At 33.6% G+C, this 57,671-nt stretch carries 48 protein-coding genes and 4 tRNA genes (2 of these 52 cut by a window edge); 19 read left to right on the plus strand and 33 right to left on the minus strand.

What is annotated here, in order from left to right; translation table 11 throughout:
- The 6 genes in view from carB to pyrR are tightly spaced (at most 11 nt apart) and all read right to left on the minus strand, a layout consistent with a single transcriptional unit that may run on beyond the window.
- Nucleotides 1-2,916, minus strand: partial view of a carbamoyl-phosphate synthase large subunit gene (gene carB, locus G581_RS0103455; protein WP_028844623.1) — the 5' portion only. 375 nt of this gene lie to the left of the window's left edge; the window shows 2,916 of its 3,291 coding nt (coding positions 1-2,916); its start codon is at nucleotides 2,914-2,916; its stop codon lies off the left edge, out of view.
- A 1-nt stretch (nucleotide 2,917) separates the two neighbouring features.
- Nucleotides 2,918-3,157, minus strand: coding sequence for a hypothetical protein (locus G581_RS0103460; protein WP_028844624.1), 240 nt, complete (start codon nucleotides 3,155-3,157; stop codon nucleotides 2,918-2,920).
- Nucleotides 3,158-3,168: 11 nt separating this feature from the next.
- Nucleotides 3,169-4,245 (minus strand): glutamine-hydrolyzing carbamoyl-phosphate synthase small subunit, encoded by a 1,077-nt coding sequence (gene carA, locus G581_RS0103465; RefSeq protein WP_028844625.1) that lies wholly within the window; start codon nucleotides 4,243-4,245, stop codon nucleotides 3,169-3,171.
- On the minus strand, nucleotides 4,245-5,570 hold the full coding sequence (locus G581_RS0103470; RefSeq protein ID WP_028844626.1) for a dihydroorotase: 1,326 nt from the start codon (nucleotides 5,568-5,570) through the stop codon (nucleotides 4,245-4,247). Before G581_RS0103470 ends, carA begins: the two co-directional genes overlap by 1 nt.
- A gap of 2 nt (nucleotides 5,571-5,572) precedes the next feature.
- The gene (locus tag G581_RS0103475; protein WP_028844627.1) at nucleotides 5,573-6,478 is read right to left on the minus strand and encodes an aspartate carbamoyltransferase catalytic subunit; all 906 of its coding nucleotides are present in this window, start codon (nucleotides 6,476-6,478) and stop codon (nucleotides 5,573-5,575) included.
- Nucleotides 6,475-7,005, minus strand: a complete 531-nt coding sequence (pyrR, locus tag G581_RS0103480) for a bifunctional pyr operon transcriptional regulator/uracil phosphoribosyltransferase PyrR (RefSeq protein WP_038064921.1) — start codon at nucleotides 7,003-7,005, stop codon at nucleotides 6,475-6,477. The genes G581_RS0103475 and pyrR overlap by 4 nt, the downstream gene beginning before the upstream one ends.
- Before the next feature lie 289 nt (nucleotides 7,006-7,294).
- Between pyrR and G581_RS10455 the strand changes: the two genes are divergently transcribed.
- Nucleotides 7,295-8,491, plus strand: a complete 1,197-nt coding sequence (locus G581_RS10455; RefSeq protein WP_156875187.1) for a lytic transglycosylase domain-containing protein — start codon at nucleotides 7,295-7,297, stop codon at nucleotides 8,489-8,491.
- 72 nt (nucleotides 8,492-8,563) lie between these two features.
- Here the strand turns inward: G581_RS10455 and G581_RS0103490 are convergent, their stop codons facing one another.
- Genes G581_RS0103490 through G581_RS0103510 form a run of 5 tightly spaced genes read right to left on the minus strand, consistent with a single transcriptional unit; the run spans nucleotide 8,564 to nucleotide 14,140 of the window.
- The gene (locus G581_RS0103490) at nucleotides 8,564-9,784 is read right to left on the minus strand and encodes an aminotransferase class I/II-fold pyridoxal phosphate-dependent enzyme (protein ID WP_083962589.1); all 1,221 of its coding nucleotides are present in this window, start codon (nucleotides 9,782-9,784) and stop codon (nucleotides 8,564-8,566) included.
- Nucleotides 9,745-10,707: an NAD-dependent epimerase/dehydratase family protein gene (locus G581_RS0103495; RefSeq protein ID WP_028844630.1), complete on the minus strand. Its 963-nt coding sequence runs from the start codon at nucleotides 10,705-10,707 to the stop codon at nucleotides 9,745-9,747. The genes G581_RS0103490 and G581_RS0103495 overlap by 40 nt, the downstream gene beginning before the upstream one ends.
- Nucleotides 10,704-11,981, minus strand: a complete 1,278-nt coding sequence (locus G581_RS0103500; RefSeq protein ID WP_028844631.1) for an NfeD family protein — start codon at nucleotides 11,979-11,981, stop codon at nucleotides 10,704-10,706. The genes G581_RS0103495 and G581_RS0103500 overlap by 4 nt, the downstream gene beginning before the upstream one ends.
- A 6-nt stretch (nucleotides 11,982-11,987) precedes the next feature.
- Nucleotides 11,988-13,748 (minus strand): aldehyde ferredoxin oxidoreductase N-terminal domain-containing protein, encoded by a 1,761-nt coding sequence (locus tag G581_RS0103505; RefSeq protein WP_028844632.1) that lies wholly within the window; start codon nucleotides 13,746-13,748, stop codon nucleotides 11,988-11,990.
- Nucleotides 13,745-14,140 (minus strand): 4Fe-4S dicluster domain-containing protein, encoded by a 396-nt coding sequence (locus G581_RS0103510; protein WP_028844633.1) that lies wholly within the window; start codon nucleotides 14,138-14,140, stop codon nucleotides 13,745-13,747. The genes G581_RS0103505 and G581_RS0103510 overlap by 4 nt, the downstream gene beginning before the upstream one ends.
- A 73-nt stretch (nucleotides 14,141-14,213) precedes the next feature.
- Between G581_RS0103510 and G581_RS0103515 the strand changes: the two genes are divergently transcribed.
- The 3 genes from G581_RS0103515 to G581_RS0103525 are packed head-to-tail and all read left to right on the plus strand — an operon-like array spanning nucleotide 14,214 to nucleotide 18,144.
- Nucleotides 14,214-16,292, plus strand: a complete 2,079-nt coding sequence (locus G581_RS0103515; protein WP_028844634.1) for a glycosyltransferase family 39 protein — start codon at nucleotides 14,214-14,216, stop codon at nucleotides 16,290-16,292.
- 20 nt (nucleotides 16,293-16,312) lie between these two features.
- Nucleotides 16,313-17,257, plus strand: coding sequence for a glycosyltransferase family 2 protein (locus G581_RS0103520; RefSeq protein ID WP_028844635.1), 945 nt, complete (start codon nucleotides 16,313-16,315; stop codon nucleotides 17,255-17,257).
- The gene (locus tag G581_RS0103525) at nucleotides 17,254-18,144 is read left to right on the plus strand and encodes a lysylphosphatidylglycerol synthase transmembrane domain-containing protein (RefSeq protein ID WP_028844636.1); all 891 of its coding nucleotides are present in this window, start codon (nucleotides 17,254-17,256) and stop codon (nucleotides 18,142-18,144) included. The genes G581_RS0103520 and G581_RS0103525 overlap by 4 nt, the downstream gene beginning before the upstream one ends.
- Here G581_RS0103525 and G581_RS0103530 read toward each other — a convergent pair.
- Complete coding sequence (locus G581_RS0103530) at nucleotides 18,106-19,668, minus strand: sigma 54-interacting transcriptional regulator (RefSeq protein ID WP_083962591.1); 1,563 nt, start codon at nucleotides 19,666-19,668, stop codon at nucleotides 18,106-18,108. The two genes, G581_RS0103525 and G581_RS0103530, sit on opposite strands and share 39 nt — an antisense overlap.
- A 48-nt stretch (nucleotides 19,669-19,716) precedes the next feature.
- Between G581_RS0103530 and mnmG the strand changes: the two genes are divergently transcribed.
- From mnmG to G581_RS0103565, 6 genes are all read left to right on the plus strand, one after another.
- Nucleotides 19,717-21,591, plus strand: coding sequence for a tRNA uridine-5-carboxymethylaminomethyl(34) synthesis enzyme MnmG (gene mnmG, locus G581_RS0103540; RefSeq protein WP_028844638.1), 1,875 nt, complete (start codon nucleotides 19,717-19,719; stop codon nucleotides 21,589-21,591).
- A gap of 4 nt (nucleotides 21,592-21,595) precedes the next feature.
- Complete coding sequence (gene rsmG / locus G581_RS10460) at nucleotides 21,596-22,249, plus strand: 16S rRNA (guanine(527)-N(7))-methyltransferase RsmG (protein WP_051178782.1); 654 nt, start codon at nucleotides 21,596-21,598, stop codon at nucleotides 22,247-22,249.
- Nucleotides 22,246-22,923: a tRNA (adenosine(37)-N6)-threonylcarbamoyltransferase complex dimerization subunit type 1 TsaB gene (tsaB, locus tag G581_RS0103550; protein WP_028844639.1), complete on the plus strand. Its 678-nt coding sequence runs from the start codon at nucleotides 22,246-22,248 to the stop codon at nucleotides 22,921-22,923. The genes rsmG and tsaB overlap by 4 nt, the downstream gene beginning before the upstream one ends.
- Entirely contained in the window at nucleotides 22,920-23,357 is a 438-nt protein-coding gene (gene rimI, locus G581_RS0103555; RefSeq protein WP_028844640.1) for a ribosomal protein S18-alanine N-acetyltransferase, read from the plus strand. Before tsaB ends, rimI begins: the two co-directional genes overlap by 4 nt.
- Before the next feature lie 145 nt (nucleotides 23,358-23,502).
- Nucleotides 23,503-24,612, plus strand: a complete 1,110-nt coding sequence (locus tag G581_RS0103560) for a hypothetical protein (protein ID WP_028844641.1) — start codon at nucleotides 23,503-23,505, stop codon at nucleotides 24,610-24,612.
- Between the two features lie 113 nt (nucleotides 24,613-24,725).
- Nucleotides 24,726-26,012 carry a solute carrier family 23 protein gene (locus G581_RS0103565; protein ID WP_028844642.1) on the plus strand — a complete coding sequence of 429 codons (1,287 nt, stop codon included), beginning with the start codon at nucleotides 24,726-24,728 and terminating at the stop codon, nucleotides 26,010-26,012.
- Between the two features lie 170 nt (nucleotides 26,013-26,182).
- Here G581_RS0103565 and G581_RS0103570 read toward each other — a convergent pair whose 3' ends face one another.
- The 3 genes from G581_RS0103570 to G581_RS0103580 all read right to left on the minus strand — a co-directional run bounded on the left by G581_RS0103570 (nucleotide 26,183) and on the right by G581_RS0103580 (nucleotide 28,204).
- A complete protein-coding gene (locus G581_RS0103570; protein WP_028844643.1) occupies nucleotides 26,183-27,193 on the minus strand; it encodes an amidohydrolase family protein in 1,011 nt (336 codons plus the stop codon).
- A 125-nt stretch (nucleotides 27,194-27,318) separates the two neighbouring features.
- The gene (locus G581_RS10465) at nucleotides 27,319-27,948 is read right to left on the minus strand and encodes an acyl-CoA dehydratase activase (protein ID WP_051178783.1); all 630 of its coding nucleotides are present in this window, start codon (nucleotides 27,946-27,948) and stop codon (nucleotides 27,319-27,321) included.
- Nucleotides 27,949-28,131: 183 nt separating this feature from the next.
- A tRNA-Lys gene (locus G581_RS0103580) sits at nucleotides 28,132-28,204 on the minus strand.
- A gap of 126 nt (nucleotides 28,205-28,330) precedes the next feature.
- Here G581_RS0103580 and ilvC point away from each other — a divergent pair.
- Genes ilvC through G581_RS0103600 form a run of 4 tightly spaced genes read left to right on the plus strand, consistent with a single transcriptional unit; the run spans nucleotide 28,331 to nucleotide 32,280 of the window.
- Nucleotides 28,331-29,344 carry a ketol-acid reductoisomerase gene (gene ilvC / locus G581_RS0103585; protein ID WP_028844644.1) on the plus strand — a complete coding sequence of 338 codons (1,014 nt, stop codon included), beginning with the start codon at nucleotides 28,331-28,333 and terminating at the stop codon, nucleotides 29,342-29,344.
- Entirely contained in the window at nucleotides 29,341-29,964 is a 624-nt protein-coding gene (locus tag G581_RS0103590; RefSeq protein WP_028844645.1) for a phosphatidylserine decarboxylase family protein, read from the plus strand. Before ilvC ends, G581_RS0103590 begins: the two co-directional genes overlap by 4 nt.
- Nucleotides 29,961-30,788: a CDP-diacylglycerol--serine O-phosphatidyltransferase gene (pssA, locus tag G581_RS0103595; RefSeq protein WP_028844646.1), complete on the plus strand. Its 828-nt coding sequence runs from the start codon at nucleotides 29,961-29,963 to the stop codon at nucleotides 30,786-30,788. Before G581_RS0103590 ends, pssA begins: the two co-directional genes overlap by 4 nt.
- The gene (locus G581_RS0103600) at nucleotides 30,766-32,280 is read left to right on the plus strand and encodes a 2-isopropylmalate synthase (RefSeq protein ID WP_028844647.1); all 1,515 of its coding nucleotides are present in this window, start codon (nucleotides 30,766-30,768) and stop codon (nucleotides 32,278-32,280) included. The genes pssA and G581_RS0103600 overlap by 23 nt, the downstream gene beginning before the upstream one ends.
- Here the strand turns inward: G581_RS0103600 and G581_RS0103605 are convergent.
- The 8 genes from G581_RS0103605 to nrfD form a co-directional block, all read right to left on the minus strand.
- A complete protein-coding gene (locus tag G581_RS0103605; RefSeq protein ID WP_028844648.1) occupies nucleotides 32,260-32,997 on the minus strand; it encodes an ATP-binding protein in 738 nt (245 codons plus the stop codon). The two genes, G581_RS0103600 and G581_RS0103605, sit on opposite strands and share 21 nt — an antisense overlap.
- A gap of 93 nt (nucleotides 32,998-33,090) precedes the next feature.
- A complete protein-coding gene (locus tag G581_RS0103610) occupies nucleotides 33,091-35,544 on the minus strand; it encodes a methyl-accepting chemotaxis protein (RefSeq protein WP_028844649.1) in 2,454 nt (817 codons plus the stop codon).
- A 57-nt stretch (nucleotides 35,545-35,601) separates the two neighbouring features.
- Nucleotides 35,602-36,081, minus strand: coding sequence for a rhodanese-like domain-containing protein (locus tag G581_RS11540; RefSeq protein WP_051178785.1), 480 nt, complete (start codon nucleotides 36,079-36,081; stop codon nucleotides 35,602-35,604).
- Between the two features lie 52 nt (nucleotides 36,082-36,133).
- A complete protein-coding gene (locus G581_RS0103620) occupies nucleotides 36,134-36,970 on the minus strand; it encodes a substrate-binding domain-containing protein (protein WP_028844650.1) in 837 nt (278 codons plus the stop codon).
- 272 nt (nucleotides 36,971-37,242) lie between these two features.
- Nucleotides 37,243-37,794 carry a TorD/DmsD family molecular chaperone gene (locus G581_RS11545; protein ID WP_169368367.1) on the minus strand — a complete coding sequence of 184 codons (552 nt, stop codon included), beginning with the start codon at nucleotides 37,792-37,794 and terminating at the stop codon, nucleotides 37,243-37,245.
- Nucleotides 37,795-37,958: 164 nt separating this feature from the next.
- Nucleotides 37,959-38,651: a 4Fe-4S dicluster domain-containing protein gene (locus G581_RS11550; RefSeq protein WP_051178786.1), complete on the minus strand. Its 693-nt coding sequence runs from the start codon at nucleotides 38,649-38,651 to the stop codon at nucleotides 37,959-37,961.
- The gene (locus G581_RS0103635; RefSeq protein ID WP_028844652.1) at nucleotides 38,652-41,240 is read right to left on the minus strand and encodes a molybdopterin-containing oxidoreductase family protein; all 2,589 of its coding nucleotides are present in this window, start codon (nucleotides 41,238-41,240) and stop codon (nucleotides 38,652-38,654) included. It lies immediately after the preceding gene.
- A gap of 38 nt (nucleotides 41,241-41,278) precedes the next feature.
- The gene (gene nrfD, locus G581_RS0103640) at nucleotides 41,279-42,178 is read right to left on the minus strand and encodes an NrfD/PsrC family molybdoenzyme membrane anchor subunit (RefSeq protein ID WP_028844653.1); all 900 of its coding nucleotides are present in this window, start codon (nucleotides 42,176-42,178) and stop codon (nucleotides 41,279-41,281) included.
- Between the two features lie 784 nt (nucleotides 42,179-42,962).
- Between nrfD and G581_RS0103645 the strand changes: the two genes are divergently transcribed.
- Entirely contained in the window at nucleotides 42,963-43,763 is an 801-nt protein-coding gene (locus G581_RS0103645; RefSeq protein WP_028844654.1) for a tetratricopeptide repeat protein, read from the plus strand.
- Nucleotides 43,764-43,889: 126 nt separating this feature from the next.
- Here G581_RS0103645 and G581_RS0103650 read toward each other — a convergent pair whose 3' ends face one another.
- The 4 genes from G581_RS0103650 to namA all read right to left on the minus strand — a co-directional run bounded on the left by G581_RS0103650 (nucleotide 43,890) and on the right by namA (nucleotide 48,636).
- Nucleotides 43,890-44,399 (minus strand): rubrerythrin family protein, encoded by a 510-nt coding sequence (locus G581_RS0103650; protein ID WP_028844655.1) that lies wholly within the window; start codon nucleotides 44,397-44,399, stop codon nucleotides 43,890-43,892.
- A 329-nt stretch (nucleotides 44,400-44,728) separates the two neighbouring features.
- Nucleotides 44,729-46,183 carry a catalase gene (locus G581_RS0103655; RefSeq protein ID WP_028844656.1) on the minus strand — a complete coding sequence of 485 codons (1,455 nt, stop codon included), beginning with the start codon at nucleotides 46,181-46,183 and terminating at the stop codon, nucleotides 44,729-44,731.
- Between the two features lie 450 nt (nucleotides 46,184-46,633).
- Nucleotides 46,634-47,611, minus strand: a complete 978-nt coding sequence (locus G581_RS0103660; RefSeq protein WP_028844657.1) for a 2-hydroxyacid dehydrogenase — start codon at nucleotides 47,609-47,611, stop codon at nucleotides 46,634-46,636.
- Between the two features lie 2 nt (nucleotides 47,612-47,613).
- Nucleotides 47,614-48,636: an NADPH dehydrogenase NamA gene (gene namA / locus G581_RS0103665; RefSeq protein ID WP_028844658.1), complete on the minus strand. Its 1,023-nt coding sequence runs from the start codon at nucleotides 48,634-48,636 to the stop codon at nucleotides 47,614-47,616.
- Nucleotides 48,637-48,785: 149 nt separating this feature from the next.
- Between namA and G581_RS0103670 the strand changes: the two genes are divergently transcribed.
- Nucleotides 48,786-48,861 (plus strand) — tRNA-His (locus G581_RS0103670).
- Between the two features lie 2 nt (nucleotides 48,862-48,863).
- Here G581_RS0103670 and G581_RS0103675 read toward each other — a convergent pair.
- The 4 genes from G581_RS0103675 to G581_RS12145 all read right to left on the minus strand — a co-directional run bounded on the left by G581_RS0103675 (nucleotide 48,864) and on the right by G581_RS12145 (nucleotide 51,624).
- A complete protein-coding gene (locus tag G581_RS0103675) occupies nucleotides 48,864-50,423 on the minus strand; it encodes an MBL fold metallo-hydrolase (RefSeq protein ID WP_028844659.1) in 1,560 nt (519 codons plus the stop codon).
- 147 nt (nucleotides 50,424-50,570) lie between these two features.
- Nucleotides 50,571-50,645: transfer RNA gene (locus G581_RS0103680), tRNA-Glu, on the minus strand.
- A gap of 9 nt (nucleotides 50,646-50,654) precedes the next feature.
- Nucleotides 50,655-50,725: transfer RNA gene (locus tag G581_RS0103685), tRNA-Gln, on the minus strand.
- Between the two features lie 680 nt (nucleotides 50,726-51,405).
- Nucleotides 51,406-51,624 (minus strand): hypothetical protein, encoded by a 219-nt coding sequence (locus G581_RS12145; RefSeq protein ID WP_169368369.1) that lies wholly within the window; start codon nucleotides 51,622-51,624, stop codon nucleotides 51,406-51,408.
- Between the two features lie 13 nt (nucleotides 51,625-51,637).
- On the opposite strand from G581_RS12145, the gene G581_RS12150 reads away from it, so the two are divergent.
- Both G581_RS12150 and G581_RS0103695 read left to right on the plus strand, forming a co-directional pair.
- Nucleotides 51,638-52,369 (plus strand): O-antigen ligase family protein, encoded by a 732-nt coding sequence (locus tag G581_RS12150; protein WP_169368371.1) that lies wholly within the window; start codon nucleotides 51,638-51,640, stop codon nucleotides 52,367-52,369.
- Nucleotides 52,350-53,486, plus strand: a complete 1,137-nt coding sequence (locus tag G581_RS0103695; protein ID WP_028844661.1) for a glycosyltransferase family 4 protein — start codon at nucleotides 52,350-52,352, stop codon at nucleotides 53,484-53,486. Before G581_RS12150 ends, G581_RS0103695 begins: the two co-directional genes overlap by 20 nt.
- Nucleotides 53,487-53,491: 5 nt before the next feature.
- Here G581_RS0103695 and G581_RS11555 read toward each other — a convergent pair whose 3' ends face one another.
- A complete protein-coding gene (locus G581_RS11555; RefSeq protein WP_028844662.1) occupies nucleotides 53,492-54,979 on the minus strand; it encodes an asparagine synthase-related protein in 1,488 nt (495 codons plus the stop codon).
- Nucleotides 54,980-55,283: 304 nt separating this feature from the next.
- On the opposite strand from G581_RS11555, the gene G581_RS10490 reads away from it, so the two are divergent.
- Nucleotides 55,284-56,042, plus strand: coding sequence for a GGDEF domain-containing protein (locus G581_RS10490; RefSeq protein ID WP_051178788.1), 759 nt, complete (start codon nucleotides 55,284-55,286; stop codon nucleotides 56,040-56,042).
- On the opposite strand, the gene recG is transcribed toward G581_RS10490, so the two are convergent.
- Nucleotides 56,039-57,671, minus strand: partial view of an ATP-dependent DNA helicase RecG gene (gene recG, locus G581_RS0103710; protein WP_028844663.1) — the 3' portion only. Its footprint extends 440 nt past the window's final position; 1,633 of the gene's 2,073 nt are visible here — the last part of the coding sequence; its start codon lies beyond the right edge, outside the window; its stop codon occupies nucleotides 56,039-56,041. The two genes, G581_RS10490 and recG, sit on opposite strands and share 4 nt — an antisense overlap.

Raw genomic sequence — 57,671 nt, forward strand, 5'->3', positions numbered from 1 at the left:
TTTATCCTTGACACTGATAAAAACACTGCCACTTAATGGAATCTTACCCATTGCACTCATCTGTGCTTTAGCATATGCAAGTCCAAAGTCTTCATCTATCCCCATTACTTCTCCTGTAGATTTCATCTCAGGACCTAAAATCACATCTACCTCAGGAAATTTATCAAAAGGAAAAATAGCTTCCTTAACTGTAACATATGGAATCTTTATTTGATCTCTTAATCCGAGTTCTTTAAGAGTTTTGCCTATCATAATCTTTGACGCCATTGCTGCAAGTGGCACTCCTATACTTTTACTTACATACGGGATTGTTCTGGATGCTCTTGGATTAACTTCAAGAACATAAATTTCAGAATCTTTCACAGCATATTGAACATTCATTAAACCTTTGACATTAAGCTTTTTAGCTATGGCAATCGTCTCTTCTTTAATTTGTTCAATTATTTCATATGGGAGTGAATATGGAGGAAGTGAGCAGGCTGAATCACCTGAATGAATTCCTGCTTCCTCAATATGCTGCATAATTCCACCAATCACAACATCCACTCCATCAGAGATTGCGTCAACATCAACTTCTATTGCATCCTCAAGATATCTATCAATAAGTACAGGATGGTCTTCAGATGCCTTAACAGCTTCTTGCATATATCTTTTTAAAGAATCCTCATCATAAACAATTTCCATAGCTCTTCCACCAAGAACATATGAAGGCCTTACAAGAATGGGATAATCAAGCTGTTTTGCAATCTTCAAAGCTTCGCCGGTTGAGGTTGCAATACCACTTGGAGGCTGTTTCAGATTAAGTCTGTCAATAAGCTCCTTGAAACGCTTTCTATCTTCTGCTCTATCAATTGCATCAGCATCTGTTCCGAGTATCTTAACTCCATAGGACTCAAGAGCTTTAGCAAGCTTTAAAGGAGTTTGCCCACCAAATTGAAGAATAACGCCAATAGGTTTTTCTCTCTCAATTATATGTAAAACATCTTCAAGTGTAAGAGGTTCAAAATATAACCTATCTGATGTATCATAATCTGTGCTTACTGTCTCCGGGTTACAGTTAATCATTATGGTTTCATATCCTGATTCCCTTAAGCCAATCACCGAGTGAACACAACAGTAATCAAACTCTATCCCCTGCCCGATTCTGTTTGGACCTGAACCAAGAATAATAACTTTATCTATATTCGATGTTGGTGGCGCATCTGAGTCATTGAGATACAATATTTTTTCCGTACTGTCTCTGTTATCAGAATTAGAATTACATAAATAATACTCTCTTTCATAACAAGAATACATGTAAGGAGTATAAGCCTCAAATTCTGCTGCACATGTATCAACAAGCTTGTAGACGGGCTTGATACCTGTTTGCTTTCTTATTAATCGTATTTCTTCTTCTTTATTCCCTGTTAAAGATGCTATTCTTTTGTCTGAAAGTCCATTTTGTTTTGCAATAAACAGTATTTCTTTTAATTCATCCTGATGCATACTAAAAATATCTATCTGTTTAAGTTTATTTTCTATTTCAACAACTTCTTTAATATTATTCAAAAACCATGGATCAATTCTGCTAAATTCATAAATCTCTCCTATGCTAAAGCCTCTTCTTATTGCCTCTGCAATGTACCATATTCTTTCTGCAGTTGGATTTTTAAGCCTCCATATTATCTCTTCATATGACGATTCTATCTCTTCAAGTCCATAAGAACCTATCTCTAAAGAACGAATAGCCTTACCAAGAGCCTCTTTAAATGTTCTTCCAATTGCCATTACCTCTCCAACTGATTTCATCTGAGTAGTAAGCACCCTGTTTGCTTCGGGAAACTTTTCAAAAGTAAAACGAGGAATCTTGACAACAACATAGTCAAGAACAGGTTCAAAGCTTGCTGGAGTAACTTTAGTTATATCATTTGGAATCTCTTCAAGAGTATATCCAACAGCAAGCTTAGCAGCAATTTTTGCTATTGGAAAACCTGTTGCTTTAGAAGCCAATGCTGAACTACGCGATACTCTTGGGTTCATCTCAATTATGACCATACGTCCATTTTCAGGATTAACAGCAAACTGAATATTACTTCCACCTGTATCCACTCCAATCTCTCTAATTGCATTTATGGCCGCATCTCTCATTAGTTGATATTCTCTGTCTGTGAGTGTCTGAACAGGTGCAACTGTAATTGAATCACCTGTATGAATCCCCATTGGATCAAAATTTTCTATTGAGCAGATTATAACAACATTATCTGCTTTATCTCGCATAACCTCAAGTTCAAACTCTTTCCATCCAAGAAGACTTTCTTCAATTAAAACCTGGTTAACAGGACTTAATTTTAGTCCTCTTTCAAGAAAGATTTTGTATTCTTCAATATTATATGCTATTCCACCACCAGTGCCTCCTAATGTAAAAGCCGGTCTTAATATAGCAGGAAAACCAATATAGTCAATCGCATCAAGTCCTTCCTCCAGTGAATTTACTGCTGCTGAACGTGCAACTTCAAGTCCTATCTTTGTCATGGCATTCTTAAAAAGCTCTCTGTCCTCAGCTTTCTTTATCGCGTGAAGACTTGCTCCAATAAGCTCAACAGAGTATTTATCCAGAACACCTGCCTCACCAAGCTCAACAGCAAGATTCAGAGCTGTCTGGCCCCCAAGGGTGGGAAGCAAAGCATCAGGCGTTTCTCTTTTTATAATGAGCTCTAGAATCTCTGAAGTTAAAGGTTCAATGTAAGTTCTATCAGCCATTGATGGATCTGTCATGATGGTTGCCGGATTTGAATTGACAAGAATAACTTCATAACCTTCCTGTCGCAATGCTTTACATGCCTGCACACCTGAGTAGTCAAACTCACAAGCCTGTCCGATTATTATTGGGCCAGAGCCAATTATCAAAATCTTTTTAATATCTCTTCTCTTTGGCATACTATTTAAGTAAATCCTCCAGTCCTTTGAGTCTTTTTTTCGTTCTTTCAAGCGCTAAAAATTTATCATATAATTTTTTAATTTTTTTGTTTTTGAGCATTTCTTCATTGATTTCGGAAACTTTTATACCTAGCTTTTCTTCCAGAGTTTTTATTTCTTTTTCATAAGATTTTATATAGTCTTTGCAAATATTAATTTCACGCATTGTAGAAATCCATAATTCATCATATGTTATAGGCATAAAACCTCCATTTATCCAACAAGTTGTCTGAATCTCTCAAAAACATCAAGTGCATCATTTGGTCCAGGACCTGCCTCTGGATGATGCTGCACTGAGAAAATAGGATATTCAACGTGCTCCATCCCTTCCTCTGTTCCGTCATATAGATTTTTATGAGTAAGCCTTACCTGACCTTTAAGACTTGATATATCAACACAGTAGTTATGATTTTGTGCTGTAATAGCGATTTTACCAGTTTTTAAGTTTTTCACAGGATGATTCCCACCATGATGCCCGAATTTAAGTTTATAAATTCGTCCACCAAGAGCAAGTCCTATCAATTGATGTCCAAGACATATTCCAAAAAGAGGTTTTTTATTAATGAGTTTTTTAATATTCTCCACAGCATATCTTAGAATCCTGGGATCTCCAGGTCCATTGCCAAGTAAGATACAGTCTGGATTCAATTCTAATGCTGCCTCTGCAGAGGTTTTAGCCGGAACAAGATACACTGAAAATCCGACTCTTTTTAAATTTTTCAGTATGCTCAACTTTACTCCAAAATCATAGACAACACAGAGAGGACTTCCATCCTGAAAGTGATGCATCTCAGGATGTCTGGATGAAACTGTGCTTACATGGTCTATATCTGATATATCAGGATGAGCAAGAATTTTTTTGTGCAAACTCACAGGATCAAGATCAGTTGTTGATATGATTCCCATTTGAGCACCTCTGTCTCTTATATGCTTTGTAAGAGCACGGGTATCAATTCCATGAATTCCAACAACCCCATATTTTTTAAGATATTCTCCTAATCCTTCTTTTGAACGCCAGTTACTAGGATAATCTTTATACTCTCTCACAACAAACCCTTCAACTTTTAGTCCTCCTGAAGATTCAATATCTTCTTCATTTACTCCATAATTTCCTATCTGGGTATACGTCATAACGACTATCTGTCCTTTGTATGAAGGATCTGTAATAATTTCTTGATATCCTGTAATTGAAGTATTAAAAACTACCTCTCCAATATTTTCTTCCTCTGCTCCAAAGCTAAGACCTTCAAATACAGTTCCATCTTTCAAAACAAGCATTGCTTTTTTCATTATTCATTCCTCATATCAAAAACTTTTTTGCCTTTGAATGCCATTAAAATCTTGCCTTTAAGTTGCCACCCATTAAAGGGTGTATTCTGACCCAGTGAGACAAATTTTTCTTTCTCTACAGTCCAATCTCTATTTATATCAACAACTATTAAATCTGCATCCATCCCTTCTTTTATTCCTGATTTATATATATTCAATATCTTAGCTGGATTAACTGTAAACTTTTCAATAAGTTCTGTAATAGTTAATACACCTGCATGAACGAGTTTAAGGCTTAATGAAAATGCTGTTTCAAGTCCTGATATTCCATTTACTGCTTCCTGAAATGGAACTTTCTTTTCATCTATATGATGTGGCGCGTGGTCTGTCGCGATTACATCAATTACGCCGCTTTTCAGAGCTTCCTTTATTGCCTCTCTATCTTCTTCAGTTTTTAAGGGTGGATTTACCTTTGCATTTGTATTATAACCTGAGACTGCATCCTCAGTAAGAGTAAAGTAGTGTGGACAGGTTTCAGCGGTTATAGGAACTCCTTCCTCTTTTGCCCTTTTAATTAAATCTATTGAACCTTTACTTGAAACATGGGCAATATGTAAAGGTGCTTTAAAATGCTTACTTAAGATTATATCTCTTGCAACCATGACTTCTTCTGAAGCCTTCGGAATTCCTTTAAGTCCAAGATAAAAAGATATCTTCCCTTCATTCATTACTCCATCTTCACTTAATAATATATTCTCGCAATGGGAAATTATTGGTGCACCAATAGCCTTTGAATACTCAAGCGCTCTTCTCATAATAAGAGAGTTCATGACAGGCATTCCATCATCTGAAAAAGCTACACATCCAGCCTCTTTGAGTATAGCCATCTCAGAAAGTTCTTGTCCTTTAAGTCCTTTTGTTATAGCTCCTACTGGATAAACATCACAGCTACCCTCTTCTTTTGCCTTTGCAAGAATATAATAAGTGACTTCAGGAGTATCATTCACAGGAAAGGTGTTTGCCATACAACATACAGAACTAAAACCCCCTCTGATAGCAGCAAGTGTTCCTGTGCGAATTGTTTCTTTATATTCATATCCAGGCTCTCTTAAATGTGTATGCATATCTATTAAACCCGGGAATATATAAAGTCCTGTGGCGTCTATCTCTATAGAGTTAGCTTTTTCTTTAGATTTAGTTTTTTTTAGACTTCTATCAGAATGAGGAATGTCCTTTTCTTTAAAAACCAGAGTTTTAATAATACCATTATCAATAATTAAATCAGCAATTCCATTTTTGCCTGTAAAAGGATCAATAATGTAAGCATTATAAATTTTTATTAACACTACTACTCCTTTGGAGTTAAAAGATATATAACAGCCATTCTTGTAGCAATTCCATTTGTAACCTGTCTTAAAATTATTGAACGTGGACTGTCAGCAACTTCTGTTGAAATCTCTACACCTCTATTCATTGGCCCAGGATGCATAATAATTGCATCCTGTTTTAGATATCTGAATACCTCCTTTTTAACTCCCCATACATGAAAATATTCTTTAAGAGACGGAATAAAAGCGCCCTTTTGTCTTTCAAGTTGTATCCTTAAAAGCATGACAACATCAACATTTTTTAATCCTTCTTTAAGATCATAAAAAAATTTTACATTCTCAGGAATTTCAGTTGGAAGTAAAGTTGAAGGACCTATAAATCGTATTTCTGTATCAAACTTACTTAAAAGATATAGATTTGATCTTGCAACTCTACTATGTATTACATCTCCAACAATTGCTATTTTTAGATTATCCAGTCTTCCCTTAACCTCAAGAATACTGAAAGCATCAAGCAAGGCTTGAGTTGGATGCTCATTTGTTCCGTCTCCTGCATTTATGACAGATGCAGGTGTATGATTTGCTACAAACTCAGCTGCTCCAGAGGCAGAATGTCTGATGATGACATAATCAACACTATAAGACTCGATGGTTTTTAAAGTGTCATAAAGTGTTTCTCCTTTTACAACACTGCTTGTACTAACAGAAAAATTTAAAACATCAAGGCTCAATCGTTTTTCAGCAAGCTCAAAGGATGTGCGAGTTCTTGTTGAAGGTTCAAAAAAAAGATTAATTGCGGTTTTTCCCCTCAGAGTAGGAACTTTTTTAATATCTCTTCCAAGAACTTCCTTAAAAGCCTTTGTTGTATTGAGAATTTCCTCAATATCCCGTCTAGAAAGCTCTTTTATTGAAACAAGGTCTTTCATTGTGTAATCAATAAAACTGAATCCTTTCCTGAATTTTCTTTCAGATGCAACTTTATCTTTTCCTTGCGTGATGTTGGAATGTATTTTCCAGTATAGTTAGGCATAATTGGAAGTTCCCTGTGCCCTCTATCTATCAAAACAGCAAGCTGTATCTCAGCAGGCCTGCCAAAATCCATTAAAGCATCCATTGCTGCTCTTACAGATCTTCCAGTAAAAAGCACATCATCAACAAGGATAACCTTTTTCCCATCTATGCTAAATGGGATGTTAGTTGGCTTTATTTCTTTTCGTTTTTTTGAAATACTTATATCATCTCTGTAAAATGATATATCAAGACTGCCTACAGGCACATCAATTCCTTCTATTTCTTTTATTTTATTTTTAATCCTCTTAGCAAGATAAACTCCACCAGTAACAATCCCTATAATGCAGATATTGTCAGCTCCTTTGTTCTTTTCCAATATTTCATGGGTAATCCTCATGAGGATTCTTTCTATTTCTTTTTCATTAAGAAGTTCTTTTTCCATAATGAGAGATAAACCTGAAATCAATAAATTATACATGATTTAAAAAATTTTTTCTATAAAACTTCTATTCTCAATTCATACATACAAAAATTCAAATTCCCAGATATGAAATTTTACACTCATTTTTGCTGATAGTGATCTTGTAAATTTTAGAAGTATTTGATAATACAGACATGAGTTTATAACATTCTATAGTGTTATGCCCTTACAACTTGCTGACTTAAAAAAACAATTTTAAGTGATAATTGAAGCTTGCAAATTTAATTTACTTTAAGGTATAAAAATGGTTATGAAAAAATTTGCTATTTTATTTTTTTTTGTTATTTTAAATTTTTCAATTCCATGTTACTCTGAAGATATTACTCCAACTATAAAACAAGATGAAAAAAAAGAAGCAATAATTGCAAAGGATGAAGAATTTCAACTTTTGCCTGATACAAAGCAAAGTTTTATTGAAAAAGTTGAAAAAAATATCAGTCTATTCTCAGAGAATTTAAAAGAAAGATTTTCTATCTGGCTGTCTCGTTCAACAAAATATATAGAAAAGATGAAAGAGATTCTAACTGAAAAGGGCTTACCAGAAGACCTGGTTTATCTACCTTTAATAGAGAGTGGATTCAATGTAAATGCTCGCTCAAGAGCAAAAGCTGTTGGACCATGGCAGTTTATTGAAAGTACTGCTAAAAGATATGGATTAGTAATTGACTGGTGGCGGGATGAAAGAAAAGATCCGATAAAATCTACTGTTGCTGCTGCAGAGTATTTAAAATATCTATATAAAATGTTTGGTGACTGGTCACTTGCTCTTGCAGCTTATAATGCTGGTGAGGGCAGAGTGTATCGGGCTGTTAATAGATTTGGAGAGAATGATTACTGGAATCTTCTTAATACAACATATTTGCCAAATGAAACCAAAAACTATGTACCCAAATATATTGCTGCTATAACAATTGCAAAACAACCTGAAAACTATGGTTTTGATTCTATTAAAGAACATGAAAGTATGAGTTATGCAGAGATTAATATACCTTCTCCAACAGACCTTGCTGTAATTGCAAAATGTGCTCAGGTGGATGTAAATATTATAAAAGAGCTTAATCCAGAACTTAAAAGATGGTCTACTCCAATGAATGTTCAAAACTATACAATAAGAATTCCTGAAGAGAAAAAAGATATTTTTATGTCTAATTTCGAACAAATACCCTCTAAAAAAAGATTCAGTCATGACACATATATTGTAAAAAAAGGTGATACTGTTTATAAGATTGCTAAGAAAACAGGCCTTTCTACTACTGTGCTTTATGAAATGAATGAAACTGAAATATTCAAACAACTAAAACCAGGAACGCAGATAATGATTCCACCACATGACAAATTCACACCTTCTAATGAAGATAAATTTTATGAAAAAAAGAGTGTAAAAAAGACAAAAGTCGCAAAGAAAAAATCTTCTAGTACCAAAAATCGTAAAAAAATTCGTCGATAAAAAAGTATATTATATATCTAACAAACACACAAACTAAATTAAAAATCAATTAACCACAGATTGAACAATTATCTAAATAACTCCTAAAGCCTTACCAACTTTTTTGAATGCTTCAAGAACCCTATCAAGATGCTCATCTGTATGAGTTGCCATGTAGCTTGTTCTGATTAAAGCTTTCCCAGGAGGAACTGCTGGAGACACTGCAACATTGGCAAAAATTCCCTCTTCTTGAAGCATCATAACAAATTTGAAAGCAAGTTCATCCTCTCCAACAATTACAGGAATTATGGGAGTTTCAGCAACACCAATATCAAATTCAAGCTCTCTGAAGCTTTTTAGCATCTTATTTGTATTCCTCCATAGTTGTTCTCTGCGCTCTGGTTCATTTTCAATTATATCTATCGCTGCCGAGACTGCTGCTACTGACGCAGGCGGAGGACTCGCACTGAATATAAAAGCACGACCAAAGTGTTTGATATAATTGATAACATCTCTTGCTCCTGCAATAAATCCTCCAATTGACGCAAGGGATTTACTGTATGTTCCCATTACAAGATCAATATCTTCCTCAACACCAAAATGTTCGGATGTTCCACGACCTGTTTGACCAAGAACACCTATTCCATGAGCATCATCAACCATAAGTCTCGCACCATATTTTTTACATAGTTTCACAACTTCCGGTAGTTTGGCAATATCACCTTCCATACTGAAAACTCCATCCACAATAACAAGCTTTGGTTTCCCATTGCATTCCTTTAAAACTCTTTCTAAATCTTCAATATCATTGTGTTTATATCTTTTAACTTCTCCAAAAGAAAGACGACAACCATCAACTATACTTGCATGATCCATTTTATCAATAATCACGACATCATCTTTGCCAATCAATGACGAAATAACACCAAGGTTTACCTGAAAACCTGTTGAAAATATCAGCGCTGATTCTTTTCTCATAAATTTTGCAAGTTTTTCTTCAAGTTCTATATGAATATCGAGAGTTCCGTTCAAAAATCTTGAACCAGCACATCCTGTTCCATATTTTTTAATAGCATTAATTGCAGCTTCTTTTACTTTAGGATGATTAGTCAGCCCGAGATAATTATTTGAACCAATCATTATCAGCTTTTTTCCATTCATTATTACTTCAGGCCCCTGAGCGGACTCAATCACTCTGAAATACGGATAAACTCCCTTCTTTTGAAGTTCGTATGCTGTCGTAAATTTAAAACATTTTTCAAACACATCTTTCCTCATATCCATTTGTTTATTCTGTACCACTTTGCTGTCCATTGCATCCCTTCCTTTAGATTAGTTTTTGTTTTAAAGCCAAGCAACTGCTCCGATTTCTCTGTAGAACAAACCCAGCAGGGCTGACTGAGTTCTTTTAATTTATCGGTATTTATTATACTTTTTTTATCGAATTTTTGAAAGAGTTCAATAAAAATTTTACCAATTATCTCAGGAATCTTAATTCTAACAGGCTTTTTCCCTATTGCTTCTGATATAGCATCAACTATTTGATTTGTTCTATATGGTTCTGAGTCAGCTATAAAAAAGGTTTCACCAATTGCTCTGGCACTTTTAGAAGCATTGATAATGCCTTCTACAAGGTCATTTGCATAAACCATAGAATAATGTCCTTCTTTGAAATATAAAACCATGCCTATTTTTACCATTTTAAAAAATGTAAGAAAATCACTATCTCTTGGACCATATACAGCAGGAGGTCTTACAATTGTAACAGGAACTTTATCTATGTAAAACTGCACAGCTTTCTCACCAAGAAGTTTACTCCTTCCATACTCAGAAACAGGTTTTGGTTCAGTATTTTCATCCACTGGTTTTCCATTAATGCATGGTCCCACTGCTGCAAGACTGCTTACATGCACAAATCTTTTAATCTCTTGATTAAGTTCAGCGACAAGTTCTATAAGATTTTTTGTTCCAGTATAATTTGACTGAAAAAATTCTTCAGGATGCGATGCTTTTGTAATTCCTGAAAGATTATAAACATAATCAAAATTCCATTCAATTTTTTTTAAGCTCTCCTTTTGAGAACAGTCTCCCTGGATTATCTTTACATTTAATCCCTTAAGAAAACGAAGTTTTAAAGGATTTCTTACAAGACAATATACTTCAACGCTGTCTTTTAAAAGTGCTTCTACAAGATGGCTTCCTATAAAACCTGTTCCACCTGTAACAAGAGCTTTCAATAGGCTTTCCTCACTTTCAGAGTAAGCCCTCTCACTTCTTCAACGATAATTTCTTCATCTTTTTTGATTGCATCATCTGAAATAGCCTGCCATAACTCACCATGAACCATTACCATGCCATAGCGTTTATCAATATCTGTTTTTGCAATCCCTCTTAACCCTATAAGCCCCTCAACGCCTGTAATGGGCTTTCTTTTATGAGCTTTATATGCAAGCCTTAACAAAACTCCAAAAAATAATGCGGTAATAATGCTAACAGGAATAATCACTGAAAGAGACAGTTTGAAAAGAGGGTTTGCTGTGTCAAATAACATTATTGAACCAAGTATAAAGCATATTATACCTCCAAGTGTAAGAACTCCATGAGATGGGAACTTAAGTTCAAGGATAAATAGAATAACACCCAGAAGAATCAATCCTCCTGCAGCATAATTTATTGGAAGAGTCTGTAAACTGTAAAATGCAAGAATCAGGGATATAGCACCAATTACACCCGGAAGAATTGCACCTGGATTGCTTAATTCAAATATAATTCCATATATCCCTATCATTAAAAGAATATAAGCAATGTTTGGATCACTTATAAAATTAAGAAGTCTTTCTCTAAAATTCATCTCAATTCTATTTATATTTGCTGACTTTGTATTTAAAATAACTTCACCACGAACAGTTTTAACTTTCATACCATTTACATTTTTTATTAAAGAATTCAGATCATCAGCTATCAAATCTATAACCCCAAGTTTCAATGCTTCAGTTTCAGTAGAGGATATACTTTTTATTACAGCCTGCTCCGCCCATTCAATATTTCTGCCTTTTTGTCTTGCTATTGATTTAATATAGGCCACAGCATCATTTGTGATCTTTTCAACCATTGTCTTATCCATTTTTTCTCCAATAGCAACAGGATGTGCTGCACCAATATTCGTTCCAGGAGCCATCGCAGCTATGTGTGATGCTAAAGTAATAAACGCACCTGCACTGGCTGCTCGAGCTCCCTTTGGGGAAACATATACAATGACAGGTACCTGAGAGTTCAATATCTCTTTAATTATAATTCTCATTGAAGTGTCAAGTCCTCCTGGAGTGTCAAGCTGAATTATAACAGCCTCTGCATTTTTTTCATGCGCCTTGTGGATTCCCTTTACTGTATATTCTGCGTGTGGAGGATTGATAACTCCATTTACAGTAAGAACTATAATTTCTTTAGCAGAAGCTTCTGAAGAAATAAAAAGACACAGGAAAATTAAACAAATAAAGATATTTTTTACCATGCAGAATTATAACAAACTTTTAATCTTTTCTTTTAGTAGCGCAATTGCTCTATCTGTAAAATCTTTATTTATCAAACCAATACTTGATGGAATTTCAAACACTCTTTTTGGTAAATTCACATTTTCAAGATTAAAACCGCAATTTACTTTAAATTTATATTTATTTGCATAAATTTCTCTACCAATTCTTAAAAGATCTTTGTCATTTAACTCATATCCTGAAAGTTTTAAGCATTTTAATATCATTTTCTGTGTATAAACCTCTCTTCCAAAAAAACATATTACAAGACTTGAAATTATCTGTCGCCATTGTTCTTCTTCGAGAATATTTTCAACTAATTGTTCAGCAGTTATTGATTTTGTCATGGATTTTGTGTCAATGGAATATCCAGCACTATCAAGATGACTATGTCTTGCACCAAAAAGATATCCAATATGTGCTGCTGGTCCTGTGTGATATCCTGGCATTTCATTTTTGCCATATATTAACGCAAAGTCTTTACCACCATATTTTTCAGAAACATAATCAACTCCTTTACCAAGATCCTTATAGAATTCGCCTTCACTATAAACAATTTTTTTGACTATTTCAATATAACCTTCTGCATTCCCCCATTGTGGAGATATTTCCTCAGTATGTTTTTCCGTTATAATGCCTTTCTGGAAAGCCTCTGTCATCCAAGCAAGAGCAACTCCTGTAGACATCGCATCAACTCCCATATCCTCAACAATTTCAATTAATTTTAAAATATCAACAGAATCAGAAATTCCAAGCATTGAGCCAAGAGCATAAATGAGTTCATAATCATAGGAAAGATAAATGGTTCTATAAAAATAGGGCTCATCCTCATAAGGTTTACGCAGAGCTGCAAGATGCACACATGCCACAGGACAGTGAGCACATGCAACTCTTCTGCCAAGATGTTTCGCTGCAAATAATTCTCCAGAGATATTTTCTACTCCCTGCATTTCATTTGTTAAAAGATTTTTTACTGGAAGTCCTTTTGAAAAACTAAGTGGAAGAATATTAGCAGGAGTTCCAAGTTCATGATATTTTTTCATCTTTTCAGACTCTCTAAGCTGTTTAACAAGCTCTATATATATTTGCTTGTACTCTTTAAAGTCAGTAACAGGCAGGTTTCTTTTACCAGCTATAAGAACTGCTTTTAGATTTTTACTTCCAAATACAGCACCAAGACCAAGCCTTCCAAAATGCCGGTATGTTTCAAGAGTAGCACAGGCATAGCTGATAAGCTTTTCTCCTGCAGGTCCAATCCTTATGATTGTTCTTAATCCTGCACCTGGCTCTCTTTCTCTTATCAATCTTGCTGCTGATAACCCTTCATCAAGTCCCCAGAGAGTTGTAGCATCCCTGAAAAAGACTTTATCTGAATAAATCGATATATAGCATGGTCTTTCACTTTTGCCTTTTATTATAACTGCACCATATCCAGCCATTCTAATTGACAGAGCACTTCTACCTCCGGCATGAGACTCACCAAGATTTCCTGTATGAGGAGATTTAAACATGGCAACTGTTTTTGATGCTATAGGGAAAACTCCATTCAATGGCCCTATTGCAAAAATAATCGGATTGTCAGGAGAAAAAGGATGAATTTCAGGTGGACAGTTTTCCTCAAGAAGTTTTATTGCAACACCTGTGCCACCAATAAACTCAGAGAATAATTCCGGTCTTTCTTCAATCCAGAACTTTTTTTTTGTTAAATCAATATAAAGAACTCTTTTTATAGGATCTTTTTCTATCATGTTCTTTTATACTCCAGTACATTGTATGGACAACTTCTTGCACACTCTCCACATTGAATACAGACTACTGGCTTATTTTTTATACTATCCCAGCCAATAGCATTAAAAAGGCATGCTTTTACACAGTAACCACAGCCATTACATTTAGCTTCATTTATTATTATTCCACCGCTCTTTCGCAAAATTAAAGCATCTTCAGGACAAGATCTTGCACAAGGAGGATCTTCGCATCCACGGCATACAAACACTGAAAATCCTCTGGATATTCCTCCCTGAGACCTCACTTTTATACAAGAACTCTCAACTCCAACGGCCTGATGAGCACGTCCACATGCAAACACACAGATCAAGCATCCAACACATTTTTCAGTATCCTTTATTAAAACAGGCATTATGAAATTATAACATGTTATAATCACAAATTAGCTCTAAATATGGATTATTAATCACAAATTAGAAAGAAACATGGAAAAAGAAATATTATTATTTTTCAATAAAACAATCGCAAACAGTTTTTTAGACACATTTATGGTTTTCTTTACTAAAGAAGGATGGATTTTATGGGTTCCTATTTTTCTATGGATCATCTTCAAATATCAAACAATAAAAAATTACAAATTCATCGTTTATTTAATACTATCACTGATTCTTGGATTTTTTATCTCAGATTGGATTAGTCTTGAGATAAAAAGTTTAATTCAGAGAGTTCGTCCTTGCTGGACAGAGTATTTTAGAGGAGTTGTTGGATGTACACGTTCTTACAGTTTTCCATCAAACCACGCAACAAACGCTGCAACAGGAGCGACTATTTTATTTTTATTTTTGAGAGGCTTAAAGGAAAATGGTAGCGTTAAAATAAATTCAAATTTAATTAAAATCTTGCAGATATATACGATTTCATTAGCACTTCTTATAAGCATTTCAAGGGTATACCTTGGAGTTCACTGGCCCACAGATGTTTTAGGTGGAATTATTTTAGGAATAATTTATGGTTATGTAGTTTTTAAGGCTGTCACAGGATTAATTAGTTTTAAAAGAGTATTTTATTTTACACTTATAGTATTAAGTCTTTTCAGAATTTACTTTATTCTTCATGGACCTCTTGACCTAACTCCAGATGAAGCCCACTATTGGGAGTGGTCAAGAAGGCTTGACTTAAGCTATTACTCAAAAGGTCCGATGATTGCTTATTTAATAGCTATTTCCACGTGGATATTTGGAGACAATTCATTTGGAGTAAGGATTTTTGCAGTGGTATGTTCATTTTTAAGCAGTATTTTCGTTTCCAAGATAACAAAAAAATTTTTTGATGAAAAAACAGGGTTTCTGAGCGGAATAATTTTTCAATTTATGCCAATTTTTACTACATTTGGAGTTATATTTACAATTGACAGCCCCTTTATACTCTTCTGGATTATATCAATTTATATTTTTCTGCTCGCTCTTGAAAACCAAAAAAAGTGGTGGCTACTACTTGGAATTGTAATTGGATTTGGCTTACTCACAAAATATACAATGGCGTTTTTTTACCTGTGCATGTTTGTTTACTTAATAAAAGGAAAAAAATTTTTACTTCCAACTCAGTTCAGCACGGAGAATCATTTAAAAAATCCATATATCTATTTTTCAATACTAATCTCTATAATTGTATTTTTACCTGTAATAATATGGAACATTCAACATGACTTTGTAACGTTAAAACACACTGCTGGTCAGGCACATGTTTTTGATGGATTGAAAATTTCATTGAACTATTTTCTTGAATTTATAGGAAGTCAATTTGTAGTTGTGACACCCCTGATTTTTATTCTTGGTTTATATTTTATCATTAAACCTGGAAGATTAAATATAAACCTTGCAGTAAAATGGTTTCTTATATCATTTTCAATGCCTGTTTTTTTATTTTTCTTAGTTAAAAGCATTCAGGGAAAAGTTCAGCCAAACTGGGCAATGACTGCCTATGTCCCTTTTGTAATTGTTTTAAGTTACGCATTAAAAGAAAAGTTTCATAAAAAACTAGTTTTATCATCAATTATTATTGCCTTTATTTTTATGGTGGCAAACTTTGCTCTGCCATATCTCAATCTTCCGGCAAAGATTGATCCAACAGCAAGATTTAAAGGATGGAAAGAACTTGCTGAAACGGTTTCAGAAATACGTAAAGAACTTGAAAAAAATTCTCGTGTAATAATTTTTTCTGATAAATATCAGATTTCAAGCGAACTTGCTTTTTACTTAAAAGATAAACCAAAAGTTTACTGTATACCTTTTGGAAGAAGAATGAATCAGTATGATTTGTGGGAGTCTATAAACAGTGAACTGGAATACTCTGCTACAACAAACTTAAACAGAAAAACAATTAACGGAATTTATATTGTTTATGGGGAAAAAAATAGTCCAAAACCACAGGTCTCTGCTGCATTTGAAAAATGCGAACCAGAGTATTTTACTGCTTATAAAAAGAACGTTAAAATTAAAGATTACACAATTTTTAAATGCTATAATTTTAGAGGCATGATATTATCAAAACCTGAAAGTTATTAATAAAAGCAGTAGGAGGGACTATGGATTTATCAGTTGTGATACCTCTTTATAATGAAGAAGAAAATGTGAATGAACTCCATATAAAACTTACAGAAACTCTTAATAAACTATCGATTGCCTATGAAATTATCTATGTTGATGACGGAAGTATTGACAATACCTTGAAACTTCTCGAAGAAATTCAGAAAAATGATATTCATGTTGTAGTCCTTAGTTTCAGAAGAAATTTCGGACAAACTGCTGCATTTGCTGCAGGATTTGATTTTGCCAGAGGCGATATAGTAATTACAATGGATGGAGATTTACAGAATGATCCTGCAGACATCCCAAAACTTCTTGATGCAATAAAAGATGCTGATCTTGTAAGCGGCTGGAGAAAAAAAAGAAAGGACTCTTTTTTAAGCAGAAAGTTTCCTTCCATAATTGCAAATTGGCTTATTGGAAAAGTTACCGGCGTTAAACTCCATGACTATGGATGTTCACTTAAAGCATATAGAAAAGAAGTTATCAAAAATCTAAGACTTTATGGAGAAATGCACAGGTTTATCCCAGCACTTGCAAGCTGGTACGGAGTAAAAATAAAAGAAATAGAAGTAATCCATCATCCAAGACGTTATGGAACATCAAAATATGGAATTGGAAGAACAATCAAGGTCTTACTTGACCTTGTTAATGTAAAATTCTTACACAGTTTTTCAACCAAGCCAATCCAGTTTTTCGGTCCAATCGGCGCATTACTCATGGTTCTGGGTGTAATAATTATTGGATATCTCGTCTGGCTTAAATTTTCTGAAGGTGTAATGATTGGTAGAAGACCTCTGTTATTAGGAGGATTTTTTTCTGTTCTTATAGGACTTAATTTTATCGGGATGGGATTTCTTGGTGAAATGATAGTAAGGGTTTATCATGAGACCCAGAAAAAGCCAATTTATATACTTAAAAAAATTCTGGGGCCTGGTGATTGAAAAAATATATCAAGTTATCAATTCGGTTAATAATATCTGTTTCGTTAATTTTTTATCTTTTTTACAAAGTTGATATAATACATGTTGCGAATTCGTTAATTTTAATAAATCCTCTGTTTTTTCTGCTTGCTTCTTTTTTATATCTCCTTTCTTCTTACATATCAACTTTGCGATGGAAAATATTTATTTCAAATTCAGAATTAACCACATCAAAACTATTTTCCATCTATCTAATAGGCTCATTTTTTAATATTGCTCTGCCAGGAACAGTTGGAGGAGATATAGTAAAAGTTTTTATGATTAAAGAAAAAACAGGAGTTACAGAGGCATTGGCTTCTGTATTTATAGAAAGATATACCGGGTTGGCTGCGCTTTTAATAATCGGATTTGGATTTTTTTGTTTATTTTATAGAGAAATTCCAAAACAACCACTTATATGGACCGTTCCTTTAAGTTTTTTTGCTTTTATAATAGGGACTGCATTTCTACTATGGATCAGTAATTTTAAATTTTTTAAAACTTTTCGAGATTATATTTTGAGTTTTCAGAGAAAACAAATTATTCAGGCTCTGGTGTACTCTTTAGGGGTCCAGATCATTGTAATTCTGTCAGTTTATGTAATTTTTATAGGGCTTAATCTATCAATATCATTTTTTAAAGTGGCTATTTTTCTACCGATTATTATATTAATTACAATGCTTCCAATATCGATATCAGGAACAGGAGTAAGGGAGTGGTGTTTTATTTTATTTTTCAGTAATTCTTTAGGGCAGGCAAATGTTGTAGCTGTCTCTATTTTATGGTTTCTTTCTCAGGTTTTAGCTTCTTTAGTTGGAGGAGTTGAATATTTAAGACTTAATAAGCCTTTGAATATAAAGAAAGAATAAAAACCTTTTTAAATCTCTGAGATTCTCAGGAAATTGTTCAGTTTTAAGTTTTTCAACTATTGCTGGTTGCTCAAGTTTGTCTTGGATATTTAAATTATATTTGTTAACTATTTCGTTAGCTATATAGAAAATATCTTCTCTTCTCTCTCTTAATGGGAAAATTCTAAAAAAGAAAGGATTTAGAATCTTAATGAGAGTTTCAGAAAATTCTCCCTTTGCTGATTTAATTCTGACATCATCTCTATCAATAAAAATAAACTTTATATCCGGAAACTCAGTTGGTGATATATCTCCCACTCTGTAAAATCTTTTATTCTGAAGCGCTTTTTGCAATTTATCCTGAAAGTCTTTTGGCATCCTAGAAAAATTTTTAATTACAAGCGTTCCTCCATCTGCATGTTTTAAAACACCTTGCATACCTTTTTTGCCAAGATAGCCATCTTTTACTCCAAAAAACTCTTCTTCGAGACTCTCAGGTTCCATATCACAAAAAATCATCACATATGGCTTATCTTTGCGTGGATTATCATCTGCTGTGTATAGTACTGCAGCAAGGAGTCTTCTGCCAACTGATCTTTCACCATAAATATAAATATTTCTATCATTTGCATTTTCTTCAAATAATTGTTTCAGCATATTTGCAAAAACAGGATTTTTTGATTCAAACTTAAACTTCCTTAACTTAAAAACTTTTTCAGTTGAAAGTTGAATTTCTTCAAACACATTGAATTCCCGGGCAATATCCAGCAATCTATCCATTGCATTCTGTAAAATTTCTAATGAATCTGATTCTTTAATTCTAAAATATTTTTTTGCAAGCTCAAGAAAAAGTTCACGATTATCAAAAACAGAAGGAAACATTAAAGCCTGAACACCATAGGTGGACACATCTGCAAGCAATGCAAGATCAAAGAAACTTTGCAAAGAAGAGCCTCTCACTGAGACAAAAGCTTTAATATGTTTTGACCCATCATCTGAAAATATTTTATTTAAGATATTAACCACATCTTTAAATGGAGTATAAATTATATTTCTTTTAAGTGTATCAAGATGATTGGTTCCAAAAATTTGTTTCTCAAGAAAGACTCTATCCTCAATTGGAACTTTAATAAGAAACTGAATGATACTTCTGTATACTGGAAATTCATTTAGCATAAAAAGAAGTCCAAGACATGGCATCAATCCAGCAAAAAAGGCTTCATCTCGATGAATATGAGAAAATTTTGCTGCGAGTAGAGAAGAAACTTCCGCACTTAAAATACCGTATACCCATATTGGTAAATCTTCATTATCTAGAAAAAGGTCTCTATCAAGTATTATCTGTTCAATTCTTCTAGTACCTAGATAGTTAAACATCTGTAAAAAGCTTGTTATTTCCGTTTTATTTGAAGATTTACTGACTTCTTTATACAGGAGATAGGCGAGCATGGGATCATATTTTATTAATATAGTAGCATTATCCGAATTTTTGGTAAAAAGCTCTTTAAATTTAGAAATAGTATGTCTAAATACAGGAAAACTCATAATCTATTATAATAAAAATTAGAACAAAAAATAAGACTGAAATAAAAAATGTATAAAGAAAAAAATTTCGATATAATTATTGTTGGTGCAGGACATGCTGGCTGTGAAGCAGCCCTTGCATCTGCAAAAATGGGACTTGACACAGCGCTTTTTACAATTTATCTTGATACAATTGCACAACTCAGCTGTAATCCTGCAATTGGAGGCCTCGCAAAAGGCCATCTTGTAAGAGAAATTGACGCACTTGGCGGCATTATGGCAAAAGTTACTGATACGGCAGGCATTCAATTCAGAATGCTCAATCGTTCAAAGGGTCCTGCTGTGTGGTCACTTCGTGCTCAGGCCGACAGAATTTTTTACAATGTATACATGAGAAAATTTCTTGAAGCACAGGAAAATCTTGTTATAAAGCAGGCAATGGTCAATGAGATAGTTGTAGAAAATGGGAGAATTAAAGGAATTATTACCTCTCTTGATGTTTTCTATGGAGCACAGGCTGTAATCATTACTCCGGGAACATTTCTAAATGGATTAATTCATATCGGACCTGAGTCTTTTGAAGCAGGAAGGGCTGGAGAGTTTCCATCAAAAAGGCTTTCTGAGTCAATTAAAAAACTCGGACTTAAAATGGGCAGGCTTAAAACAGGTACACCTCCACGAATTGATGCAAAAACAATTGATTTTACAAAAACAGAAGAACAGACAGGAGATGATCCACCTTTACCATTTTCATACTCAACAAAAGAAATCACAAATCCACAGGTTTCATGCTTTATAACTTATACAAATGAGAAAACACATGAAATTATTTTCAACAATCTTGACCGATCACCTCTTTACAGTGGAAAAATCAAAGGAATCGGACCACGTTACTGTCCATCAATTGAAGACAAGGTTGTAAGATTCAGGGAAAAACCAAGACATCAGGTTTTTCTCGAACCAGAGGGACTCAGCAGAAAAGAATACTATGCCAATGGTATATCGACATCTCTGCCATATGATGTTCAGGTTGCCTTTTTAAAAACAATTTCGGGACTTGAAGAAGCTGAAATAATGAGACCAGGATATGCAATTGAATATGACTTTGTTTATCCAACTCAAATAAAGCATACCCTTGAGGTTAAAGGAATTGAAGGACTTTATCTCGCAGGACAGATAAATGGTACATCGGGATATGAAGAGGCAGCAGCACAGGGATTAATGGCTGGAATTAATGCAGCATTAAAGATAAAGGGAAAACCACCTCTTATTCTAGGAAGAGATGAAGCATACATAGGAGTTTTGATTGATGATCTTGTAACAAAGGGAACTAATGAACCCTACAGAATGTTTACATCCCGTGCAGAGTTCAGACTTCTTCTTAGACACGATAATGCTGATTTAAGACTGAGAGATTATGGATACAAAGTAGGTCTTGTTAATGAAGAAACTTATCAAGAATTTATTCAAAAAAAGAGACTTCTTGAACAAGAAATAAAACGTTTAAAAACCAAAACTTTAAAACCTTCAGAAGAAGTTAATAAAGCTTTAACAGAATTAAAAACAACTCCAATTGAAGAAGCCATATTTCTTGATAAACTTCTTAAGAGACCTGAACTTAACTACGAATTCATAAAAAAATATGATCCCTCTGATGAATGTTTTTCAAAAGAAATAGAAGAGCTTGTTGAGATTTATATAAAATATGAGGGTTATATTCAAAAACAGATGGAAATGGTTGAAAGAATGAAACAGTTTGAAGAAAAGATTATACCATCTGATTTTGATTTCAATTTACCGGGGCTTTCAAGAGAGGTAATCCAAAAATTGAGTTCAGTAGCTCCAAGAACAATTGGACAGGCAATGAGAATTCCAGGTGTAACACCAGCTGCCATAGCAATACTTATGGTAGCAGTCCAAAAAGGAATAAAGGCTAAAAAATAAAACTGTGCAAGATTTAAAAGAGTTTTTAAAGCAATCTCTGAATTATATTGCTACATTGTCCGTGCTTTCTCAAAATAATCAAGAAAAATGTTTTAATAATGAAATTTTAGAAAAATTCATTATTTATCTTAACGAACTTAAAAAATGGAATAAAACTTATAACTTAACCTCAATAGAAGATGATGTAGCAATCATTATAAAACACTTTCTTGATTCTCTTCTTTATTTATGTTTTATCCCAGAAAAGCAACTATCAATTGCTGATGTAGGCTCTGGAGCAGGATTTCCAGGAGTACCTATCGCAATTTTTAGACCTGATTTAAAAATTACATTGATTGAACCTTCATGGAAAAAGTCCGCTTTTTTGAAAAACATAAAAAACAAGCTCGAATTAAAACATGTTGATATAATTCAGGAAAATGCCGAGGTAATTAGAGAAAAATTTGACATTGTTATTTCAAGAGCGCTCTGGAGTATAAAAGATTTTTTAGAAAAATGTTCTCATCTCATTAAAATAAATGGATACTTTTTAATAAGTAAATCTTTAAAAATTAATGAAGAGATGAAAAAATTACCTGCATATTTTGAAACAGAAACAAAAGAATTTGTTCTTCCAGTGTTTAATGCAAAAAGATTTATAGTAAAATTAAAAAAATGAGAATTCTTGGAATAGATACATCAACAAAATATGCCGGAGTTGCAATTGTAGAAGATGACAAATTAATTGCCGAATCCACAATGCAGTTTATGGCTACACATTCTGAAAAACTTCTTCCAGAAATCGCACATATTCTTAACACTATAAAAATTCCCATTGAAACTATTGACTACTATGCCATTACAGCAGGACCGGGTTCTTTTACAGGGCTTAGAGTTGCAGTTAGCACAGTAAAAGGACTTTCATTCGTAACCCAGAAAAAAGTAATTCCTATATCTACTCTGGAGGTGATGGCATGGGAGTTTCCTTTCTGCAACCATCAGATATGCCCAATTCTTGATGCAAGAAAAAAAGAAGTTTTTTCAGCTTTATTTAAGTGGAAAGATAATAAAATCTTGCGAATTAAAGAAGACTCAGTTTCAGAAATTGACAATTTAATCGAATTGATCAATGAAAAAACAGTATTCACTGGTAGCGGTGCAGAACTTTACAGAGAAAAATTAGTTGAAAAGCTCGGCAGTAAGGCTATATTTCCGCCTTTTTTATACTCCTACCCAAGTCCTCGTATTGTAGCTTATATAGGGTTTCAAAAAATAAATGATGCAATTGATGCAAAGGAATTACAACCACGTTATTTAAGAAAGTCAGAAGCTGAAATAAAAGTTATTGAATGATAAAAATAAGATCCTTACAGGAAAAAGACCTTCTTTGCGTTACAGAGATTGCCAGACAGAGTTTTTCAAAGCCATGGTCATTAAAATCATTCGAGACCGAACTTTTAAATAAACATAGTATACTTAAGGTTGCAGAGGTTAATGGAGAAATAGTTGGATATATTGTTTTGAGAATTATCTTAGATGAAGCAGAGTTACTTTCCATTGCTGTAAAACCTGATTTCAGACAAAATGGAATTGCTACAGCTCTTATAAAAAATGTACTTGATGAAATGAAAAACATTATAAAAATTTGTTTTCTTGAAGTAAGAATGTCTAACTATGCTGCCATAAAACTTTATGAAAAATCAGGATTTAAACAAATAGGGGTTCGCAACAGATACTATATTTTACCTGAAGAAGACGCAATTATTATGAAGCTTGAAATATCGTAATTCAAACTAATTATAGATATTATAAAAAACAACAACACTTTGATTTCAAAATTCCAAGATGATATTTAATGTTTACTATATATAGAATTTTGGATTAGAATATACTCTGTTGAGTTATGTTTTATAAAAAAATTATTGAATTATCATGATTGAAATAGTAGAAGTTAAAGATAAAAAACAACTTAAGGAGTTTGTAACCTTACCAATTGATCTATATAAAGATGATCCTTTCTATGCATCGCCTTTAATTAAAGACATGATGGAGCATTTAACTGATAAAAATCCATTTTTTAACAGAGCAAAGGCTAAATTCTTTATTGCTTACAACAATGGCAAGGCTGCAGGAAGAATTGCTGCAATAGTCAACTATGCTCATCTTGAATGTCACAACGACAATGTAGGTTTTTGGGGGCTTTTTGAATGTATCAACAATCAGACTATTGCTAATGCATTATTTGACATTTCAAGAAACTTTTTAATTGAGAATAATCTCCAGATAATGCGTGGCCCCATGAATCTCTCAATAAATGAAGAATGCGGATTTCTCTATGAAGGATTTGATACACCTTCTATGATAATGATTCCTTATAATCCTCCATACTATAACAGCCTCGCTGAAGGATATGGCATGAAAAAAGTCAAAGACCTTTACTGCTTTTTAGCTTCAGTTCCTGATAAACTTCCACAAAAAATAGATAGAATATCACGTTTTGCTGAAAAACAGGGAATAAGCGTAAGAACAATAAGTTTGAATAATTTAAAACAAGAACTTTATGCCTTCATGGAAGTATACAATGATGCATGGAATGAAAACTGGGGATTTATACCTATAACAAAGGAAGAAATTGATTATATGGCTGAAAAACTAAAACCCATAGCCCTAACAGAACTTGTAATTGTTGCTGAAAAAAATGGAGAACCTGCTGGTTTTTTTGGTGCTATACCTGATTTTAACGAGGTTTTGAGAAAAATCAGAGGCAGACTGACTCCTTTAGCAATAATTAAGGCATTGCATTATAGAAGAAAAATTCAATCGATGAGACTTCTTCTTTTTGGTGTAAAAAAAGCATTCAGACACAAAGGTGTGGAGTCAATCATGCTAAGGGAAGCTTTTAAGGGTGCTTTAAAATATGGATTTAAAAATATTGAATTTTCATGGATTCTTGAAGACAATTACGAAACAATTAATCTCACACAAATAATAAATGCTAAACGTTATAAAATTTTAAGAATTTATGAAAAAAATATTGATTAATACTTAAAAATAATATTACTGAGATATTAAAAGACTTAATTGAATGTCTAATATAAGTTTGTCCATATCAACTGTATGATTATGATAATGAATAAAAACATTTGTCACAGAACATGAAGTTCAATTATTCTGTTAATGAAGTACCCACTTTAAATATCTTAATTTTAAATGGGCTGCAGTGGTTTGTTCTGGTAATGCCGGTTATTATAATGGTTGGTAAAATTATAGGAGTTACTTTTCTATTAAACTCAAATGAAGAAGTTTTATATATACAAAAGCTTTCATTTATTGTTTCACTGTCGCTCTTTTTGCAGATATTGTTTGGACATTCATTACCTATTCTATCAGGACCTGCTACTGTACTTCTTGTTGGGCTCATTGCTTCTAAGTCATACAATCCAACATCTCTATATACAGCTCTTTTGATAGGCGGTTTTTTCGTATGTTTACTCGGGCTTTTAAATATTACAAAAAAAATTATCTTATATTTTACAAAAAATATTATTTCTGTTGTTCTAATTCTTATTGCATTTACAATGTTACCAGCTATTTCAAATATGATTGTTAAACCAACAGGCATCCCTGCAGGTATAAATTTAATAATTGCAATATTAATAATTCTTCTTCTTTTTATTTTCGAAAAAATTCTTAAAGGATTCTGGAAAACTTCATTAATACTGTGGGCTATGATATTTGGCACAGTAATATATATATTTGTCTTTGGAGGAAGTCCATATTCATACGAGGTGAGAGAAGTTTCACTATTTTCAAATTATTTTAAAGATTTTTTGCCTTTCTTTGATTTTGATGCGGGGCTGGTTTTAACTTTTATAATCTGCTATGTTGCACTTGTTATAAACGATGTGGGGTCAATGCAGTCAGTAAGCTCTTTTGTTGGTACCGGAAATGACTGGAAACCTATAAAAAGAGGTATATTTGTAACAGGTATCACTAATATTTTAGCTTCTTTTATATGCACTACAGGAGTGGTAAATTTTTCTTACAGTCCGGGTGTTCTTTTAATAACAAAATGTGCTTCTAAATATGTGCTCCTTTTTACAGCGCTTTTGCTGTTTATATTATCTTTCTCGCCTTATCTTTTAGAGTTTGCAAACATGGTTCCGCATTTACTCATAGGTTCTATATTTTTTTATGTTATGACATCGCAGATTTCAACAGGACTTTCCATGCTCTATGCTAATGGAGAGTTTAAATACACAGATGGAATAATTGTAGGTTGCTCTGTACTGCTTGGAACAGTAATTACAAATCTGCCGATTGATGTTACTGCGAGTCTGCCAGGTTTGTTAAAACCTCTTTTGGGAAATGGTTTTGTTATGGGAATTCTGTTTGCTTTTATTTTAGAACATATAATATATAACAAAAAAAATCAATCTTAAAAGTGCGGATTTCTCTAAAAATGGTAATACTCCCAGTTTCTACTCAGATAAAAGAATCCTTGAGATAGATCATGTTATAGAATCTAAGCAATCCTTAAAAATTGATTTCTGCTTTATACTGTCAGTTTCTCAGTAATTTTGCACTTTGAAGTTATTTAATTATTTAAAGTTTAATTAACTTTAAGATTGAGTATTTGCACAATGTTTTTATAAAAAATTTGTTCTTTATCAGCATCAGATATTAAAGCAGAATTAATGGAACATATTGTTTCATTTGTGAAATTATAGCCACCATTTTCATCAAATGGCACATCTGTTCCAAAAAGCACATGATCTATACCAAAAAACATATAGGCATTTTGAATAAGCAGCGGTTCAAATCCTTGAGTTGCTGTATCTACATAAAAATTTTTAAAATGCTCAATAAAAGGCTCTGTTATCGTGGTAGTGCTCTTAAATGCTTCAAGGTTTTTGAAGAGTCTAAAGCCGGCATTAAGACGCTTTGAAAATAATCCGATTAGTGCGCCGTGATGGTGTATTATAAATTTTATTCCTTTATATTTTTCAAATGCGCCAGAAAGTGTTAATCTTATCATAGCAGTACTTGAATCCATAAGCCATCCTATTGATTGCCAGATACCATATTTTGACATGGATTCATTTATATAATCGCTGTAAGTTATTGGTCTTGAAGGATGAAGCCATACAGGAACATTATCTTGAACTGCCTTTTTAAAAAGACTATCATATACAGAATCATCTATTGGTCTTACAGTCGGACCTACCACAAGGTAAATACCTTTGAATTTTAAGTTATATATAACTCTTTCATATTCAGCTAACATTATATCTATATTGGTTGTAGGAATAACAGCTACAGGAATGAATTTATCAGAATATTTATTAACCAGATTTGCTAATTCATTGTTTAATATCTTAGCTGCTTCATGTGCTTTAACAGAATCCTCATAAACCTCTTTAACTGATTCAATCCATGGTAAAGGAATAATAACATGTTTATCAACCTGGTATTTTTCCATCAAAGCTAAACGACTATCAACATCAAGCATGGTTTTTAAATACCTGAATAGAGTTCCATAGCTAAATGGAGTTTTGGAATTGCGCTCTAAATATTTCAAGTAAGTTTCAAATGAAAAATGGGTATAACAATCAATTTTCATTTTATCCTTCTACTGAAATTCTAAAACATAAAGAAAAGATTGTCAATATAGAAATAAGTTCATCTAAATTAAGGAAATAATGAGTTGATTCATCAAGATTTTTGATTGAATTAATAAATTAAACACTAATAATTATAGTTAACTTTATTTATCTGCTCTCCGTATAAAGCAGCTCCAAAAGCTCCAAGATATGGGCAAAAACTGTCGATTATAAGGTTTTTCCTCAGTCTGTTTTCTATAATTTTTTTTAGAAGACTGTTTGCAAAACATCCTCCAGCAAACACTATATCCTCTTCAACTGATATTTTATTTAGCATGCCTATAACTCTGTTTGCAATAGCCTTATTTATTGCAACAGCTATCTCTTCTCTTTTGAAACCACTCGCTATCATTGATACTACTTCAGATTCAGCAAATACAGTACACATACTGCTTATCTGTAGAGAACTGTTAAGGTCAAACTCTAAAGTATTAAACTCATCAATTGAATATTCAAGTGCCTGAGCCATTATTTCTAAAAATCTTCCTGTTCCAGCGGCACATCGGTCATTCATCTCAAATTTTTTTATTAGTCCATTTTCATCAATATTTATTACATTTGTATCCTGTCCTCCTATATCAAGTATTGTTCTACAGAAAGGAAAATAAGATTTACATCCCATTGCAAAGGCTTTAATCTCTGTTATAGTTGGTATGTTTTTGTCAAACCCTCCTCTTTTTGAAAAATTATAAAGAAAGGAATTTGCAAAATTCAAATAGATTATATTGATAAATATTTTTTGAAGTATCGAAAAATTCTATACTTATAATTTTTGAAAACTTTAAAATAGAAACATCTTAAGAGGTATAGCAGTTATAACACATTATCTAAATTTTTACTATTAAGATTTGTTAAAAAAGAACAGTATTTTTTCTTTAGTTTTGAAGGAATCAGAAGATGAGCCGTACAGGATTCGAACCTGTGACCCGCTGATTAAGAGTCAGCTGCTCTACCAGCTGAGCTAACGGCCCACAACACTAGGATACAAAAAATCATGCTAACAGGTCAAATATCCGAAATTCTTAGATTAAAATGAAAACTTTCTAAATCATATGCTATAATTATTGTTGAATTTTATATAAACAGGAGGCATAGAAATGAAAATTTACCACGATATCGACGCTAATATCGATGTGTTGAAAGGTAAAAAAATTGCTATCATTGGGTATGGAAGTCAGGGACATGCCCATGCAAATAACTTAAAAGACAGTGGATTTGATGTTATCATTGGATTAAGAAAAGGAAAAAGCTGGCAAAAGGCTGAAAATGCAGGATTCAGTGTCATGAATGTTTCGGATGCTTCAAAAATAGCTGATATTATAATGATTCTCACGCCTGATGAGCTTCAAGCAGACCTCTACAAAAACGAAATTGAACCAAATATTAAAAAAGGAGCATTTCTTGCATTTGCTCATGGTTTCAGTATCCATTTTGGCCAGATTGTTCCATCTCAGGATATAAACGTTTTTATGGTTGCTCCTAAAGGTCCTGGACATCTTGTAAGAAGTGAGTATTTAAAAGGGATGGGTGTTCCATGCCTTATGGCGGTTTATCAAGACCCATCAGGCATAACAAAAGATGTTGCACTTGCCTATGCTGTTGGAATCGGTGGAGGTAGAGCTGGAATTATTGAAACAACATTCAAGGATGAAACAGAAACTGACCTTTTTGGAGAACAGACTGTATTGTGTGGAGGATTAAGTGCTCTTATCACTGCAGCCTTTGAAACTCTTGTTGAAGCTGGATATCCGCCAGAACTTGCTTATTTTGAATGCCTTCATGAAGTTAAATTGATTGCTGATTTAATATATGAAGGTGGTATCTCAACAATGCGTTATTCAGTAAGCAATACAGCTCAATATGGAGATTTAACAAGAGGTCCAAGAGTTATAAATGACTCAGTAAAAGCTGAAATGCGAAAAATTCTTCAAGAGATCCAGAATGGAACCTTTGCAAAAGAGTGGATTCTTGAATGCAAAGTCGGTAAACCTTCATTCAATGCCCTTACCAGAAAAGATGAAGAGCATCTCATTGAAAAAGTTGGTGAAAAACTAAGAGATATGATGCCATGGTTGAAAACATCAAAACTGGTAGATAAGTCAAAGGCATGATAAGAAAAGAAGTAATACCTTATTTTGTTGGTGGGTTATTTGTTAGCTCTTTTTTCTATCTAATATGGCTTGAACCTCTTGCAATTGCATCTCTCATATTGTGTGTTTTTTTTCTTTATTTCTTCCGTGACCCTGAGAGAATTCCTCCAGCAGATCCCTATGCAGTAGTTGCTCCAGCAGATGGAAAAATAATTACTGTAAGAAAAAGTAGTGAAAGCCTCTGTTCTTCTGAACATACCGAAATCAGCATATTCATGTCAGCTTTTAATGTGCATGTAAATAGAAGCCCATTTGATGGTATTGTTAAAGAAATAACTCACATACCTGGAAAATTCTTCTCAGCTTTTAAAGAAAAAGCATACAGAGAAAATGAATATATAAAATTAACCTTAGAAACTCCTTATGGAAACATAGTTTTAAGACAGGTAGCAGGATATATTGCAAGAAGAGCCGTTTGTTGGGTAAAAGAAGGAGAAAGTCTTAAAAAAGGACAAAGATTCGGAATGATTAAATTCAGTTCCCGTGTTGATATCTGCCTGCCAGCCAATTTTAAAGTAACAGTGAAAGAAGGAGATAAAGTTAAAGCCGGTAAAACAATAATTGCATCAGTAAATAAATGATACAATCAAGAAAAAAGAAAAAATTCCGGGACACTGATATAAAACCTGCAAAAGGGGTTTATATTCTTCCTAATGCTCTAACTCTTTGTGGAATGTTTCTTGGTTTTTATGCAATTATTGCTGCGATAAATGGTAACTTGATTCATTCTGCATGGGCTATTGTTCTTGCAAATATTTTTGATGGTCTTGATGGCTGGGTGGCAAGATTGACAAGAACTGCTACAAGATTCGGTGGAGAACTCGACTCCCTCTCAGATATTGTGGCATTTGGCATAGCACCATCGATTCTTATTTATAAATGGGGTTTGTATGATTTTGGAAGGATTGGCTTTGCTATTGCTTTTCTTTTTGCAGCCTGTGGTGCATTAAGACTTGCAAGATTTAATATTCAGACAGGAACTATAAAATCTTTTAAAGGCTTACCTATTCCTGGGGCTGCAACAATGATTGCTGCCACAGTGATTTTCTGTCATGAAATCTTGAATATTGCTCCTGAAAAAAATCTATTTTTTCCTGTTATAACACTTATATTATCTTTTATGATGGTCAGTAATATTAAATTTCATGGACTTAAAGAAGTTGATTTCAAAGAGAAAAAACCTTTCTGGCTACTTATTTTTTTCATTCTCTTACTTTTCTTAATAATAATTCATCCACATATTGCAGTATTTATACTTGCCTGTATTTACGTTTTATCAGGTATAATTGAAACTGTTATAATCTTTATTAAAAAAAGAAAAAAACTGGCAAAAAAATTATCTGAAGGTGAGAACCAGAAGACATTAAACACAGAGGTGTACGATGAAAAGAATAAAAATATTTGATACTACATTGAGAGATGGAGAACAATCTCCCGGTGCCTCAATGAACGTTGATGAAAAAATTCAAGTTGCAAAACAACTTAAAAAACTGGGTGTTGACATAGTAGAAGCAGGTTTTCCAATTGCATCTCCTGGAGATTTTGAAGCAGTTAACAGAATATCCAGAGAAGTTAAAGGTATCGTTGTTGCTGGGTTATGCAGAACCCGTGATCAAGACATTGAACGAGCTGCTGAGGCATTAAAACCAGCTGAACAAAAAAGAATACATACATTCATTGCCACATCTGATATTCACCTGAAATACAAACTTCGTATGGATAAACAACAGGTTATTGAAGCTTCAGTCAGAGCTGTTAAAAAAGCCAGGCAGTATACAGATGATGTTGAATTTTCAGCAGAAGATGCCACACGAACAGACTGGGATTATCTGTGTAAAATTACAGAAGAGGTAATAAAAGCAGGTGCTACCACAGTAAACATACCTGATACAGTTGGCTATACAGTTCCTCAAGAGTATGCTGAATTAATTGAATACCTTATAAATAAAGTTCCGAACATAGACAAAGCAATTATAAGTGTTCACTGCCACAATGATTTAGGCCTTGCCGTAGCAAACTCTCTTACAGCAATACTTAAAGGAGCTGGACAGGTTGAATGTACAATCAATGGAATTGGTGAAAGAGCCGGAAACGCAGCACTCGAAGAAATTGTGATGGCATTAAAAGTAAGAAATGATTTTTTCAAAACAGATACTAATATTGTAACACAGGAAATTTACCGGACAAGCAGACTTATCAGCAAAATAACTGGCATGGTTATTCAACCCAATAAAGCAATTGTCGGAGCAAATGCTTTTGCTCATGAGGCAGGCATTCATCAGGATGGAGTTCTTAAAGAAAGAACAACTTATGAAATAATGAAACCAGAGGACATAGGAATTCCAAGTTCCAAAATAGTTCTTGGCAAACACTCTGGAAGACATGCATTCAAGAAGAGACTTGAAGAACTTGGCTTCAGCTTAACAGATGAAGAGATAAATCGTGCATTTGAAAGATTTAAAAAACTTGCAGATCAGAAGAAATATATATTCAATGAAGATCTTGAAGCACTTGTTTCAGATGAGTTTTTAAGAACTGCTGAAGTCTATCAGCTTGCAAACCTTGAAATAAGTGGCGGAATGAATAAAAAGCCTACTGCTACGGTTAAAATAAAAATTAATGATATGGAAAAAGAAATTACTGTTTCCGGTGACGGACCAGTAGATTCTGTGTATAAGGCAATTACAGAGCTTACAAACTCAAAGGCAGAATTAAAAAAATTTGAAATTAAGGCAATAACAGGTGGAACAGACGCTCTTGGAGAAGTAACTGTTATACTTGAAGAAGCCGGACATGCTGTAAGAGGACATGGTTCTGATATTGATATAATAGTTGCTTCTGCAAAAGCTTACATAAATGCATTAAATAAGCTTGCCTTAAAAAATTTGAAGGCTTAATACAAACTGATAGGCTGACCTGCCTGAAGTACCATGCACAAGAGCCCATTCATGGGCTCTTGTGATTAATTCCTCATCAGATAAAATTAACTCAGCTTTTTTGGCATAATGTTTTACAACATTAAGATACTGTTCTTCTGAAAATCTGTAAAAACCTATTCTCAATCCAAATCTTTCAATCAAAGAAGCACGTTCCTGAATGCTGTCCTCAGGGAAGAGTTCATCATCAGTATTTGATATGGATGGCATAAGATGTCTTCTATTAGAAGTGGCATATATAACTGAATTTTCAGGAATCTCTTCAATACCACCATCCATAACAATCTTTAAATCTCTAAACTCCTGTTCATCTTCATTAAAAGATAGGTCATCTATAAAAATAATAAATCTAAAATTTTCATATTCATAAATAAGATCATAAAGATAAGGGATTGTTAGAATATCAGACTTTAAAACCTGAATCATACGTAAAGGAGAATCTTTAAAATAAGTTAAAAGCGCTCGTATAAGAGTTGTTTTACCTGTTCCCCTTTCACCCCATAAAAGGACATTGTTAACCTCCTTTCCTTCAATAAAGGCTTTAGTATTTGAAAGCAACAATTCTTTTTGCCTTTCAATACCTAGAAGTTCGTTAATATCATATACGGGCAGTCTATTAACAATCTTTAATTTTTTCTCTTTACCGTTCCATACAAAGGCTTGATTTTGCTCAAACATAGTCAATTATTATAACATACAATATTTGGCTTTCATTAATAGAAGTTATCTCATAGTTTTAAATTTTCTTAAAAATATAAATTAAACCTTATATCATACCTTAAACCACTCTGACATAGAATGCAATTCTGTAGCTAATTTTGATAAGTTTTCTGCTGCGCGTTTTATTTCACCAATTGAGTTACTTAGTTCTTTTGTTATTATTGAAATATTCTCCATGTTATGGGAAACCTCCTCAGATGCAGATGACTGTTCTTCTGTTGCCACTGCAATTCTCTGTACCATATCAGCAACACCTTCTACATACGATACGATTTCGTCTATGGCTTTCAATGTGTTCTCTACGTGTGCAAGCACTTTCCCTACAGATTCTCTCTCTTCCTTCATAAAGCCAACGGAATCTGAAATCTCGCTTTGCATTGTCTTGACTGTATTTGCTATGTTTTCTGTGGCTACTGTTGTCCTTTCTGCAAGTTGCCTAACATTGTCTGCCACCACAGCAAAACCCTTTCCCTGCTCCCCTGCACGAGCTGCTTCAATTGCCGCATTCAGTGCAAGAAGGTTTGTCTGGTCTGCTATTTCTTTTATCAAAGTTATTATTTCGTTTATCTCTTCTGATTTATGTCCAAGGGATTCAATTTTTGCAGCGGATTCTTTAACTTGATCAGCAAATTTTTGTAGTTCTTCCATGGTTATATGCATTGCATTTTTACCTTGCAACGCTATCTGCTTCATCTTCTGTGCAGCCTCTGCAGTATGCGAAGCATTTTTTGCTACATCAAGTGTTGTCTGAGCCATCTCTGTCATTGCAGTAGCTGATTGTTCTATTTGGACATGCACGTCATTAGAATTTTTTTCAAGTGAGGTGGAAGTTGCCGATAATTCTTCTGAACTACTTGCAAGAGTTCCTGTAAACATCTTCATTTTTCCAACTATTTCCCTCAGATTCTCTATCATCTTACACATTGATTTGTGCACTAACCCAATTTCATCTTGTGCGTATTCTGTCTTTGCACATGTAAGATCACCCTGTGCTATCTGGTCAGCACCCCATATGAGTTCACTCAAAGGTTTTGAAACAGAACGATAAATCCATGAACCAAATGCTATGCCTAGAATAATAGCTCCTATTCCTATGGCTGTAATAAGTATTGTGCTAAATTGCACCATCTTATTTACTGTTCCAATAGCTTTTTCCTGTTCGCCTTGTGCGGTTGTAACTGTTTGCTTACTTTTTTGGGCTTGATTCATAACTATTTCTCTTAATCTTTCCGATGCCTGTTTTGCTTTTTCTTGCATCAAAATCTGATGGCGTATTTTGGATATAATACCATCCTTTGCTAATAATGCTTCTTTAATTGAAGTAAGAGCAATTTTTACATTTCGGAGCATTGAAAGTTCTTCTTTGGCCTCGAGTTTTGTAAGGGCCTTTTCAAGGCTTTTTTGTACAGAATCTATTTTTTCGTATATTGTTCTTATCTCTACCTCCACGCTATCAATATCTTTTGCTGATGTTAGGGTAAAAAGTCTTGTTGATAGCCCTTCTATGGATAGACCGAGAGATACAAGTTCTGAATTCGCTATCAGTACATTGTTTGCTATATTTGCTTGAGTAAAGACTTTATTCTGATTTTCTGTCTCTGATCTGTATTTCTCTTTGGCAGAAGTAATATCACGATCTATTGTTGATATTACGAATGCAAGTTTTCCTGCTATTTCTTTATTTATTATATCGAATCGTTTTTTCTGTTCACCATTGCCCTGTCCAATAATAGCTACCTGAATTTTTACAAGTTCTTCTACTTTATCTTCTATGGTTTTAATTTCCGAATGAAGGTTCTTTGATGCTTGGATGTAGTCATTCTGAAGTGCTTTATTGATAACTGCCCCAACTTTGTCCTTTGCTATTGCCAGTGCGTTTTTATCTTGAGCTTTCTGTATTTCAAAAACTGCAATTTGGATGTCTTTAAGCATTGTTTTCAACAGTTCTACTTCTCTAAGGTGAGATAATATACCTTTTGTGTCTTCAAGAGATGTCATAAAATGTGCCGACCGATTGAGTTGGAGAGCTTTTATCTTTGCATCCATATTTTTCAATCTATTTGAAGCTTCTTTAAGTTTCTGTATAATTGTTCTGTTTGCTATTCTGGCTTCTTCTTCAGCCTTGAGCCTATTTTCGGTAATATCAAAAATTTCGTTTGCTACAAGACTTAATTCATTATAAGTCTCCATTTTTATTCCGCCATATAGAGATTCAAGTGCATTTTGTGTATTTTTTACCTCCGACAGAGACTTCTCTGCCTCAGAGCGGTATATTTTATATTCATCCATGTTTCTTGATACACTAACTTTTACAAGGTCTGCAGTAGCACCATGTATTGCTCTCTGAAATTCAACTGTCCTCATCTGAAATGGGGTGCTCCTCTCCGTGAGATAAAACAGTTTACTCTTAACAAAGCCCATACCTATGATGCTTGTAGCTGCAACTACACCAACTATTATAATAACTATGATTACATTCAGTGTAAGTTTTGTTTTGATTGTCATAATTTTCCTTTTTTAAGTAGTGGCAGAGTAGTCAAACCCTGCCACTCTATTTTTCCCTTACTCTGTAGGATAACCTCTCTTTTTCCAGTCGGGAAGCCCATCTCTGTACCAGTAAACCTTATAACCGAGAGAGTGCAACATTACAGCAACAGATGGTGAACGCCAGCATTTAATTCCATTACAGTACACAATATACTCTTTGTTTTTATCGAGTTTGTCTGCCATAGAAGGCCCTTGTTTAATTAAATCATCACAGAAAAACCATGTTGCACCAGGAATCCTTTCTGTATCATACTGTACTTTAATACGATTATCCAAAAAAACAGCCTTTTTCGACTTCCATAATTCGTATGCCTTATCGCCACTAATATTGGGTATCCCTTCAATTGATGCAGGCATCTCTTTCTGTGCCTTCTCGAGCTCATGAATTTCATTTACCTTGTTCATTACTGCGTCAGGCCATGCAGCAGCGAAAGCAATACCAATTGCAACAAATATTACTACTAACATCAGCCCTAAACATTTTCTTCTGTTCATTTTACCTCTCCTCCTTAAATTATAATTAATTCACCAACGGTGAATTGTCGCCCTATTGTTGTGAAATATATTTCTGCCCTTCTCCTTTAATAAAATCAATTAATTTCTGGACATTAACAGTTGGATTGCCTTTTGTGAGTAACAGTATCGGCATCACTACCTCAGGTACTTCAAGAGCCTTTATCTCTTCTTCCATCCACGTTAGATCGCAAACCGAACATTTCTCTTCATGTGTTCCAGAATATACTGATGTGTCATTAACAATCGCTACAGATCCTATTCCTACTGCTTCAGGATGCGCAGCAACCTTCTGCTTTACGTCTTCTATTGTTAATGCTTCAAGGATATCCCTCCTAGGAGATTCACAATCTAAAATATTTTTTATAAATAAGCTGTTGATTTCAGATGTAAGTGTGCTCCAGACAACTACAACAGGCAGATTTTTACCACCCACATCCTTCCAGTTAGTTATATTACCAGTAAATATTCTTTTTAGCTGTTCTTTTGAAAGTTTTGAAACCGGATTCTCTTTATGGACAAAAATAGCGATTTTAGCTTTCCCTATCACTACATGTTGTAGTGATGTCAAGTCTTTAATCTTCGTTTTTTCCTTTTTCATAGAATCCATCCAATCATTGCAACTAAAACCTATCGTTACAGCATCTACAGCACCATTTTCAAGATCCTCCAATGCAAGCTTGGGATCAGTAAAAGCAATCTGCAGTTTTATTCCTGACTCTCTTTCAAAATGTTTTTTTATTGGCTTCAGAATATTTTCAGCCGACACTGCACTTGCTTTTATTCTGATTTCATCCGCATAAGTACCAACACTTAATGATAAAAGAAAAATTATTACAGCTGTTACTAATAACAATTCATATTTTTTCATATTTCTACCATCCTATTAATTTAATTATAGCCCTGACAATTAAAAATTTTTATTAATATTTTATTAATTATATATATTTTATTAATTATATAACCTGCTCATTATAATTTTTCCACCTTATAATAATATATATTTTAAAAGAGCATATTTATTAAATTGAATATAATTTTAAATTAAAATTGTCAACTCCTCGAAATTCTTTAAAAAATCTTTCTGAAAAAATACTGTTTACACCCATTAGGCTCTATAAAAATTATAATATCTGAACATTATTACGATATTTTCTGCGCTTCTAACGTTATAAAGTTTTCCAGCAATTTCCCTATCAATCTATAAAACTCTATAACTGTATATCGCTGAAGTCTCTGCGCAAAAGCTATAGCAAAAGAATATAAGTGGTCTTTAAGCATCTGTAACTGCAATCCTTTAGCTTTTTCAAGAACAACTATGTAATTGTTGGAATGCGCTTGGGCTTCTTGAAAACATAAATAAGACATAAATTCAAGCTCAAGAGCGATATGGTCTGGTGGCAGAGAAAAATTATCAACAACTTGTAATCCTGATCTGTGATAAAGACGAGCTACCTCGATTGTTGATTCTTGAAGCAGTTTGCCTTCCTTGTAAACTGATTCAAAAAGAGGAACCATTCGTGGTCGAGAAGTATGACAAAGCCTAGTGTATTCTTTCTGTAAGTCCAAAAGATAAGATTCTAATGTTGATTTCTGACCTATTATAACAACGTGACTTATAAACTCATCAATATTAATCTTAATCTGGATAATACCTGAGCTTATATCATCAAGGTTATCTTTGAAAAAATTCATTTCCTCATTAACCTGCTTGGAAAACAATTTATTTATAAATTCTGAATTTGGATAATCAAGAGCCTCTGCAAAGAATGAATAAAAATATATTCTTATATCATGATTCAATTCCATAAACAATCAGGATGGGCAAAAACTTGCCCATCCCCCTCCTTTTAATTCATTCATTGATTCTTCTTTTCTTCTATCTGTTTTCTACGGTCACTGTATTTCTTTAATCCCACATAAACAAGCGTTGCTACAGCAGCCGCTCCCATAATTGTAGATGGTCCTCTTCCTGTTATGGAGTAGCTTGCAACATCTGGATAACCAATATTAACAGGCTTTTCTTTCATAAGCATTATAACACTCGTGCCACCATTCTCTTCCATTCCATACATATATAACTTGTTAGCTTCCGATAGTTTTTGGGCGGTATTTAAAATTTCTCCACGATCTCCAAAAGTAAGCGCACCGGTTGGACAAGCCTCAACACAAGCTGGATTTATACCTTTAAGCACTCTGTGAATGCACATCGTACATTTAACAAATTCCTTTTTCTGTAAATCCCACTGAGGTACATTAAAAGGACATGCTACAACGCAGGTTTTACATCCAATGCAATGTTGGGGATTATGAAGCACTATTCCCTCAGGCGTTTTATAAAATGCTCCACTTGGACATGAAGCAACACAGGAAGGATTCTCACAGTGCATACATCTGTGTTGAAGTAAACCATTGTCCTGAATTAAAACCACTGTTCTTGAAAAACCTCTTGCTGCCTGTTGATGAAGTCTGTTTTCCTGCACGCATTTATAGAAACACGTATTACAACCAGTACAAAATCTGGTATCTATAAGAAATCCATAATTTGCCATTTATGATCTACCTCCTTTCTTTATGCTTACATAAACATCTTCTACCCAGCCCATGCCCGTGGGATCATATTTTTTAACAATATTGGGATCTTTCTGAGGAATTAAATCACCATCACGATACCCAAAACTCTTTGCATAACGGAGCTTAGGTGAACGATGTCCAAGTCCATGAAAAGTTATCACACAATCTTTGCGTGCCACTCTACTGGAAATGTGAACCCGTGCCTTAACAGGACGCGGTAATACAGTCATATATTTGGGATTTGTCTCAAGTGTTACCCAATCACCTTCTGATATACCCATTTCCTGCGCTACCTGAGGATTTATCCAAACACGATCTATAAAATTTTTTTCACAAAGCGACTTAATTACAGGATTATTTAGAAAGTTAGGATCTGCATGCATAGTCCATGGCGCTCTTGTAACAATAAGTGAAAATCTGTAATCTCCTTCAGGTTCTGTCCATCGTTTTGCCCATTTTGGAAGTGGATCATGTCCAGCTTCTAAAATTTCATCTAAGTAAATTCTGATCCGACCCTCTGGACGTCCGTATCCGATTTCTCTAATTGTTCTCCAATTAGGATATGGCCTCTTCTGTATCCAGATCCCTCCCTTTTGTGTTAAGAATTCTTTTGTATTATTGGCAATACCCTGTTTCTTAAGCGCATAATCTCCCGTATTAGTTGGTATAACTTTTTCAGGGTTAGTACTGCCATCAACAGTCCAGTATTCCGGAGCCAAAGCTAATCCTATCTTAACTGCAATGCCACCCCAGCCAATACAGTCTCCAGGAGACTTTTGAACAGCTGACCCAGCTACATAACATGGATACTTTGGATAGTACTGCCTAATATCCAGTTTAGCCTCTTCAAACTGATGTGTGCCAGGCAATATGTAATCACACCAGAAATAAGATAAATCATCCACATACAGATTCCAATCAACAACTAGTTCCATTTTTTCTAGCGCCTTCTCTACCATCTGTGGCTGAATTAGCGCATGCAGTCCTCTAAATGGATTTTTGAAAAAAACACATTTAATTTTTTTAGTATGATATAGCCCATAACCTATAATGCCATAATGACCTGGCGCAGAAAAGTCTTTCTTTTGATAAATATTTTCTGTTACCGAAAATTCATGCCTGAAATCCGGTGCCTCTGCTGGCAGAGGAGGATAAGGCTTTACAGGAGGAGCAATCTCTTCAAGCCACGGTATTTTGACATCAGATAAAAGTAACACTCCACCTTCATGATCAAAAGAACCTCCAAGAGCGTGAAGAATATTAATGGCATGCATCAATCTCCAACTGTTAGCATAATTAGGACCAGCAGGGTCACGCTTAAGATTAGGAATACAACTGTAAGGAGATGCTTTTGCGTACTCTTCGGCAATTCTGGTAATTGCCTCCTGAGGAACCTCACTGATCTTTGATGCCCATTCAGCAGTATAATCTTTAATGCTTTCTTTTAAAAGTTGAAATACAGGATGAGCACTAATATGTTTCCCCTGATATTCAAATTCGTAAGGACCACCTTCTAACGCAGGGTCATCACACTTTCCTAACGGCTCAATTTTTTTATGTGTTTTACACCAGGCAAACCAATTACCTTCGCTACCACCAATATGTAACTGAGTTTTTTCATCAACAAGAGCAGCAGAATCCGTATATTCTTTTAAAAATTTTTCATTGTAAAGTTTACGATCTATAATAATTTTAATCATTGCCAGAGCTACAGCTAGGTCTGTTCCTGGTTTGATCGGATACCATTCATCAGCAAAACCATCAGCAATGGGAGTCTTCATAGGATTAAATATGATAATCTTGGTTCCATTGCGTTTTCCTTCTGCGATATGATTGAGAATTCCTGCTTTTCCACATTTGGTAAAAGAATCAAAGCCAAACCATATCATATACTTAGTGGTACTGTAATCAAACCCCCAAACAGAATGTGTAAGAGTATATGTGCTTGAGTAATACTTATTTGGAGGATTGGTCAGCATAAGAGAATTGATGTAGTAATGAGTTCCGAAACATTCTGTCCGCTGATCGCTTCTCCTAACTCCAAGAGACCTGCAGAGACGATTGGTATAAGGGTCTCCTGGTGAACAGAAAACAATCTCTTCTCTACTGAATTTTTTCATCCGTTGAATAATATCTGTTAAAGCGTCTTGTGTTGAAATTATCACCCATCCAGGATCCTCATTGAGACCCTTTTTAGGATTGGTTCTTTTTAAAGAAACAAGCAGCCTATCGGGATCATACATTGAATCTACAAAAGCAAGTCCCTTTATGCAATACTTACCTCTTGAAACAGGATCATCTTTCCATCCCTCAAGCGTTAAAGCTCTTTCCACTCCACTTTCTGAATCCTTACCAACCACAATATAATAAGCACAATCACATTCACAGGCTCTTGCACATACTTGCGGTATTTTTTTTGTAATCGTGTATTTAAACTCTGTTTCTGTAGCTTCAGCAAAACTGGCAAAAGGTACTAAATTCTTAAAAATTGGAGAAAAACCAGCTAATAAAGCAGAAGTACTCCCCCATTTTAATAATTGTCTTCTGCTTAATTTCGCAGTTTCCATAATATTCCTCCCTTTAATTTATTCTCCTAGCATATCTACTACAGTAAATTACGAGATGTTCCAAGTATGCCAGCTGCAAGAATAAGATATCTCAATGTAAAACCACCTATAAAAACACACAGGCCTGCAAGAATTCCTTTTGATATAAATTTAGGAGAAAGCTCTTCAATCTTTTTTAACTTCCATTCAAGATAAAATGGAGTAACCAATCCTACAACAATTACTAAAAACCAAAATGATAAAGACAAAGCCCCTGTTAAAAGACGATTAACTGAAGCAATTGCTGCAGCATTTGATGACCAACCCATTGAAACCAGATAAATTATTAGAATACATGTTTCAATGCCTATTCCCCACATATCAGCATGGCAGAGAAATTTCAAATTTTCAGCCTCTTGATTAATATCATGTTTCTTTGAAACAAAACCAAAAACTCCAATTAAAACTGCACTAATTCCAGTGGATATAGCCGAAGCTAGAAAGAGCAATGGCACCAGAAAGCTATTCCAGAAAGGAACACCTCTGACGTCCCAGAGTAAAACTCCAGTGTAAAAAGCTGTTAAGATAGCAAGAACAAAACCTGTACCCCACAGTAAGCTTCCAGAAGATAATTTTTTATTTCTAATATACCCAAGCCATTGAATACCACAGATAAAAAAGAAAAGTGTTAAGATCCAGGTTCCTGCTGCAATAACTGAACTATAAGGCCGTAAAAAAGCGTATACGAAGTTCATAGGCCTTCCTAAATCAAGAAATAAAAAAATAATACTCAAAATCAGACATGGAAGCGTTATTAAAATCCCTGTTCGAGTTGTTAAATTATCATCACCTCGTTTGTACCAGGCAAAAAATGCACTCAAATAAGCTCCTGCTGATACCCCTGCTAAAAAAAGATAAAGGGCAATCAGCCAACCCCAGGCTGTTTGGAGTTCTAGCATAACTTTGCCTCCTTTCTCTTTTACTTACACTAAATAAATTTACATCTTGTTTCCTCTGACCAGAAGCTGTTTTTTAAATCCTTCTCTGGCATCTTAGTTTGTACAATATAACCGTTTATCCTTTTTTTAAATGCATTAAACTCCTAATCTTTTCTCCTAACTTTTTCATTAAAAAATATAATGCAAGAATAAAGCCAAAATGCATCTCAAAGAAAATAAAGCATTTACAAAAATGGAATCTTAATAAACTGAAACAAATGATTGCATTTTTATTAATCTTTTATATTAAAATTTTCAAACCATATGAAAATACAATATTTAACCAGTTTTTTTTAAATAAATTGCAACATTATATTGCGTATTATCATATCGATAGATTTAAATTAACTAAAAGCTAGTATTTTTCAGAATAGTTACTATCAATGAAATGAAAATATTTGTGGCAGCTTATAGTTAACCTTGAATATTTTAATTTTTCAAATTCTACTTATAAGGAATACCATACTTTGATCTAAGAAGTTATCCTTATCTCATAAGAAACTCCGAAGCCATGAAAGACCAAGGCAAATTGAAACTATAAAAACATTGTATATCCATCTTGATTGTTTATCTCTTCTAACTACACGGTATTTCTCTGCATTAACTGTTTAAGATGCCTAAAAATTAAGAAAGACCTTAGGGTTGAAGGATGATGAAAATTGAAAACAGTCAAGTCAGTATATTGCAAACAAAATTCAAGATGATTATAATTAATTATCCAATAATGTTTTAGGAGGATAGATAAGTGGTTAAAAAATCTATACATTTTTTTTTAATTTTTCTGTTTCTTTTCTTATTTAAAAATAATGCCTTTGCAATTGATGAAATTCAAGAATGTTTTAATTATATTAATGCACAGGACTATAACAGAGCTATTTCTGTTGGTCAAAAAGCCGTAAATCTTTATCCAGCAAGTCATCTTGCTTATTTCTGTCTTGGAGAAGCTTACTATTTAACAGGAGAAATAAGTGATGCTATTGAAACTTTAAAAAAAGCGGAACAATACTCATCCTCAGATTCTGATTTAATACATGTTTATAACCTGCTTGGACTTATATATCATAATAAAGGTGAACTTGATAAAGCTCTCTCTCATTATGAACAATCTTTAAACCTTAAAACTAATGAAAAAGACAAGATTCCTGCTTACAATAACATAGCTAATATTTATTCTGATAAAGGTGATCTTAAACAAGCAATAGAATACCTGCAAAAAGCTATGGACATTTCTGACAAGTATGATGATTACCAAAGTTTTGCACAAGTTGAAATTAATCTTGGGAATACTTACAGGAAAATGAAAGACTTTGACAATGCTCAAAACTATCTTTTTGATGGACTAAAACGAATTCAGAAAATAGGAGATACATTCTGGGAAGGCATTGCCTATAAATGTATTGGATTTATGTATATGGATCAGGGAAATAAAACACCTGCAGAGCAATACTTAAACAAAGCTCTCGAAATTTTTAAATCAATTGGAGCACAAAAAGAATTAGAAGAGGTATCACGTTCTATTACATGGCTTAAATCTCAATCAAAATAATCAATACATATTGAAATAAAAATGAAAAGGAATTACAACGATCAGTTCCTTTTCATTTTGCCGCCTTATTGTAAAAAACTAATTTTTATTATTATGATTGATTTTATTCTTAAAATAAACCTTAAATTATACTGAGAATTCTTTATAAGCACTCTTTGGAGCACCGCATACAGGACATTTCTCTGGTGCTTCATTCTCTACTGTATGCCCACACACAGGACATATATAAACTTTTCCTGCTGAATAGTCTTCATTTTTATCAACCAGTGTCTTTGCTTTTTTATACATCTCTGCATGAATTTTTTCAGCTTCTAAAGCAAATTTTGTGCTTCTTTCTGCTCCATTTTCATTTTGAAGTTGAGCAGTATTATTATAAACAGGATACATTTCTTCAATTTCAAAATTTTCACCATCTATACATTGTTGAACATTATTTGACATATCCTTGAGTAATCCCAATTCCTTATAATGATTTCTGGCATGGATATATTCAGCATAAGCTATGGCCCTGAAAAGATTTGCAAGCTTACTAAGTCCTTTTTTCTCTGCTTCTTCAGCAAAGATTGTATACTTCATATGAGCCATACTCTCTCCAGCAAATGCATCGTATAAAAATCTTTTCGTCATTTCTCTCATTTTCTTTTCCCTCCTGAATAAAACTTTATAATTTATATTATATAATTTTTGATATAGTTTTATCCAAATATATTATTTGTCATAAATTAGCATCAAATATTTTATATCACTTATGTTGCTTTTAAAACTAATTTAAGTTATGTTTCATTTTTCAAAAAATTTCTCTTAAATATAAGTCAGGTTTTCATTTTGAAATTATCAATTTTTTTAGAAATGAATGAAAAAATAATTTTAAATTAGCTATAAAAATGAGAAACTACCCGCCATACTCTGTTATAGTTATAGCGGATAGCTTCTATTTATTTATTCTTCTTATAAACAAGGTTAGATTAATCGACTTTTATACCGCTATCTATGCGATCACCTATTTCTTTATCTATATTGCGCCAGTATTCAATAGCACGCTTTAACACAGGTTCAGAAACTCCGTTTTTCAGACTGTCTATCACGTTAGATACCAGTCTTTCACGCTGGGCATCATCCATAACTTTGCGTACAAGTGTGCCAGCCTGACCGAAATCATCATCATCTTGTCTTCTGGTATATGCAGCTCGAATAAATTCACCACTTGCGCTCCAGACAGCAAGTTCCGGGTATCTTTCAGGATCGGCCTTGGGACCTCCTTTGGAGTTTGGTGCATAAACGGGATCAGAGACTTTGTCAATACGCATGGCACCTCCTTTGCTGTAACTGTATACAGGGCTCTTTGGTCGATTGACAGGGATCTGCTTGTAGTTTACTCCAAGTCTTGCCCGATGAGCATCAGCATAAGAAAGCAATCTAGCAAGAAGCATCTTATCAGGGCTCGGTCCAATACCCGGTACAAGGTTATTGGGCTCAAATGCTGCCTGTTCAATCTCAGAATGAAAATCGCCTGGATTACGGTCAAGTATGAGCTTTCCAACCTCATACAGTGGATAGTCACTATGTGGCCAGACTTTAGTCAAGTCAAAAGGATTGAACCGGTAAGCCTCAGCCTCTTTAAAAGGCATAATCTGTATTTTGAGTGTCCAGCTTGGGTAATCTCCTCGATTGATTGCATCAAACAGGTCACGGCGGTGATAGTCAGCATCTTTACCTGCAATTAAGTCTGCCTCCTTCTGTGTGAGATTCTCAATGCCCTGGTCAGTCTTAAAATGGTACTTGATCCAGAACTTCTCACCTTTACCGTTTATCCACATGTAAGTATGGCTTGAGTAACCATTCATATGCCTGTAGCTTTTTGGAATTCCACGATCACTAAAAAGAATGGTGACCTGATGAGCTGATTCAGGAGACAGAGTCCAGAAGTCCCACTGCATATCATTGTCACGAAGCCCGTTGTCTGCACGACGCTTTTGAGAATGAATGAAGTGCTGGAACTTCATTGGATCACGAATAAAAAACACTGGAGTATTGTTTCCTACCATATCGTAGTTACCTTCTGTGGTGTAAAATTTCAGTGCAAAACCACGCACATCTCTCCATGTATCTGGACTGCCACTTTCACCTGCAACTGTTGAGAATCTGGCAAGCACTTCGGTTTTCGTACCCGGCTGAAATACAGCTGCCCTTGTGTAATCGCTTACATCATGGGTTACCTGGAAGTATCCAAACGCGCCTGAGCCCTTAGCATGAGGCTGTCGGTCAGGAATCATCTCTCTATTAAAATTTGCCATCTGTTCCATAAGATAATGATCATGTAATACAATCGGTCCATCGGGTCCTACAGTAAGAGAAAACTCATCGCTGGATACAGGAATGCCTGCATCATTAGTTAAAATTTTTTCATTTTTGTCCTTCATAAAAATGCCTCCTATTTAATATTAATTATAAACTCTATGGTATATAAATGAATGCAACAATGTCAAATCATTTTTTTATAATCTTTTTTAAAAGATTGTCTTTTAAGAATTCGCTAATTTTGTATTCATAGTTCAAAATTTTAAAACAATATTTAAAACTCTAAAAGATGACAAAAAGGGTTATTTTAAAGTAATACAACCAACTTCATTATTTATAAAAATAAAATATAAATATTGGAGTTTATGATTTTCTGTCAGATTGTACTGTATTAATCAGTTTTTTAAATGAGTTTTTCTAAACAAACTTGGTTCTTTATTTAATTTTGTTTTTGAAATGTTAAACTACATTTGAATAATAAATCGCATAACAGGTAACTATCCATATGCAGCCTATATTAAAATTTTATTTTTATATAACGAAATTATTAATCAACAAGTAATTGTTCAATTTTATAAATACTCTTCCTTCCTGAAAATACCTTTTATTTTTTCTCTACTCACATACCTTTTTACATTATCTATGGCATGTTTTATTGCAATTGTAATAGCCTCCGGAACCATTGCAGAATTATGAGGACTACCTATAATATTTGGAAGGTCAAGAAAAGGATAATGCATCTCAAATTTCCCATGCCTGAAAGGTTCCACCCACCAAGCATCAATACCTGCTTTAAAATCAGGATGCGTTTTCAAAAATTCATAAAACACTCTTTCTTCTATTATCTCTCCTCTTGCTACATTGACAAGAATTGCATCTGGCTTCATCCATAATAGTTCTCTTTCACCAATCAATCCTTTTGTTGATTTTGTAAGTGGAAGTGATATAACTATAACATCAGCATTTTTAAGTACATACTCAAGGTCTTTAATTGTGCCAATAAAATCCACATTTTCATCAGTTTTACCACTGGTATTTAATGCAAAGATTTTACAGCCAAATGCTCGCATAAGATTAGCAGTTGCTTTGCCTATTCCTCCAAATCCAATAATTGCACAGATAGAACCTCTCAATGACTTGTTTAGCTTATACTGGTCAAAAATACCCTGCTTGAGTTTATTGTGTGCATCTTTAAGGTCCTTTGCTAATGCTAAAACCATAGCCATTACATGTTCAGCCATAGGAAGTGAATATGCACCCACATTGCCTGCTATATTAAAATCCATATTTAAAAGTTCAGCAGGAAGATGATCGCCGCCCGCAGAGAGCAACTGCATGAATTTAATTCTCTTCATAAGGGAATACTCCTCATTGTTAAATTCCCTGAGAGGGTTCCATGCCAGTATGATATCAGAATATTCTATAGCTCTTTTTCTATCAAGAGCCTCATCTAAATATGAGATGTCGCATAAATCCATTAATCCATCATTAATTAATTTTTTCTGGTTTAAGTCTGTCTTAAAGCTTACAAGAAGATTCACTTTTTGCATAATTACCTATACCTGCCCCTCTCATATTGAACTGGGATTATTTCATCAGCCTTAAGCCTGTAAGCCGCATATATAGGCCAATATGGACGTCTCAGCAGTACTCGACCCAGCGCCACTAAATCTGCTCTTTGATTCCCTATTATCTCCTCAGCCATATCTGGCGCATCAATAAGTCCTACTGCCACGGTAGATATACCAACCTGTCTTTTTACTGCTTCAGCATAACCTATCTGATAGCCGGGATAGAGATCAATTCTCGGAGATAAAAGACCTCCTGAACTGCAATCAACAACATCTACAAGTTCTTTTACAATTTTCATAATCTCTATAGTTTCATCTATATCCAGTCCTCCTTCTACAAAATCTGTAGCAGATACACGCACAAATACAGGCATGGATTCAAATATATTTTTTCGAACTTCTTCAAGCACTTCTTTTAAAAATCTCACTCTATTTTGTCTTGAACCTCCATATTCATCCATCCTTTTATTAGACAACGGTGAGAGAAATTCATGAATGAGATAACCATGCGCTGCATGAACTTCAACTGTGTCATAACCAACTTTTACAGCTCTTGCAGCAGCCTGTCCAAATGCTTTAACTATTTTCTTTATCTCTGTTTTGGTCAATTCTATAGGCACAGGGTAATCATCGCTCCAGTGCATGGAAGAAGGTGCTACTATCTTTTCACCTTTAATCTCGCACTTTCTTCCTGCATGAGCTAACTGCACACCCATTTTGCATCCAATTGAATGAACAAAATCAACTATTTTTTTAAGTGGCTCAATATGGCTATCATCCCATAAGCCAAGATCATTTGCTGTAATACGTCCTCGTTTTTCTACTGCTGTGGCCTCCTGCATAATGAGTCCAACGCCACCAACAGCTCGTGTGGCATAATGCACAAAATGCCAGTCAGTAGCCCTGCCCTCCTGTCCTGCGGAATACATGCACATTGGTGACATCATAATACGATTTTTAAGCTTTAACCCTTTAACTTCAAATGCTGTAAATAATTTGCTCATTAAAACCACCTCCTTGATTATTATACATCGATCACAATTTAAACTAACAGAAATATTGATAACTAATAATCCCCAATATTAAGGCAAACCCTGAGAATTTGACAAAGATTTCTTGTATTATTTATTATCATTACAAGAATCGTTTATTGGCGGACGTAGCTCAACGGTCAGAGCACTGGACTGTGGCTCCAGGGGCTGCGGGTTCGATCCCCGTCGTCCGCCCCAGTTTAATAAAGTAATCTCGCAGGATAGTAATCTCCATGCCCTGGAAGTATTATTAAACCTTTACCCTTTTCTTTTAATCTCTCGTCAATTTCCTTGCTTATCTCTGTAAGAATTTGCATCTCTTTGCGGAATACTCTTGAGTCTGCATTTGTACTTGTCATTAAAAATTTTGGAATATTCAAAATATTTTTTTCTTCCTGAACTAAGCTTGGAACATAGAGAAGATAATCTCCTGTAAAAATTAATCCAGCAGAGTCGGATAAGAAAAATACCTGCCCTGGAACATGTCCACCCAGACTTTCTATGACTTTAAATTGAAAGCCACCAATGTTAAAATAATCAATAACTCTAAAGTCTTTGATTTTCTCTTTAGTTTCATTGTTAAAGGCTGTCCAATATTTTGGAAACCTACATTCAGTAAGTTCATGTACAAGAATTGTAAAGTAATGGTTCAATTCAACCAGAGGTGTTATAGCTCCAAATGCACGATTTTCGTTGTCTATAATTTCTTTAGAAGTTTCATGCATAAAAATTTCTGTACCGAATTCTTCTTCAAAATATCCACTTAATCCAGCATGATCTGCATCTGCATGAGATATGTATATTTTTTTTATCTGTGATGGGTCAATGTCATTTTCTTGAAGCATCCTCTTAACATCTTCATAATAAACTCCATAGGAACCATCAATCATTACAAAGGTATCATTTTCTTGAAAAATATAAATGTTTCCACCGGTTGGTAGCTTAAACGAATGTAGTAAAATATCTCCAAATGGAAGCGTGGGAAGTCTATTATATGAAAATTTTTCGCCTGTTTTTGTTCTTGATGAGATTGCAAATGCTAGTATATTGGCAAAAATTTGTCCTGCTTCAAGATTTCTTCCTGCTTCTTTATTGAAGTTAATCAATATGTCAGAGAGATACTTTGATGTATTTATGATTTTTTGTATTACTTCAACATCTTCTTTATTAAGTATTTTTCTAAGCTTTAAAAAGAACCTTTCTATTAGATTAAGCCCAATAATTCTATTGGTGTTTTCCTTATCTCCTCCAGAGTATTCAAGGCTGTAGTAGTAAGCAGCTTCGTTCATTTTCTGTAAAAGGCTATTAATCTGCTCTGTATTTTTTATATAGAAGGCTATATCGGCTTTGTTTTCTGAAATCATTTGATTGTAAATCATGTAAACAACATTTGCTTCATGTTCTTTAAGTAAATTTGCAAAATGAGCAAGAGTTCCGGGTTTATTTTCAAGATATACAGAAATCTTAAGAATGTTATTAATATCTGTTATTTGTAGATGTTCCTCAAATAGTTCTTCAAATAGTTTTTCCTGTTGAAATTTTGTTCTGAGTGATTCAAAAGCCTCTATTTCAGAATGTTTCCCTTCAACAAGAACAAGATTTGGATGTTCTGAACGATTATAATAAAAATAAGTTATATTGACTTCGTTTTTTGCAAATAAATATGCGATTCTTGCAAGAAGACCGGGTTTGTCAGGTACATATATTTTTGTTTTACATAAAAATAAATCTGACTCTGGTGAATGCCATATTTGAAACATAATTCATATTCTATCACAGCAAGATTAAACTTTATCAATTTATATTAGGTTCTAAATACTGCTTAATAGCAAAATCGCGTATGAGATTAATGGGTATCAGATCTTGTAGTTAGACTGGGTTGATAATCAAATATTTTTCATAAATAACGGTCCCAACGGGATTCGAACCCGTGTTTTAGCCTTGAGAGGGCTACGTCCTTGACCGGGCTAGACGATGGGACCTTCCGTCCACTGGGGAGAGAGGATTCGAACCCCTACAAGCAGATCCAGAGTCTGCCGTCCTGCCGTTAGACGACTCCCCAATTTCTTAATATTTTAAAGGTATATCATAAAAAATCTTATATTGTCAAATTTTATGAAGAGTTTTTTAATCCCTGAGTGTCAAAATGATACGAAAATATTACAATGCTCTTTTCTGTATCACAACACATTCTGGGCTGATTCTGATCTCCGGTTAAATATTGTATTTTCATAAGGCTTTTTCTTTTTATAGTTTGATAGTTTTAATTTATAATTAAAGTGAACCCCATTGTCAAGACAGAAAACAAGCTTTTTAAGGTGTATTATTTATTCTAAATATGGAGCAGCTCAATCTTAATGATTATATAAAAATTGTATTTATTGGTTATAATATTAGGTTTTAATTTGCTACAGGTAACTCCAATAAAGCGGAGAACTTAGATATGGAAAATACTTTTAATGCTAAATATAATCGTTTTTTTTATTTTTTCTTTTATAGCGGTTGGGCTGCCATTTGGATTGCATCTCTTTTTAGACATACCAAAGCATTTCTATGGACAGGAGACATTTTATTATTCATCTCTCTTGTATGTTTAATAAAGTCAAATCGCTTAAATATCTTTTCTCTTTCAAAAATTCTTAGTATTTTATTGGGACTTTTTTTAATCTGTCTTTTATGGTTTGTCATTATCAGCCCTTACCCTTCAGCTTCGCTGGAAGCTTTTTTATTAAATTATTTTTTTCATATTTCTTTATTTTTTCTTGTATTAATAATTATTTTAATTAGCAATTCCATATCTTTCATATTCTGGTTAATACCATGTATTGCAATTATAGCATCGATTGTATACGACTTTTCTTTTGTGTTTATAACTTGTAATTTAAACCTTACATGTGCATTAAAGTCAGGATTATATTTGTTAAACTCACATAACTCAATATTTAAAGGTCTTGTTATCACATCACCTGTTTATATGTTTGGTTTTTTTATATTTTTAGGTCTTTTTCTAAAATCAACCGGATATAAAAAGTTAATTTTTGGCGTAACTTCATTATCAAGTCTACTTGCTATGCTATGGCTTGGGAGAAGAGCTGCACTTCTGGGATGTTTTATAGCTTTTATAATCCTGCTTTTTTTGAGCAAAAAAAAATCTTTAAAGATACTTTCTCTTGGAATTCTACTTGTTCTTATTATTGTGACAATAGCTGTGCTTAACTCACCATATGGAAAAGATATTTTAATAAGGAGTGATAACGTTCAACTTTTGTTTTCAGGAGAATATGAAAAATTTGATGAGGCAGGATCATTAGGTCAAAGACTTTATGTGTGGCCAAAATATTTTAAAAAAGCTTTAGAACACCCCTTTTCTGGAACAGGCATTGCAAGAAGAGTTCAAAAAAGAGTTCTATCAACAACTGAATTGGGAGCACCATTAGAGCATTCCCATAATCTATTTCTCAATTTATGGCTTCAGGCAGGATTACATACATCATTAGTTTTTTTAACTTTCTATTTGCTATCTTTTTATAAATGTTATAATTTATGGAAGTTTTCTGGAGAAGATTATTTTATAGGAGGGCTTTTACTTTTTTTAATAGGGTTTTTCATTATGTCTTTTTTTGAAGGCCTTGAAGAAGGAACACGTTTTACAACTTTCTGGATAGCAAATGGATTAGCGTGGGGATATGCACAAAAACGCTCCTGATAAAGTAGCTTTATTTATTGATAATGCTGTTAACAGAAGGCACTATATACAATTAATTGCGTTAAAGAATGCTGGATTTGACGCTAAAGTCATTATTTTTAAAGATACTAAAATTGATTATCTTATCGTTAAAGGGCTAAAAGATATATATTTACTTCTTGATTATAATAGACAAGAAGCAGTTAAGAAGTTTTCTTTTAAATGTGCTTTGAATCTTTTAGAATTAATAAAGCAAGAAAACATTTCCATTATCCTGACTCAACGATGGAAAGTTTTAAAGTATTTGATTTTTTGTAAGTTTTTTAAAAAGAACCTGAAAATTATTCTTTATATTGTAGTGGCTGCAACCTTTCGAACTATTCGTAGACAAATACTGTTTAAGTTATTTAAAGCCAAAGTGAATAAAATTTTGGTGAACAGTGCTGATCTAAAAGAAGAATTGATCGCTCAAAAATTGACAATAGGAAAAGAAATTGATATATTGCATTCTGCGATTGATCCATCAGAATTTGAAATACCCATTTCTCAGAAAGAAGCAAGGCAAAAAATGGGATTTCCAGAAAATGATTTCATATTCGGGATGGTGGCGCGTTTTAGTAAAGAAAAAGATCAGCAAACTCTCATTTATGCTTTTAAAAATTTTTTAGATTCAGGCAATAAATCAAAACTTGTTCTTGTTGGAGATGGTCCTACAAAAAAAACATGTGAGGATCTGGCAAAAAAACTTGGCATAGGCAAAGAAGTCATGTTTACTGGCAGAATTGATCTAATGCAAATACCTGTTGTTCTCAGAGCTTTTGATGTTTTTGTGCATATTACATTACAGGAAGGAATGCCAATGGCTGTACATGAAGCAATGGCTGCCAGTCTTCCTGTTATCGCAACTGACGCAGAAGGTGTTCCTGAAATTTTTGATACTTCTCTGACAATGGGTTTTCTTGTTCCTAAAAAAAATGTAGAAGAACTAACAAAAGCTCTTTTAAAAATTTATTCTCTCTCTCATGAAGAAAGAAAAATCATGGGAGAAAATGCAAGAATGCGCTTAAATGAAGCTTTTTCCCCAGAACAGTTAGCACAAAAAATAGTGAAAATATTTAAAGACTTACTAAATGGTTAAAATTTTTATTTAAGATATTTATTGTGGTTAAACCATGCTGAAATCAAGAAAAGCTTTGTATATAATTTTTGGAACAATTTATTTTTCTCAGCCCTTTCTTCAACTATTCTAAAAAGTTTTTGTATATGTTTACTGTCCCATAATTTACATTCTATAACTTCTTCTTTGACTTTAAAATCTATGTTCTTTAAAAATTTATACGCATTGAAACCATAGGAATACTTTCCCAGAACGTCTGAATCAAGGTCTAATCTTTCTTTTAAAAGCCGACGCAGAGGAAGTTTATTTTTAAATCTTTTTCTATCAAAAAGACATTTTTCTGAAACCTTGCCCACATACTTTGCTATCTCTCTGTTAGTCCATGGTAAGATAAGGTTTATATCAAAAACCTCAGCAAAATTTCTCACTTTTCTTATTACTAAATCAAAATGAGCACTGGCCCCTCGAATATCATTCGATCGTAAATCAAAATAATCCCAATTTTTTCTTTCTTTATCCTCCTCTTTCCAATAAGGATAAATCTGGACAGCATCAGGATAAATCTTCTTTGCATCCCTATAAGTAAAACCTGTTAATCCCATCATTTTACATATCATCTCACAGCGAGTAAGAGCAAGTCTTTGCAGGATATTACCAGTTGGCAATTGTTCTGCAAGAGGCCTTAAAAATATAAACTTGGGATAGACTTTTTGTCTTTTGTATTCTACTGGTCTTGGAACAAGTCCAAAGTAAATATCGTTTCCACTCCCATCAATAATATTAGTGTCTTTAAAATCTATTAAAGTTGCATAAAGAGGATAAACAAGAGCGACCCCATCGAGGCATGGAAGAGATATATGCGTAAAATAATAGTCTATGACATCGAGAAGTTTCTTTTCAATTTTCGATGGCAAAGTAAGTTTTTGATGTTTAAAACCAAGTTTAGCCGCAACCTTGGAGGCTATTTCACTTTCATCTTTTCTATCTTTTGTGGATAAAGTAACACATGTTACCTTATTTTGTAGTCCTGCTTCAGCAAGAGCAAGAGCTATAGTGTTGCTGTCTTTCCCGAGACTCTGGAATAAAAATATTGGCTTTTCAGGAATTAGTCTATCAAAAACAGCCTTTGAAATAAGAGAAAGAAGATAATTAACATCAAGCTCAAGCTGTGGATTTCTTTCTGAATTGAAAAATGGGAATTTATTAAAAAATTCAAGTTCGATTTTCCCTTCTCTAGATGTTACATTAACTCTGTCACCTATATTAATAACAAAAATATTTTCATATATTGTCTTGGGCGTAAGAATAACACCTTTTTGGAGATAAAAAGAAAGACCTTCTGAAGAAATCGAAAGAGGTTTTTTTATGTCAGTAGAAGCTAAAAGTTCTTTTATATTGTCTGAATACAGTAAATATTTTTTATCAGAGTCAAGATATAAATAAATTGGTTTTTCTCCACCTACATCTCCTTCTATAATTTTAGGACAATCTGAAGAAGTTACTTTAGAAACCATATAAACATTTTCCCCCTTTTGCTATTGCTATTATAGCAATATTATAAATTATTTTATATCTTAATTTCTCAAAAAAACTAAGCCATTTATCAAAACAAAAGATAAAACAAAATAATTAACCTCTTCACTTACACTAATTAATGCCTTACCAGTCTTAGTCTCAGTTTAATTATGTTGGAATTTTTGACCTGGTAGAGGTAAAAAATGCCTATTTTTTGACATATAGCTTCTCATAAATTAAGATTTATAATAATTTTCATAATGGCATAGATTTTGATTTATTCTCGAGACAAAGGAGGCTACAATGAGTCCTAAAATAATAGTAATTCATTTGACAAAAGATATAAATAGATTTCTCGTATTGAACATATTGGCTGTTATGCTTATTTTATCTTGTATTCTTGTATTTGAAGGTTACGATAAAAAAGAAATGATTTTAGGTATTTTCATTGCTTTTACGTGTTCATTAATAATAAATTTGATTATAGGACGCGTCATAAAAAGAAAAATGGAAAAAATAATAAACTACTCTTTTGAAAAATTTGAAACACAGCTTTATGTTGATGAATTAACCTCGGTTTACAACAGAACTACTGGAATAAATAGATTGATAGAAGAGATGTCAAGAGCAAAAAGACATAAACAATCACTATCAATAGCAATGCTCGATATAGACAATTTTAAATTAATTAATGATACGTATGGACATCTTGTAGGAGATAGAGTCTTAAATCATATTGCACTTCAAATTAAAAATCTTATCAGGAAAAGTGATGTTGTATCAAGATATGGAGGAGAAGAATTTTTGATCATATTGCCTCAAACCGATGAAATAAACTCATTTATTGTATTAGAAAGATTAAGAGAACATATTGCAAAACAACCTGTTTCAATAGGAAATCAAGAGCTTTACATAACAGTAAGCATTGGAATAACAGAAGTTGATATAAATGACAGTTTAACCGATACGATACAGAAAGCAGATATAGCACTTTATCAGGCAAAAAGATCAGGAAAAAACAGAGTTGAGATTGCACCAAAGTACTTCAACGCAGAAGTCTAAACTGTTCTAAATACATCGATTTTACCTCTCCAGAATTCTTCTAATAAAGCTCGTATTTCAGGATATAACCTCAAATTTTTATCTTCAGCTAATAAAATTTCTGCTTCTTTCCTTGCAATTTCAAGACAAAATTGATCACGCAATAAATCAGCGACTTTTAAATCTGGCATCCCTGATTGTCTAACTCCAAAAACTTCGCCAGGCCCTCTTATTTTCATATCTTCTTCTGCTATTTTAAAACCGTCAGAATAGTTTACAATTGCCCTCAGTCTCAACTCCGCCTCTTCAGTTAATTTATAAGGCAGTAGTATGCATTTTGAAGGTCTTATACCTCTACCAACTCTTCCACGTAATTGATGTAACTGAGCAAGCCCAAATCTCTCAGCATGGATTATTATCATTAAAGTAGCATTTGGAACATCCACGCCAACCTCAATAACTGTCGTTGCAACAAGTATATGTATAATGCCATTACGAAACTTTTTCATAATTTCTTCTCTTTCTTTTGAAGACATTTTGCCATGAATGAGTCCAACACCGTATTCAGGGAAAAGCTTTTTTAAAGCTTCATATCCATGTGTTGCTGATTTTAAATCGATTGTTTCAGATTCTTCTATGAAAGGATAGACAATGTAAACCTGGCCACCGGACTTAATCTCATCATCAATCATTTTATATACTAATTTTTTATTTTCCGGTTTGATAACCTCTGTTAAAACAGGTTTTCTTCCTTTAGGAAGTTCATCAAGTATTGAATAATCAAGGTCTCCATAAACAGTAAGTGCCATTGTTCGCGGAATAGGAGTTGCTGTCATTACAAGAGTATCAGGATTAAGTCCTTTTTTTCTAATCGCTCCTCTTTGAACCACTCCAAATCTATGCTGTTCATCTATTACCACAAGCCCTAAATTTTTAAAACGAATATCTTCTTGAATTAATGCATGTGTACCAACCACCAGGTCTACAGCTCCTGACCAAATGAGATGGGAATACTTATTATATGATGATGTGAGTATGAGCACATTAACAGGAAGCCCTTTAAGTAATGAAGAGATATTTAAATAGTGTTGTTCTGCCAGTATCTCTGTTGGTGCCATCAACGCTGCCTGATATCCTGCTTCTATGGCAGCGAGCATTGCCGCAACAGCAACAACTGTTTTACCAGAACCAACATCTCCCTGAAGAAGCCTATTCATTGGCGTTGTTTTTTTCATATCATCCAGAATTTCTTTTATTACCTTTTTCTGCGCTGAAGTAAGTTCAAACGGAAGATTTTCAAAGAATTTTTTCAATAGCTTGCCTTCAGGATTGAAAGAAAGCCCTTTTTCATAAAATCTATTCTGTTTCATCAGGAGAATTCCAAGCTGTAGAAAAAACAACTCATCGAAAATTATTCTTCTGTGAAAAAGTGATATTTTTTCATTTAATAGCTTAATATCCATATCATTAGGAGGAAAATGTACATATTTAATGGCTTCTTTCAAATATGGAAAATTTAATTTTTTTAAAATACTTTCAGGTAAATACTCATCTATAAATGGAATTGCCAATTCTAAAGCAGACTGAATTATTGAATGCATCTGTCTCTGAGATAAACCTTCAGTAAGTCTATATATAGGAAGAATATTC

The organism is Thermodesulfovibrio thiophilus DSM 17215 (genome assembly GCF_000423865.1).
Classification (GTDB): Bacteria; Nitrospirota; Thermodesulfovibrionia; order Thermodesulfovibrionales; family Thermodesulfovibrionaceae; genus Thermodesulfovibrio; species Thermodesulfovibrio thiophilus.

What these genes read in the sequence shown, in the direction of transcription:
- G581_RS11545 (WP_169368367.1), bottom strand. Translation starts at nt 37,794, where the DNA reads ATGAATTTTTTCAAAGATAACCTTGATGATATAAGCTCAGGTATTATC.
- namA (WP_028844658.1), bottom strand. Translation starts at nt 48,636, where the DNA reads ATGAGCAAATTATTTACAGCATTTGAAGTTAAAGGGTTAAAGCTTAAA.
- G581_RS0103655 (WP_028844656.1), bottom strand. Translation starts at nt 46,183, where the DNA reads ATGAAGGACAAAAATGAAAAAATTTTAACTAATGATGCAGGCATTCCT.
- G581_RS0103650 (WP_028844655.1), bottom strand. Translation starts at nt 44,399, where the DNA reads ATGAGAGAAATGACGAAAAGATTTTTATACGATGCATTTGCTGGAGAG.
- G581_RS0103600 (WP_028844647.1), top strand. Translation starts at nt 30,766, where the DNA reads ATGAAAAGAATAAAAATATTTGATACTACATTGAGAGATGGAGAACAA.
- G581_RS0103530 (WP_083962591.1), bottom strand. Translation starts at nt 19,668, where the DNA reads ATGAGTTTTCCTGTATTTAGACATACTATTTCTAAATTTAAAGAGCTT.
- G581_RS0103490 (WP_083962589.1), bottom strand. Translation starts at nt 9,784, where the DNA reads ATGGACAGCAAAGTGGTACAGAATAAACAAATGGATATGAGGAAAGAT.
- carA (WP_028844625.1), bottom strand. Translation starts at nt 4,245, where the DNA reads ATGAAAAAAGCAATGCTTGTTTTGAAAGATGGAACTGTATTTGAAGGT.
- G581_RS12150 (WP_169368371.1), top strand. Translation starts at nt 51,638, where the DNA reads ATGTTTGGTTTTTTTATATTTTTAGGTCTTTTTCTAAAATCAACCGGA.
- G581_RS0103660 (WP_028844657.1), bottom strand. Translation starts at nt 47,611, where the DNA reads ATGCAAAAAGTGAATCTTCTTGTAAGCTTTAAGACAGACTTAAACCAG.
- nrfD (WP_028844653.1), bottom strand. Translation starts at nt 42,178, where the DNA reads ATGCTAGAACTCCAAACAGCCTGGGGTTGGCTGATTGCCCTTTATCTT.
- tsaB (WP_028844639.1), top strand. Translation starts at nt 22,246, where the DNA reads ATGAGAATTCTTGGAATAGATACATCAACAAAATATGCCGGAGTTGCA.
- G581_RS0103565 (WP_028844642.1), top strand. Translation starts at nt 24,726, where the DNA reads ATGAAGTTCAATTATTCTGTTAATGAAGTACCCACTTTAAATATCTTA.
- mnmG (WP_028844638.1), top strand. Translation starts at nt 19,717, where the DNA reads ATGTATAAAGAAAAAAATTTCGATATAATTATTGTTGGTGCAGGACAT.
- pyrR (WP_038064921.1), bottom strand. Translation starts at nt 7,005, where the DNA reads ATGGAAAAAGAACTTCTTAATGAAAAAGAAATAGAAAGAATCCTCATG.
- G581_RS0103570 (WP_028844643.1), bottom strand. Translation starts at nt 27,193, where the DNA reads ATGAAAATTGATTGTTATACCCATTTTTCATTTGAAACTTACTTGAAA.
- G581_RS11540 (WP_051178785.1), bottom strand. Translation starts at nt 36,081, where the DNA reads ATGAACAGAAGAAAATGTTTAGGGCTGATGTTAGTAGTAATATTTGTT.
- rimI (WP_028844640.1), top strand. Translation starts at nt 22,920, where the DNA reads ATGATAAAAATAAGATCCTTACAGGAAAAAGACCTTCTTTGCGTTACA.
- G581_RS0103500 (WP_028844631.1), bottom strand. Translation starts at nt 11,981, where the DNA reads ATGGTAAAAAATATCTTTATTTGTTTAATTTTCCTGTGTCTTTTTATT.
- G581_RS0103590 (WP_028844645.1), top strand. Translation starts at nt 29,341, where the DNA reads ATGATAAGAAAAGAAGTAATACCTTATTTTGTTGGTGGGTTATTTGTT.
- pssA (WP_028844646.1), top strand. Translation starts at nt 29,961, where the DNA reads ATGATACAATCAAGAAAAAAGAAAAAATTCCGGGACACTGATATAAAA.
- ilvC (WP_028844644.1), top strand. Translation starts at nt 28,331, where the DNA reads ATGAAAATTTACCACGATATCGACGCTAATATCGATGTGTTGAAAGGT.
- G581_RS0103560 (WP_028844641.1), top strand. Translation starts at nt 23,503, where the DNA reads ATGATTGAAATAGTAGAAGTTAAAGATAAAAAACAACTTAAGGAGTTT.
- G581_RS0103695 (WP_028844661.1), top strand. Translation starts at nt 52,350, where the DNA reads ATGCACAAAAACGCTCCTGATAAAGTAGCTTTATTTATTGATAATGCT.
- G581_RS0103520 (WP_028844635.1), top strand. Translation starts at nt 16,313, where the DNA reads ATGGATTTATCAGTTGTGATACCTCTTTATAATGAAGAAGAAAATGTG.
- G581_RS0103605 (WP_028844648.1), bottom strand. Translation starts at nt 32,997, where the DNA reads ATGTTTGAGCAAAATCAAGCCTTTGTATGGAACGGTAAAGAGAAAAAA.
- G581_RS0103515 (WP_028844634.1), top strand. Translation starts at nt 14,214, where the DNA reads ATGGAAAAAGAAATATTATTATTTTTCAATAAAACAATCGCAAACAGT.
- G581_RS0103510 (WP_028844633.1), bottom strand. Translation starts at nt 14,140, where the DNA reads ATGCCTGTTTTAATAAAGGATACTGAAAAATGTGTTGGATGCTTGATC.
- G581_RS11555 (WP_028844662.1), bottom strand. Translation starts at nt 54,979, where the DNA reads ATGGTTTCTAAAGTAACTTCTTCAGATTGTCCTAAAATTATAGAAGGA.
- G581_RS0103635 (WP_028844652.1), bottom strand. Translation starts at nt 41,240, where the DNA reads ATGGAAACTGCGAAATTAAGCAGAAGACAATTATTAAAATGGGGGAGT.
- G581_RS0103460 (WP_028844624.1), bottom strand. Translation starts at nt 3,157, where the DNA reads ATGCCTATAACATATGATGAATTATGGATTTCTACAATGCGTGAAATT.
- G581_RS10490 (WP_051178788.1), top strand. Translation starts at nt 55,284, where the DNA reads ATGAGTCCTAAAATAATAGTAATTCATTTGACAAAAGATATAAATAGA.
- G581_RS0103610 (WP_028844649.1), bottom strand. Translation starts at nt 35,544, where the DNA reads ATGACAATCAAAACAAAACTTACACTGAATGTAATCATAGTTATTATA.
- G581_RS0103675 (WP_028844659.1), bottom strand. Translation starts at nt 50,423, where the DNA reads ATGTTTCAAATATGGCATTCACCAGAGTCAGATTTATTTTTATGTAAA.
- G581_RS0103475 (WP_028844627.1), bottom strand. Translation starts at nt 6,478, where the DNA reads ATGAAAGACCTTGTTTCAATAAAAGAGCTTTCTAGACGGGATATTGAG.
- G581_RS0103505 (WP_028844632.1), bottom strand. Translation starts at nt 13,748, where the DNA reads ATGATAGAAAAAGATCCTATAAAAAGAGTTCTTTATATTGATTTAACA.
- G581_RS11550 (WP_051178786.1), bottom strand. Translation starts at nt 38,651, where the DNA reads ATGGCAAATTATGGATTTCTTATAGATACCAGATTTTGTACTGGTTGT.
- G581_RS0103620 (WP_028844650.1), bottom strand. Translation starts at nt 36,970, where the DNA reads ATGAAAAAATATGAATTGTTATTAGTAACAGCTGTAATAATTTTTCTT.
- G581_RS10455 (WP_156875187.1), top strand. Translation starts at nt 7,295, where the DNA reads ATGAAAAAATTTGCTATTTTATTTTTTTTTGTTATTTTAAATTTTTCA.